General features: G+C 49.8%; 48 protein-coding genes and 1 tRNA gene. 25 read left to right on the top strand and 24 right to left on the bottom strand.

Going from position 1 to position 57,671, the window contains the following annotated elements:
• Positions 1-4: 4 nt before the first annotated feature.
• The 6 genes from P1U47_RS14910 to P1U47_RS14885 all read right to left on the bottom strand — a co-directional run bounded on the left by P1U47_RS14910 (position 5) and on the right by P1U47_RS14885 (position 4,973).
• Complete coding sequence (locus P1U47_RS14910) at positions 5-460, bottom strand: YjfI family protein (RefSeq protein ID WP_301030003.1); 456 nt, start codon at positions 458-460, stop codon at positions 5-7.
• A gap of 484 nt (positions 461-944) precedes the next feature.
• On the bottom strand, positions 945-1,982 hold the full coding sequence (locus P1U47_RS14905; RefSeq protein ID WP_301030002.1) for a type II toxin-antitoxin system HipA family toxin: 1,038 nt from the start codon (positions 1,980-1,982) through the stop codon (positions 945-947).
• Between the two features lie 32 nt (positions 1,983-2,014).
• The gene (locus tag P1U47_RS14900) at positions 2,015-2,332 is read right to left on the bottom strand and encodes a HipA N-terminal domain-containing protein (RefSeq protein ID WP_301030001.1); all 318 of its coding nucleotides are present in this window, start codon (positions 2,330-2,332) and stop codon (positions 2,015-2,017) included.
• Positions 2,333-2,344: 12 nt separating this feature from the next.
• The gene (locus P1U47_RS14895; RefSeq protein WP_301030000.1) at positions 2,345-2,650 is read right to left on the bottom strand and encodes a helix-turn-helix transcriptional regulator; all 306 of its coding nucleotides are present in this window, start codon (positions 2,648-2,650) and stop codon (positions 2,345-2,347) included.
• Positions 2,651-4,357: 1,707 nt separating this feature from the next.
• Positions 4,358-4,651 (bottom strand): type II toxin-antitoxin system MqsA family antitoxin, encoded by a 294-nt coding sequence (locus tag P1U47_RS14890; protein ID WP_301029999.1) that lies wholly within the window; start codon positions 4,649-4,651, stop codon positions 4,358-4,360.
• Between the two features lies 1 nt (position 4,652).
• Positions 4,653-4,973, bottom strand: a complete 321-nt coding sequence (locus tag P1U47_RS14885; protein ID WP_301029998.1) for a type II toxin-antitoxin system RelE/ParE family toxin — start codon at positions 4,971-4,973, stop codon at positions 4,653-4,655.
• A 477-nt stretch (positions 4,974-5,450) separates the two neighbouring features.
• Here P1U47_RS14885 and P1U47_RS14880 point away from each other — a divergent pair, with 477 nt between their 5' ends.
• Positions 5,451-5,675: a hypothetical protein gene (locus P1U47_RS14880; protein WP_301029997.1), complete on the top strand. Its 225-nt coding sequence runs from the start codon at positions 5,451-5,453 to the stop codon at positions 5,673-5,675.
• Positions 5,676-5,797: 122 nt separating this feature from the next.
• On the opposite strand, the gene P1U47_RS14875 is transcribed toward P1U47_RS14880, so the two are convergent.
• From P1U47_RS14875 to P1U47_RS14855, 6 genes are all read right to left on the bottom strand, one after another.
• Positions 5,798-8,737: a DUF927 domain-containing protein gene (locus tag P1U47_RS14875; protein ID WP_301029996.1), complete on the bottom strand. Its 2,940-nt coding sequence runs from the start codon at positions 8,735-8,737 to the stop codon at positions 5,798-5,800.
• Between the two features lie 371 nt (positions 8,738-9,108).
• Complete coding sequence (locus tag P1U47_RS14870) at positions 9,109-9,834, bottom strand: hypothetical protein (protein WP_301029995.1); 726 nt, start codon at positions 9,832-9,834, stop codon at positions 9,109-9,111.
• Positions 9,831-10,136, bottom strand: coding sequence for an AlpA family phage regulatory protein (locus P1U47_RS17610; RefSeq protein WP_366943183.1), 306 nt, complete (start codon positions 10,134-10,136; stop codon positions 9,831-9,833). Before P1U47_RS17610 ends, P1U47_RS14870 begins: the two co-directional genes overlap by 4 nt.
• Positions 10,137-10,258: 122 nt before the next feature.
• A complete protein-coding gene (locus tag P1U47_RS14865) occupies positions 10,259-11,020 on the bottom strand; it encodes a hypothetical protein (protein WP_301029994.1) in 762 nt (253 codons plus the stop codon).
• A gap of 309 nt (positions 11,021-11,329) precedes the next feature.
• The gene (locus P1U47_RS14860) at positions 11,330-12,559 is read right to left on the bottom strand and encodes an integrase arm-type DNA-binding domain-containing protein (RefSeq protein ID WP_301029993.1); all 1,230 of its coding nucleotides are present in this window, start codon (positions 12,557-12,559) and stop codon (positions 11,330-11,332) included.
• 180 nt (positions 12,560-12,739) lie between these two features.
• Positions 12,740-12,826 (bottom strand) — tRNA-Leu (locus P1U47_RS14855).
• A 120-nt stretch (positions 12,827-12,946) separates the two neighbouring features.
• On the opposite strand from P1U47_RS14855, the gene rnr reads away from it, so the two are divergent.
• The 7 genes from rnr (at position 12,947) to dnaB (ending at position 20,270) form a co-directional block, all read left to right on the top strand.
• Positions 12,947-15,688, top strand: a complete 2,742-nt coding sequence (gene rnr / locus P1U47_RS14850; protein WP_301029992.1) for a ribonuclease R — start codon at positions 12,947-12,949, stop codon at positions 15,686-15,688.
• A 12-nt stretch (positions 15,689-15,700) separates the two neighbouring features.
• Positions 15,701-16,447: a 23S rRNA (guanosine(2251)-2'-O)-methyltransferase RlmB gene (rlmB, locus tag P1U47_RS14845; protein WP_301029991.1), complete on the top strand. Its 747-nt coding sequence runs from the start codon at positions 15,701-15,703 to the stop codon at positions 16,445-16,447.
• A gap of 142 nt (positions 16,448-16,589) precedes the next feature.
• Complete coding sequence (gene rpsF, locus P1U47_RS14840; protein ID WP_301029990.1) at positions 16,590-17,033, top strand: 30S ribosomal protein S6; 444 nt, start codon at positions 16,590-16,592, stop codon at positions 17,031-17,033.
• A gap of 22 nt (positions 17,034-17,055) precedes the next feature.
• Positions 17,056-17,283 carry a 30S ribosomal protein S18 gene (rpsR, locus tag P1U47_RS14835; protein WP_008246166.1) on the top strand — a complete coding sequence of 76 codons (228 nt, stop codon included), beginning with the start codon at positions 17,056-17,058 and terminating at the stop codon, positions 17,281-17,283.
• 17 nt (positions 17,284-17,300) lie between these two features.
• Entirely contained in the window at positions 17,301-18,149 is an 849-nt protein-coding gene (locus tag P1U47_RS14830; protein WP_301029989.1) for a hypothetical protein, read from the top strand.
• Between the two features lie 39 nt (positions 18,150-18,188).
• Entirely contained in the window at positions 18,189-18,635 is a 447-nt protein-coding gene (gene rplI / locus P1U47_RS14825) for a 50S ribosomal protein L9 (RefSeq protein WP_301029988.1), read from the top strand.
• A gap of 192 nt (positions 18,636-18,827) precedes the next feature.
• On the top strand, positions 18,828-20,270 hold the full coding sequence (gene dnaB, locus P1U47_RS14820; RefSeq protein ID WP_301029987.1) for a replicative DNA helicase: 1,443 nt from the start codon (positions 18,828-18,830) through the stop codon (positions 20,268-20,270).
• Positions 20,271-20,442: 172 nt separating this feature from the next.
• On the opposite strand, the gene P1U47_RS14815 is transcribed toward dnaB, so the two are convergent.
• Both P1U47_RS14815 and rapA read right to left on the bottom strand, forming a co-directional pair.
• Entirely contained in the window at positions 20,443-20,727 is a 285-nt protein-coding gene (locus P1U47_RS14815) for a hypothetical protein (RefSeq protein ID WP_301029986.1), read from the bottom strand.
• A gap of 44 nt (positions 20,728-20,771) precedes the next feature.
• Entirely contained in the window at positions 20,772-23,669 is a 2,898-nt protein-coding gene (rapA, locus tag P1U47_RS14810; RefSeq protein WP_301029985.1) for an RNA polymerase-associated protein RapA, read from the bottom strand.
• A 286-nt stretch (positions 23,670-23,955) separates the two neighbouring features.
• Here rapA and P1U47_RS14805 point away from each other — a divergent pair, with 286 nt between their 5' ends.
• Positions 23,956-27,450: a NahK/ErcS family hybrid sensor histidine kinase/response regulator gene (locus P1U47_RS14805; protein ID WP_301029984.1), complete on the top strand. Its 3,495-nt coding sequence runs from the start codon at positions 23,956-23,958 to the stop codon at positions 27,448-27,450.
• A 12-nt stretch (positions 27,451-27,462) separates the two neighbouring features.
• Here P1U47_RS14805 and P1U47_RS14800 read toward each other — a convergent pair whose 3' ends face one another.
• Positions 27,463-28,116, bottom strand: coding sequence for a response regulator transcription factor (locus tag P1U47_RS14800; RefSeq protein ID WP_301029983.1), 654 nt, complete (start codon positions 28,114-28,116; stop codon positions 27,463-27,465).
• A gap of 903 nt (positions 28,117-29,019) precedes the next feature.
• On the opposite strand from P1U47_RS14800, the gene P1U47_RS14795 reads away from it, so the two are divergent.
• Both P1U47_RS14795 and P1U47_RS14790 read left to right on the top strand, forming a co-directional pair.
• On the top strand, positions 29,020-29,148 hold the full coding sequence (locus P1U47_RS14795; RefSeq protein ID WP_301029982.1) for a hypothetical protein: 129 nt from the start codon (positions 29,020-29,022) through the stop codon (positions 29,146-29,148).
• Positions 29,138-29,449, top strand: coding sequence for a hypothetical protein (locus P1U47_RS14790; protein WP_301029981.1), 312 nt, complete (start codon positions 29,138-29,140; stop codon positions 29,447-29,449). The genes P1U47_RS14795 and P1U47_RS14790 overlap by 11 nt, the downstream gene beginning before the upstream one ends.
• Positions 29,450-29,596: 147 nt before the next feature.
• Here P1U47_RS14790 and P1U47_RS14785 read toward each other — a convergent pair whose 3' ends face one another.
• Both P1U47_RS14785 and acs read right to left on the bottom strand, forming a co-directional pair.
• Positions 29,597-31,516 carry an Ig-like domain-containing protein gene (locus P1U47_RS14785; RefSeq protein ID WP_301029980.1) on the bottom strand — a complete coding sequence of 640 codons (1,920 nt, stop codon included), beginning with the start codon at positions 31,514-31,516 and terminating at the stop codon, positions 29,597-29,599.
• A 706-nt stretch (positions 31,517-32,222) separates the two neighbouring features.
• On the bottom strand, positions 32,223-34,184 hold the full coding sequence (gene acs, locus P1U47_RS14780; RefSeq protein ID WP_301029979.1) for an acetate--CoA ligase: 1,962 nt from the start codon (positions 34,182-34,184) through the stop codon (positions 32,223-32,225).
• 199 nt (positions 34,185-34,383) lie between these two features.
• Here acs and P1U47_RS14775 point away from each other — a divergent pair, with 199 nt between their 5' ends.
• The 5 genes from P1U47_RS14775 (at position 34,384) to P1U47_RS14755 (ending at position 38,881) form a co-directional block, all read left to right on the top strand.
• The gene (locus P1U47_RS14775; protein WP_301029978.1) at positions 34,384-35,727 is read left to right on the top strand and encodes a DcaP family trimeric outer membrane transporter; all 1,344 of its coding nucleotides are present in this window, start codon (positions 34,384-34,386) and stop codon (positions 35,725-35,727) included.
• 105 nt (positions 35,728-35,832) lie between these two features.
• Positions 35,833-36,099, top strand: a complete 267-nt coding sequence (locus P1U47_RS14770) for a DUF4212 domain-containing protein (protein ID WP_301029977.1) — start codon at positions 35,833-35,835, stop codon at positions 36,097-36,099.
• Between the two features lie 9 nt (positions 36,100-36,108).
• Complete coding sequence (locus tag P1U47_RS14765) at positions 36,109-37,815, top strand: sodium:solute symporter family protein (RefSeq protein ID WP_123183161.1); 1,707 nt, start codon at positions 36,109-36,111, stop codon at positions 37,813-37,815.
• 150 nt (positions 37,816-37,965) lie between these two features.
• Positions 37,966-38,490 carry a PaaI family thioesterase gene (locus P1U47_RS14760; protein ID WP_052763527.1) on the top strand — a complete coding sequence of 175 codons (525 nt, stop codon included), beginning with the start codon at positions 37,966-37,968 and terminating at the stop codon, positions 38,488-38,490.
• On the top strand, positions 38,483-38,881 hold the full coding sequence (locus P1U47_RS14755; RefSeq protein ID WP_047012463.1) for a PaaI family thioesterase: 399 nt from the start codon (positions 38,483-38,485) through the stop codon (positions 38,879-38,881). Before P1U47_RS14760 ends, P1U47_RS14755 begins: the two co-directional genes overlap by 8 nt.
• Before the next feature lie 14 nt (positions 38,882-38,895).
• Here the strand turns inward: P1U47_RS14755 and P1U47_RS14750 are convergent, their stop codons facing one another.
• The 4 genes from P1U47_RS14750 to P1U47_RS14735 all read right to left on the bottom strand — a co-directional run bounded on the left by P1U47_RS14750 (position 38,896) and on the right by P1U47_RS14735 (position 43,445).
• The gene (locus P1U47_RS14750) at positions 38,896-39,909 is read right to left on the bottom strand and encodes an AraC family transcriptional regulator (protein WP_047012462.1); all 1,014 of its coding nucleotides are present in this window, start codon (positions 39,907-39,909) and stop codon (positions 38,896-38,898) included.
• A 254-nt stretch (positions 39,910-40,163) separates the two neighbouring features.
• A complete protein-coding gene (locus P1U47_RS14745; protein ID WP_301029976.1) occupies positions 40,164-40,589 on the bottom strand; it encodes a hypothetical protein in 426 nt (141 codons plus the stop codon).
• Between the two features lie 96 nt (positions 40,590-40,685).
• Positions 40,686-41,876, bottom strand: coding sequence for an iron-containing alcohol dehydrogenase (locus P1U47_RS14740; protein WP_301029975.1), 1,191 nt, complete (start codon positions 41,874-41,876; stop codon positions 40,686-40,688).
• Between the two features lie 48 nt (positions 41,877-41,924).
• Positions 41,925-43,445 carry an aldehyde dehydrogenase family protein gene (locus P1U47_RS14735; protein ID WP_301029974.1) on the bottom strand — a complete coding sequence of 507 codons (1,521 nt, stop codon included), beginning with the start codon at positions 43,443-43,445 and terminating at the stop codon, positions 41,925-41,927.
• A gap of 321 nt (positions 43,446-43,766) precedes the next feature.
• Between P1U47_RS14735 and P1U47_RS14730 the strand changes: the two genes are divergently transcribed.
• The 4 genes from P1U47_RS14730 (at position 43,767) to P1U47_RS14715 (ending at position 49,460) form a co-directional block, all read left to right on the top strand.
• Positions 43,767-46,289 (top strand): TonB-dependent receptor, encoded by a 2,523-nt coding sequence (locus P1U47_RS14730; protein WP_301029973.1) that lies wholly within the window; start codon positions 43,767-43,769, stop codon positions 46,287-46,289.
• 150 nt (positions 46,290-46,439) lie between these two features.
• Complete coding sequence (locus P1U47_RS14725) at positions 46,440-46,760, top strand: 2Fe-2S iron-sulfur cluster-binding protein (RefSeq protein ID WP_008251347.1); 321 nt, start codon at positions 46,440-46,442, stop codon at positions 46,758-46,760.
• 50 nt (positions 46,761-46,810) lie between these two features.
• Positions 46,811-48,190 carry a cytochrome P450 gene (locus P1U47_RS14720; protein ID WP_301029972.1) on the top strand — a complete coding sequence of 460 codons (1,380 nt, stop codon included), beginning with the start codon at positions 46,811-46,813 and terminating at the stop codon, positions 48,188-48,190.
• A gap of 445 nt (positions 48,191-48,635) precedes the next feature.
• Positions 48,636-49,460 carry an alpha/beta hydrolase gene (locus P1U47_RS14715; RefSeq protein WP_103683262.1) on the top strand — a complete coding sequence of 275 codons (825 nt, stop codon included), beginning with the start codon at positions 48,636-48,638 and terminating at the stop codon, positions 49,458-49,460.
• Here P1U47_RS14715 and P1U47_RS14710 read toward each other — a convergent pair.
• Positions 49,457-50,497: an AraC family transcriptional regulator gene (locus tag P1U47_RS14710; protein WP_103683261.1), complete on the bottom strand. Its 1,041-nt coding sequence runs from the start codon at positions 50,495-50,497 to the stop codon at positions 49,457-49,459. The two genes, P1U47_RS14715 and P1U47_RS14710, sit on opposite strands and share 4 nt — an antisense overlap.
• Before the next feature lie 144 nt (positions 50,498-50,641).
• On the opposite strand from P1U47_RS14710, the gene P1U47_RS14705 reads away from it, so the two are divergent.
• A complete protein-coding gene (locus tag P1U47_RS14705) occupies positions 50,642-51,523 on the top strand; it encodes a fatty acid desaturase (RefSeq protein ID WP_301029971.1) in 882 nt (293 codons plus the stop codon).
• Positions 51,524-51,530: 7 nt separating this feature from the next.
• Here the strand turns inward: P1U47_RS14705 and P1U47_RS14700 are convergent, their stop codons facing one another.
• Together P1U47_RS14700 and ilvC are read right to left on the bottom strand one after the other, a co-directional pair.
• Positions 51,531-52,310 carry an RMD1 family protein gene (locus P1U47_RS14700; protein WP_008251338.1) on the bottom strand — a complete coding sequence of 260 codons (780 nt, stop codon included), beginning with the start codon at positions 52,308-52,310 and terminating at the stop codon, positions 51,531-51,533.
• 176 nt (positions 52,311-52,486) lie between these two features.
• Positions 52,487-53,962, bottom strand: coding sequence for a ketol-acid reductoisomerase (ilvC, locus tag P1U47_RS14695; protein WP_301029970.1), 1,476 nt, complete (start codon positions 53,960-53,962; stop codon positions 52,487-52,489).
• Positions 53,963-54,196: 234 nt separating this feature from the next.
• Here ilvC and ilvY point away from each other — a divergent pair, with 234 nt between their 5' ends.
• The 4 genes from ilvY to P1U47_RS14675 all read left to right on the top strand — a co-directional run bounded on the left by ilvY (position 54,197) and on the right by P1U47_RS14675 (position 57,621).
• The gene (gene ilvY / locus P1U47_RS14690; RefSeq protein WP_301029969.1) at positions 54,197-55,099 is read left to right on the top strand and encodes an HTH-type transcriptional activator IlvY; all 903 of its coding nucleotides are present in this window, start codon (positions 54,197-54,199) and stop codon (positions 55,097-55,099) included.
• A 55-nt stretch (positions 55,100-55,154) separates the two neighbouring features.
• Positions 55,155-55,970 (top strand): CDP-diacylglycerol--serine O-phosphatidyltransferase, encoded by an 816-nt coding sequence (pssA, locus tag P1U47_RS14685; protein ID WP_301029968.1) that lies wholly within the window; start codon positions 55,155-55,157, stop codon positions 55,968-55,970.
• 68 nt (positions 55,971-56,038) lie between these two features.
• Positions 56,039-57,025, top strand: coding sequence for a protein-methionine-sulfoxide reductase catalytic subunit MsrP (gene msrP, locus P1U47_RS14680; protein ID WP_301029967.1), 987 nt, complete (start codon positions 56,039-56,041; stop codon positions 57,023-57,025).
• The gene (locus P1U47_RS14675) at positions 57,025-57,621 is read left to right on the top strand and encodes a sulfite oxidase heme-binding subunit YedZ (protein WP_301029966.1); all 597 of its coding nucleotides are present in this window, start codon (positions 57,025-57,027) and stop codon (positions 57,619-57,621) included. The genes msrP and P1U47_RS14675 overlap by 1 nt, the downstream gene beginning before the upstream one ends.
• The last annotated feature ends 50 nt before the right edge of the window (positions 57,622-57,671 follow it).

Raw genomic sequence — 57,671 nt, 5'->3', positions numbered from 1 at the left:
TGAATTAGCTGGCTTCAACTGGAATTGTTAGAAATTCGCCATAGGCCTCGGTCGCCTGTATTACATTGCTGGCGAGCACCTCAATCTCAAACACAATATTCTCAATCAGTGAAGACGAGCTAAGCGCGCCAAACATATGGTAGTAGTCGCCGTTGCTGCCCATGCTATCTAGGCTGATTGTCGATAACGGAAAATATTTGTGGGTGCGTAAAATGGCATCGTTAAAGCCATTTACGTCGAGCACCTCGTCGATTGACCAAAGCACCGACTCCACAATAATTTGATCGCCCGATGCTGTAAGAAATATCGGTAAGTCACCAAACTCCTTCATAACAATCTGGAGAACAGGATCCACACCTTCTAATAGCTCGATTGTTGCGGAGCGCCCAGCAAATAATTCCTGCTCTTTTAGCGCATCAAACAAGCTGTTGGTTGTCCAGCGATTTTGGGTTTCAGTCATGCGTCTATCTCCATTTAAAGCGGGAGGCTCACCGTGCTCGCGTAACATCTTTTCTAATTGCGCGAGCGCCCCTGCGTTCTTCGGAAGTATCCAAACCTCTTTTTTGATCAAGCCTTGTTCCCGAAGTCTTTTTCGGTATTCGCGTTGGTAATGTGCTGATGATTTAATAGTCATGGTTAATATATAATCCTTACATGTAATCAAGTCAACATATTACATGTAATAATTTTTGTGGCGTGGTCTAAGCTGATATGACTTGGCGTGCCGGCGAGTGATTGTCAGGCTGAATGTGCGGTCGAGCTGCGCTCAGGGCGGGCGCTAATTAGGGGAGCTTGAACTTCCTAGAGGGGTAAATGCGTTTGTTTAATTAATCGCGATTACCCTAAGTCTTTGATTTCAAAATATTTTGATTTTGGTCGTAGTTTCACAAAATTGCCCTATCGGGGCAAAAATAATGTCTAAAGTATATCGGTAAATACTGTGTTCACAGTGCCTTCTGAGCTTGGCGTTTCAAGGAAATAATGCCTAGTGCTCGAAGGCGGTTTTCCAGCAGTGCAGTTGCACGCTCTTTCATTGCTTCTGGCATGTAGCTGCGGTGGATCAGGTTGAGCATGTCAGCTTGTTTGTTGTGCAATTGGTCTATAAATTTAATGATCGGTTTTTCGGGTATTCCAAGTCGTTTCCCTAGCTCAATGAAATCAATGCCCGTGTAGGAACCGTAATGTTGCTGTGCTTCCGAGAATTGTTCGTCACCGTCCTCTGGGTCAAGTAATAATCCAAGCGCCAATTGACCTGAGCCTTTTTCAGCGCCATTTGTATTAAATGCATCGCAGAACAGGCAATCATAGTTTGGTGTGAGCTTGTCGTAATAGCGGCTAGTGTTGCCATGTTGGCGTTGCACGCTGAAGTTCTTTAGGTGTAAGTCGTCATTGCCAATGAGGTAAGAGAAGATCACTCGCCGAAGAAAGTCCAAAACGACAGCCTTTTTACCGCCAGTGACTTCTAAGACTAACTTGCCAGCTTCTTCGTAGGTTTTGTCGTATTTGTTGTCGCTAGGTATGTCGAAACACTGTAGTAGGTCTTCTTGGTGTAGTTTTCTGCCGTGGTCAAGCCGGTCGAATCGTCTGGTAATAAAGGCTAGCTCACCGTCGGCGAAATCGACCAGGCCGCAAAATGCGGTTTCAATGCCTAGTAGCGTACTGAGCCGCATAGCGATGTGTTCGTTTTCAGCTGCATTGGGGAAAGATTCTGGGCTGGGCTTTAGGATGTATTCCCCGCCTGTGGCGGTGGGTGTTAGTTTGCGGTGATCATTTTCTTTTAGGGAAAGCTTTTGCTGAACGCCGGAAATGGACATGCCTTGGCTATGTTGGCGGCTACTTTGGAAAAATTCACTGCGGCTAAAAGGTAAGTGAGGGCTTACGCTTGTGCTGCCAAATAGGTTTCTTAGGGCGGTTAGCTTATAGCCTACCTCAACCTCCTTGGCGGTCAGTGAATTTAAACTGATTTTGCAATAAGTAGTCATGCTGTGATCCGTGATCCTTTTGCCATGTTTGTCTAATCGCTAGGTGAAATTGTGACCGCGCCGATCAAGTCGCGCCCGTTTGCCAGTAATAAGCCAAAGCGGTCGGACTCATCAATTTTCTGTTCCAGTGCCTGTAATTTCCTGAGCCAACCTTCAGCTACAAGGTTTTCGAAAAAGCTGGGTAATTCCGCGCTTTCGAAAGCGTTCTCTTGCAGTGGCAACTTAAAGCTGATTGGAGTGCCTCCAGCTAGGTAGTCGCTGTCATACTGGAATCTGAAGCCGGTGTCGGTTTCCCTTAGGGCTCCAGCTAGTCTTTTGCCGTAGAAAACTTGCGCTGCTCGGTTACTCATAAATCATTCCTATCAGTTGACCCATAGCTTCATACCAAGTGCATAGGCGACGCTGATTAGGCTTTCTAATCGAACGTTAGGCGAGCCTTTTTCAATTTTTGCCAGCGTCACAGGGGCAACGCCTGACAGGTCGCAGAGTTCGTTGATGGTTAAACCTTGCTTCTTTCGTTCATTTCGAATCCGTTCGCCGGCTTCTTCAATAGGAGCAAGGTTGGTAGATTGCTCTGCCATTGATGCTGCCCGTTGAAGCTCGGTGACTTTGTGGTTAAGGGCAGTCAACAGTTCATCTATCCTGAAGTCTTTATCTGTGATGCTCACTTTTCCATGCCTTTTTGTGTTTTTTAATTGATTTAATATATTAAAGCATGCTTTTTGTCTCGATTAACACATTTTTCTATGCTTTTCTTGTAATTTTATTTATTTTTAGATGCTTTTACATGGTTTTTGTTTGTTTTATGCGTTTTTGCAGCGGTTTTTGTATTTATTTAAAGCTTTCTACACTTTTGTGCTGGATTTAGATTTATCTGCCCTTGTTGTTGGTGTAATAGCGTAACGCTACACTTTCTGCAAAAGATAGTTCCACTGGAATAGCCGTGAGGCTGAACGTCAGCGACGCTATGGCAGTAGAGTGGGCATTACCATGCGCTATATTGGATTGACTGAGGCTAATACTCAGGCAGCGTATAATGAGTTTGAGATTCGCGTTTAGCAGGGAGGGGGTGTAGTGGCGTGTCGTCTTTGTGAAAAAGACGCACCGTTAATGCAGGCTAATTAAGGTTAATTGTTCGGGCGGTATGCAGTGAATTGCAGGGTCGCATTTAGTAGGGCAGATATGGGAGAATAGTGGGGGGTATTTAGCCGTTTCAGTGCTACACAAACTGCTACATATAGTGCTACACATTGGGTCTAATGATATTTGTAACTTATTGAAAAATAATATATTTTTAAGCAGGAGAGGCGTTGAATAATTGACTTAACGAATTGATTTATATAATAAAAAAATAATTAATTTTAAAAAGTACCCCCAAAAGTACCCCCAAATATACAAAGTACCTTCTGTAATTGGTCTGATTTCCTAAGATTAAACTTTGGTAATTCGGGTGATGCCGGTCAGGTTATCGTGGGTAAAGCTGAATTGCATACAGGGTAAGGGCATTCTGAATACAACCCCCTTTAGAAAATCCGGCTATCTGTAAAAAGAACGGGGCACGAATTACCCGTGTGTACCACCCTTCAGGAGTACCTTTTGTTTTAAGTTGGCAGTGCAAGCCTAGTCTTGTCAGATACCCCCCATGCCGAAATTCCCGCTTGTGCCAGCGAAAGTAGAGGGCCGGTCTAGGATCGTAAGGCCCTGTAGTTTTGGCCACCCCCTAGCCCGTCTAGGTGGTGAATCTCTTTTCAATTTGTAGCGTGTAAAAATCTCACTGGGGGAGCGGTGTCACTTGTAAACTGGGCGAGGTTTGAACCCACCTCCCGCCTAACATTTAGTGTAAGTACTCGATAGGTGTTGATTTACTGGGTGCCATGTCAACCCCCTATAAGCACGGGTTATTGCTATAAGCTCGCGCCTTAACGTCCCGTACTGCAAAGCACTCCCAAAGTACCTTGGGTATATTCTCCCATAGGTTAACCCCCCCCTGTAAAAATTGGCTTGTGCAAAATATTGTCTAGGGAGGCGGTGTCCGTGATCGACTTGCCAAGCTTTGACCGGCCCCCCTATGCCGTTCGGCTGGCGTTGGGGCGGTGGCTGTCGGTGTTGATTCCCTACCATTGGCCGCAATCTTTTTTTAATCCAATAAGGGGGCGGGGTGGTTATAGTCTAGGGGTGAGGCAAAAGTGGTGGGAACACTGGGAAACTGGGAATTCCTTTGTAACTAATTGAATATTAATAATTTAATTGTTCCCAGTGCTTTCTGTAGTTGTTCCCAGTTCCCAGCGACTGGGAACAAGTTTTTAATATCATATTGGGTCTGGCTGCGCTGGGTTAGGCGCGGATAGATAATCGGCAGGATTAACGCTAAGGGGCTACGCTCGCAGTTCTTCAGCGACTATCTCGGGGTGGCGTTCTACGATTTGCATTAAGCGAACGGCGGTGCCTGGTACATTGCGACGGCCTTGCTCCCAGTTCTTTACAGTATCCCCTGAAACGTTCAACACCTTGGCTAGCTTGACTTGAGATAGGCCCAGCTTATTACGCAGTGCTTTGACATCTACGGCGGTTACTTGTGTGACCGTTGCGCCTTCAGGGTTTAGGCCCTTCTTGTGGGCAATCATCCACTCTACGCTTTCTACTAACTCTGTAAATTTATCGTTTGCCATATCAATCACCTTTCAACTGGCTTACCAGCCCTTTGAGAACGTGCTTTTCTCGTTCGCTGAGGTCTGATTTTTCGCCCTTGCTATAGCCTATTACCAAGTAAATTTGGTCGTCATCGTCAAGCCAATAATAGATAACCCGTCCACCCCCGCGCTTGCCGTGATCGCCATAAGCTATACGTGCCTTACGAAAACCGCCTGTGCCCTTAATCATGTCACCCTTGCTGGGGTTTATCGCTAGCTCGGTTTGAAACTCGCGGTACTCATCGTCGCTGACATTGCTTTTCAGCCACTTGGTGAATGTTGGGGTTTCGATGAATTCCATAGTTGAGAATGGTACGCCAATGGCGTATGGGCGTCAATGACGTACTTGTGATGATGGATTACACGCTAAAGACACCTTGTGTCCCGTCAAATCTGACTTTACCACTAGCATCAAAGGCGTTGTATAGCGCAATCATGGTATTTATCTGGCAATTCGGTATACCGTCACTTCCTTCAATGCGTTTAATTGTCATTGAACTGACTCCAGAAAGTTCCTCCAAGTCGCGAACAGACCACTTCAAAAGGCCGCGGGCCATACGGCATTGAGCACCACTAATAATTACCAAGATTAAGCGTCCTTTATTGTCTGAGTGTTCCATATTAGAACTTATTAGATTACTTATAGTATATTTTAAATTCAAAATTACTTGTTTTGTATTCTCTTGTTGTCTAAATTAGAACGTTGTTGGTCTTATTTGTGGGCGAGGATAGTATGAAAGCGAGATCGTATAATGGGTTGCCAGAGGACTACATGAAAATGCCAGAGAAGGAGGACAAAGCGAGTGACGCCATGGCGGCTTTAGATGCAATAAATCGGGCATTGCTTCGAGCGGATGCCGTGTGCCATTTGGTAATGGCATCATTTGAGGCTGACGAGGGGCCTTTTAGTGAAGAGATTATGATTTCCTCGGTGGATTCAATACTTGGTGCGGTCAATCAGGCGCGGATTATAGCTAATGGCTTGCCCAGAATAGCGGGTTAATAGCTATACTTAATCGTAATGGGTTTGTTAAAGGGCTTTGCAGATGCAAGGCCCTTTTTTTACCTTAATCCAAGTGGGGAAAATTAGTTGGGCGGCACAATTCTTGCTAAAAAATACATGTTTTATAGGCTCGGGATGTCCCAATGGTCGCCAGTGTCTGAGCCATCCTCGCCAGTCAGCGAATCATCATCAATAAGCAATGCCGACAGGTTAATGACATAGCAATTCACGGCTTTTTTACCGCTACCGGGAAGGCGTACTTTCTTGGTTAGTCGGCCCTCTTCTTTATCGGTTTCCAGTGCCCCGCGTTCCTTCAGTAGCCGTGCTATATGGACTATATCGAAGCTCTTACACATATCTTTTAGGCCGTCTCGCGTTAAGTAATATGTATTTTCGCTGCTGTCGCCAAGCATTGAGTCTTGTTCGGTAACTGTTTTACGAAAGCCCCAGCGTTCCATAGTGCGTGGCGCGTGTTCATCAATGCGGGCATCGTCACTTTCCCAGCGGGAAAAGCGAGATTCCCCGTATTTGGTCAGCATTTCGCGAACGTGGTTTATTGCCTTGGTGTCTTCAAGGTTGCCATCCCCGCCACGCATTGCCACCCAAGAGCGAAACGCACGGCCAGCGGCATAGGTTGCCCACCCCCGTTTCCAGCCTGTAATCCCGATTTGCGAGGCGTATTCCCCAGCGGCGGCCACTAAGGCGAACTTGTCGGCGGCGCGGTGGGCTTGGCCGCTCGCGGTACCGCCTAAAATTTCAAACTTAAAGTTTTCGCGGGCAGTGTTTAAGTGGGCGGCTAGATTCTCTCGGTCAGTTGCTACCATTGCTTCAACTAGGGCAAGGATTGGCGAGCCGTGGAAGCGACGGGCGGCAGCCTTTAGGTGATCTGAAAGGGCCGCGCCTGTATTAAAGCTGTGGTGATCCTCATAATTTCCTAGCAATAATCTGTTTTCACTATCCTTGTGCGGGTTGGGGCAAATTGCTAGTAATCTGATTTCTTGGCCAGCTTTGGGCTTTTGGTTGGCTTCAGCCATATGGTCAGATAGTGTTTTTTCCCCACTAGATAGGAATATGATTCGCCAGCGATGCTGAGTGCCTCGATTATTTCCTGTTTCGGTAGCGCGTGATTTGCCTACACCACTACACAGCGAATATACAGTTTCTCCGATAAAGCGCGGTTCTATTTGCGCTAGTTCATCCAAGGCAAGTAAACAATCAGAATGCGCGGCGGCCATACCCTCAAGAGCATTGGCAGTTGTTCTCCATGTTTTGGTGTATTCACCTCGCTCAGGGTGGCCGTAAACGCTAGCTGCAACTTCTAAGAGTGTTGTTTTGCCTAGAGAAGAATCACCATAAAGATGAATGCCAAAAGACTCTGAGCCTTGTATATCTAGAAATGGCCCAGTAAATGCGGCGCTAATTGCGAAAGTTAGGAAAATGTTATTGCTGCCGTACTTTGCGATATTCTCCTTCCAGTCGTTTAGCTCCCCCGATACTGAAGTTTTGCAGAGTGACGGCGCATCGTTGTAGTAATGCAGTGGTTCCGTTGGTTCACCAATAACGCGGTCAGGAAGCATAAAAGCATTGTGACCATGCCAGCCCATTCTATTTACTAGGCGCACCCGCTGGGGCGTGTCGTAGCCCATCAGGAATTCACGTAGCTGGTTTTTTGCGTCTCGGTGTGAGGCTAGCCTATACCCTCGGTGAATTAAGCCCTCTACGGCTTTATTGCCGCCTTCAGTAACTAAGAAACAACCGGGAATATTCCATGTTTTTTCTACGCCGTCGAAATCCTGAAAATTCACCAGTAGGCCCCAGCCTTCGCTAAGTTTGTCGCGTGATCTCGCGGTAACTTGCAAGGGGCCGCCCACACACTGGTATTTTTCAAGCTTAGAATTAAACGAATACAGCCCTTCCGGTCTTGATTGGTAGCGGCTGGTAATGTCGCTGTTATTGCTTTGCTCGGTTGGTTTTGGTTTTTGTTTTGGAATTCCGGTAAGGCCATTTTTAAGCAGTAATTCTATATGTTCGGCTTTCCATCCTAGGGCTAGTGCGTCGGCAGCGTCGGCCTTGCTTGGCCATTGATTGCTATCAGTGGCGGCGCTGAGTGTGGCTTTTCCTGAGGCGGCGTCGGTGCTAGGGCTGTGCTGTGCAAATAGCTTTATATTAAGGGGTGTAAAGTCAGCTACGCCCACCACACCAAGTACAGCGCGTAAAGGCGCTATGCTGTCGCTTCCCGCTTTGTCATTGTCTGGCCAGTACCACACAACACGCGATCTAAGCGGCGCAAAATCGGCTTTACTGATTGCCTTAGAGCCACTTGGCCACGTCATGGCTACGGCGTCAGGGAATAGCACTTGTGCGGCGCCAGCGGCTTTTTCGCCCTCGCATAGTAGTATTTTTGCAGTGACGGGGGTGGTGGCGAGTTTATGCAAACCATAAAGCGGGCGGTCTATTGTTGGGGCTTTTGAGTACCACGCCACGCGTCCTGCTTTGTTTTTCCCGTAACAGAACGGGCGGTAATCCTTGGGGCGGCCATTGGCGGCGGTGTTATCAAAGCGCATTACCCGCAATAAAATTTGTTTGCCGTCGCTGTCTAAATAATCCCAATATTGAGAAGGCTTCCCCAGGTTGCGAATACTTGTAGGGCATGATTTAAGGGCGCCTTCAGGTATAGGGCGAATTGGCTCAAAATCTGGCGAGGGTGGTTTCTGTTTTGGCGGCGGCGGGGCGTTGTGCTGGGCGTGGCTTTGGTGCTCTATAGCTGGATCAATACCTAAGAATTGGCCTAGTGCTTTGCAGGCTTCGCCGTTCTTGGTACGGTCTAAGTAAGCCACTAAGGCGATTAAGTCGCCGCCCTTATCGCCAGTTGCAAAATCGCACCATATACCATTAGTTAGGTTTACTGAGAAGGAGCCAACGTGGCTATCTAAACGCGTAGGGTTGGCTATAACGTATTCATTGCCTTGGCGCTTTCCACCCGCTAACCAGCGCGAAAGCACGGAATCAATACTTTGCAAGGCGCGGTCATTGATTAAAGCGAAATTGTATTTACTATTCACTATTTATGTTCCTAGTTCGAGAAAACCCGCCCCCATTAGGGCAAGCATACAGCGTGCGGTGGGGTTGAATTTAGGCCCCTTTATAGCTCTGGATAGCTCTAGCACGGTTGTACTGGTAAATAATTTCATTGTCAGAATTCAATAAGTAGTCATAGCAAGGCGCCCAAATCCCGTCAGGCCAGATCAATACAACGGGATTGCCGTATTCGGGGTGAGGGTCTTTGCTAATATGGTTGAGGTAAAAATTATAAAATTGAGGTGATTTCCGGAAAAATTCTCGTGCCTTTTGGGATCTACGCGACCGTAAAACTGTGTATTTCGGCAGCGCCTTTATTTTCTTTGCGATACTAGTGCGGCTCATGGTGTTATGCCTAGCTAAAACTGACTGGCGTAGAGTCGTCATGGGTTTCTGGGCTGGGTTTGAAACCGAATTTAATTAGCGCTTGATGAAATTTTGCCAAATTGGGTGGGGTTGGTGGTGCATAATATTGACGTATTCGACACCATCGACCATCTTCAAGAAAGGTTGTTTCTTCTAGATCGATGTAGCGGATATCGAAATTGAATTCATTTTTTATACTATTAATTTCACTTGCTAAAATCGTACCGCTGTTTATATCTAGCGTTGTTGTGTCGTCATCGTTATATCCCCATGCGACACGGACACAATATCCGACTGCAAAACAATATACCAAGTAGACACATAGATTTTGCGGGTGGGTATGAGTGAAGGCTCGTAAATAATCAATTGTTATTTCTATGCCTGATGACGTATTTAGTTCAGGAAAGAGGTGAGTTTGCGTAGATAAGCACCCTTGGCTAACAAGATAATTATAAAATTGAAGTAATATATCGGGGTCATTGTGTACCCAATATTCGTGGCGCGGCTCATGCGGCGAAATGCGTTGAGACTTAACTTCTAATCCAAGGCCGCGTATATCATCTATCGTTGTGTGAAGCGCTACTTCTCCAAATAATTGCGATGCTTTATCGCCTGTGAGGGTGTTCCCGCAAGCGATGTAATAAATTGTTTGGAGTTTCTTGCTAGCGTTAAATGGCGGCCTTAGTTCCGCTATGGCCTTGAAGGTTACTATCATTTTTCACCTCTGCTTAGTTCGATTAGCAGTGCACGAATATCTTCTACGTGCCAAGCGGTGCAATTGGCTGAGAGTTTGACGGGTTTTGGATAGCGCCCAGTCTTAACGCCACTCCACCAATGAGACGCGGATACTGGGATAATCGCGGGAATTGGTGGGTTTGCTTTTGAATCCCCAAGGATCGTTTTCAGGCGTACTAGGCCAACATCGGGTAGCAGTCGAGAATGTGTTAATTCTGCTGTCGCGGGGGCGGTAGGGCGGGCGCGCCCTGTAGTGTTTTTTGCAGTGCGTGAAACTGTCATTTACTTTACTCCGGTACGATGAAATGCCACTGGGGCCAACGGGGTAAAGTGTGCTGGTTTTGTCTGGAGTTTCCCCAGTAAAAGTTTTTCCGGAAAAAAGTTACTGGCCTAATGCTTTCTGTTTAGCTAGAGGGTAGGTAAAGCGCTTGAAGTTTGGACAGAATAGTTTTGGTATTTTGGGGTGAGTAGTCGAGAGAGCCTAAACTATTATCGTCATAGAATTGGTCAAGCAGAGTTTGTACTTGCTGTAATCGTTCGCGGCGTTGTCGTTCCAGTCTTATCTGGGTTTTTAGTTTGATAGCAGTTATAAGTCGGTGATTTTCTGTCTGATCTCGGTTTGGTATTCCTTTTGCCAGTGATTCGCCAGCTACTTCATAGGAGGTGTGGCGGGTGGTGTCTACTAAGTCTCTTTTTAGTTCGGGGTGCGCTAGCTCAGTGAAAATTAATGACTCTTCATAAGCGGGCGATAGTTCCCACATTGCCTCCTTTCGGCCTTTAGTCAATGAAGGTGTTTCGCTGCCAATCTGAGTGGGTGGCATGAATAGTATATCGACGCTATGTCCATCTGATGCTCGTAGAGCGATATTGGCGATAAAAGCGGACAGGGCTGTCGGTACTGGTTGCCCTTTGTTTGTCAATATTCCGAAGTAGTAGAGCAAGCAACGCCGCGAGGCTCTTGTGTCTTTAGTCGATTCGGGGCGCTGTGCTTCGTATAGCAACGCTTCTAAGGGTAGCTCGTCAATAATGTGCCCTCGGCAGTCTTTGTTGCCACCAAAACGAAACGCACCTTCAGCAGTGCTTGCGAGGTCAGGCTCTAAGCCTGTAATTTGCACGGATTTATCACTAACTGTGATTTTGATCGGCGCCGTTGGTTTCTTTGTCATTTCCGCCCCCAGCGGTTAGTCCCTTAAATTTAATTACAGGCTAAAGCGGTGCGTAACTAATTGTATCTGGAGATACTATAAGCATATTTGTTCGTCGCTAAGACAGTGTATCGGCTATCCACCGCCGTCCTATGGTGTTTATGGTTGTATTATAATGTGCAATTAGAAGTGTTCCCAGTTCCCACTTACTAGGTACCAACTGGGAACACTGCTGGGAACAATTATTTATAAATAAAACAGATACTTATAATGAATGTTCCCAGTTTCCCAGTGTTCCCACCATATATAGGGTGGGTCTGGTGTTTTTAATTAACTCCCTTGCCGTTTTGCCGCTGTAATCGGCACCACGTTATCTATTTCTAGGCGTAAGGTGTCGAGGTAATCGGCCCAAGATTGCATCATGGTGCGGCGGTTTTCTAAGTGCTTGGTGCGGTTGTATGCTCTGCCGTTGGTATCTCGTACTGCGTGGGCTAATTGGTGCTCTATCCAGTCAACGGGAAAGCCTAAGACTTCATCCAGTAGGGTGCGGGCCATTGCACGGAAGCCGTGGGGTGTCATTTGCTCATTGGTGTAGCCCATTGTGCGTAAGGCTATGCGCATTCCGTTATCTGAAAGGGGGCGAGATAAGGCCCTAGCGTTGGGGAACACGTAGCGGCTATTACTAGAAACTTTGTGCTGTGCTTCTAAGATCGCCAAGGCTTGGTCTGCCAGTGGAATGATGTGTGGCTCTGCTAGCTTCATTTTCTCGGCGGGTATATCTATTCGCCGTTCTTCAAAATTAACCTCACTCCATTCTAGTTGGCGAAGCTCCCCAGGTCGGCAGAAAAACAGCGGCGCTAATTTAATGGCAGACGACACGGCGGGGGTGGCTTGGTAGGCGTGAATAGCGGCCATTAAACGTCCGACGTCTTTAGGTTCGGTAAGGGCGGAATAGTGTTTTACCTTGCCTTGCTGTAATGCGCCCTTGAGATCGGCAGAGGGGTCGCGTTCTGCTAACCCAGCGGCTACCGCAAAGCGGAATATCTGCCCTGCTGTCTGTTTGGCTTTCTTGGCGGTTTCATAAGCGCCACGGGCTTCAATTTTCCGTAGGGCGCTAAGTAGTTCAGGTGGTGTTATTTCGCTAATGGGGCGGCTGCCAATGGTGGGGAATAGGTCTTTTTCTAGTATCCGATTCAATCTTGAGTCGCCAGATTCGGATTTGGGGCCACGCTTGGCCAGCCATTCACGCGATACCACGTCAAAACTATTGGCCCCTGCTAGCAGCTTGGCGGCCTTTTCGGTTTTGCGTTGGGTCATTGGGTCGATGTCTTGGGCGATCAGGGCGCGGGCGTTATCTCGTTCGGCTCTGGCCTGTGCCAATGAGGTGTCAGGGTAGACGCCAATAGCGAGAAGCTTCTCTTTTGTTCGGTACCGGTATTTTAATCGCCAGTACTTGCCACCGGTTTTTTTGACCAAAAGGAACAGGCCTTTTTCGTCGGCTAGCTTATAGTCTTTGTCTTGAGGTTTTGCGGTCTTGATTTTAGCGTCGGTAAGCGGCATGGTATCTGCGGGTTTTGGGGGTACCTGTTTTGGGGGTATCTCGGAAGTACCCCCAAAAGTACCCCCTCTCTATCCTTGATTGGAATGGATAGTATGGCACGGGATTGGACAGTAGTTAAGCTGTAGGTCGCGAATTTGCTGGGTTTTTTGGATTTGGCTGGATGGGGTTGTACGGTGTTTTGGTGCCCAGGAGAGGACTTGAACCTCCACCCCCTTGCGAGGACTAGCACCTGAAGCTAGCGTGTCTACCAATTTCACCACCTGGGCAGGAGATGAGCAGCGAAAGCTGAGGCGCGCAATTTACTGATAGAAAGTATTTTTGTCAACGGTTGCGTTACACTACACCCATATTTTTTAAATTTCATTGTATAAAGGAAGTCCGACTGAATGGCTAAACGCCGAAATCTCCCCGATCCCCATGCTGAGCGTGAGGCTTCGAACTACGAAAATCCGGTTCCCAGCCGTGAATATATCCTAGAACAGCTAAAAGAAAGCGAAAAAGGCATTAGCCAAGCGCAGCTGCGCCGGCAGCTTGAGATTGAGGGCGAGGAGCAAGAAGAAGGCCTTCGCCGACGAATTAAGGCAATGTTGCGCGATGGCCAAATAATTGAAGGTCGTCGTGGTCAGTTGCGCGCCATTAGTGGCGGCGACAGCATGGTCGGTAAGGTAATTGGTCATCGCGACGGTTTTGGTTTTGTCAGTATTGAAGGCGAGGCTGAGGATGTATACCTCGCCAACCGTCAGATGCAGCAAGTTTTTGACGGCGACACGGTTAAAGTTGAAGTTACCGGAATCGATCAGCGCGGTCGCCGTGAAGGCGTTATTGTTGAGGTGCTTGAGCACAATACCCAGCAGTTAGTGGGTAAGTTGATGATGCACCGTGGTCTGCCGCAGGTGGTCCCCGAGAATACCCGTATTCAAAACTGGCTGGCACTGGAAGATAACGACGTTGCGAGCGCCAAAGAAGGCGATTACGTGATGGTCGAGCTGACCCAGCAACCTGGTCAGCGCCAGCAAGCACGGGGCCGAATTACTGAGGTGCTGGGTGACCGGCGCACGGTGGGGGTTGCTACCGAGCTGGCAATTCGCAGCCATGATATTCCCTTTGAGTGGTCTGAGGCTGTTGAGGAAGAGGCGCGGCGCTTTGGCTCTGAACCTAAAGACTCTGATAAAACCCATCGCGTGGATCTGCGCCAGCTGCCGCTGGTTACCATCGATGGCGAAGACGCCCGCGATTTTGACGACGCGGTGTATTGCGAGCCTAAAAAATCTGGCGGCTACCGTCTTTGGGTGGCAATAGCTGATGTGTCGCACTATGTGCAAGTGGGGTCGGCCCTAGATCAAGAGGCGCATAAACGCGCTACTTCGGTGTATTTTCCAGACCGCGTAGTGCCGATGTTGCCTGAGGCGCTGTCTAATGGTCTGTGTTCGTTAAAGCCCGATGTAGACCGCTTGACCATGGTCTGCGAAATGACCATTAGCGCCAGCGGCAAGCTGAGTGGCTATGTATTCTACGAAGGCTTGATTCGCTCTCATGCCCGTTTGACCTATAACGAGGTGGGTGCGTTGTTGGAGCTTGAGGGTGTAGATCCCAAGCACAACACTGGTCGCAATGCGCATTTGCTGCCGCAGCTGCGTTATTTGCAAGATCTCTACAAAGTTCTGCGTAAAGCGCGCTCCGAGCGCGGTGCCATTGACTTTGAAACCGTGGAAACGCGGATCGTGTTCGACGATGAGAAGCGGATAGAAGCGATTGTGCCGATTCGTCGTCATGATGCTCATAAGCTAATTGAAGAGTGTATGTTGTGCGCAAACGTTGCCACTGCTAGGGCGCTTGATCGCTCTGGGCTGGAAGCGCTATATCGCGTACACAGTGGTCCCTCTGAGCAGAAGTTAACTAATTTGCGGGAATTCCTCGGCGAGATTGGTTTGAGCTTGCAGGGCGGTGAAGAGCCTAGTCCTAAAGATTATCAAATGTTGTTGTCTAATCTGGGTGATCGCCCCGATGCCGCGGTAATTCAAACCATGATGCTGCGTTCTTTGAGTCAGGCGGTTTATCACCCCGAGAACGAGGGGCATTTTGGTTTGCACTATGCGGGCTATACCCACTTTACCTCGCCGATTCGGCGTTACCCAGATTTGCTGGTGCATCGCGCACTGCGTTATTTGGTGCGCAGTGGCGGCGGTGAGGCGGCGGCTTGTTTCCATAAAATGGATGACGCGCCAGCGCTGGATCGCAAAGCTATTTATCCCTACGACTTTGATGCGCTTGTTGCGCAAGGTGCGAATTCGTCCATGGCGGAGCGCCGCGCCGATGAGGCCAGTCGCGATGTAATGGCTTTTCTGAAGTGTGAGTTTTTGCAAGATCACGTTGGCAGTGAGCACGACGGTATCATAGCTGCGGTCACTGGCTTTGGGATGTTTGTTGAGCTGCAGGATCTTTATATAGAAGGCTTGGTGCATATTACTGCGCTGCCGCAGGACTTCTATCAGTTTGATCAGGCGCATCAGCGTTTGGTAGGTGAGCGAACTCGGCGGGTTTATCAGTTGGGTGACACGCTGCGCGTGCAGGTTTTGGCGGTTAACTTAGATCAGCGCAAAATTGATCTAGGTGTTGTTTTGGTGGAGGGCGAAGCTGGCCGCAAGGCCGAGTTTGACAGTGCTAAGCCTGCCAGTGATGCGCCGCCGCGCAAGCGTCGCAAGCCAGGCCAAGGTCGTGGTCGGGGTGGCGATACTGCACCGGCATCCGCGCCTCGCCGTCGCAAGCCTGCGGATGCGGCAGCGCCTGCCGCGAAGTCGGCGCCACGCAAAAAGCGTCAGCCAGCTGCGCCAATAGTCGATGTGCCTGTTGCTGTTGCGCCGAAAAAGACCTCGGTTCGCGAGGCGCTGGCTAAGGGCTTGAAGGGTTTAATGCCGAGCAAATCCAAGGCGGCAGCCAAATCGACAGCCAAGCCAAAGGCTGGTGCCAAAGCAGGCGCTGCAAAGTTAGCTGAGTCGGCGTCTGGTGCAGAGGGCAAGCCTCGTCGCAGTCGCTCTGGGGCGAAAGCTGCAGTGCCAAAGTCTGATGCTCCAAAAAAATCGGGTGGCAAAGTGAAATCGGGCGCACCTAGAACGCGTCGTAGTCGATAGAGATTTAATAACGTGGCAGAGAAAATATTTGGTATTCACGCGGTACAAAGCGTGTTGGCCCGCAGCCCTGAGCGCATTCAGGAATTGTATGTGCAGAGTGGGCGCGCAGATAAGCGTTTGCAAGAGGTGCTCGATCTCGCTAAATCGGCGAAAGTGCATGTTGTGCAGCGGGCGCGCCCGGAGCTAGATGGCATGGTTGAGGGGCGGCATCAGGGCGTGATTGCCTTGGTTGAGGCGGCCCCGCAATTCCAAGAAAAAGATCTCTTAGATTTGGTGGCAGCGGCGGGCAGTGCTGCGCTGGTGTTGGTGCTCGATGGCGTTACCGACCCCCATAATCTCGGCGCCTGCCTGCGCAGTGCCGACGCCGCGGGCGTTACGGTGGTCATTGCACCTCGCGATAACTCGGTGGGGCTCAGCGCCACGGTATTAAAAGTCGCCTGTGGCGCAGCCGAGGTAGTGCCCTTTGTGCAGGTTACCAATCTCGCTCGCAGTCTTCAGCAATTGCAACAGGCTGGGGTCTGGGTGGTGGGCATGGCTGGCGAGGCAGAGATGTCGCTCTATGAGCACGACTTGTCTGGGCCTCGGGCGCTGGTGTTGGGCGCTGAGGGCAGCGGCATGCGCCGTTTAACTCGCGAGAACTGCGATTATTTGGCTAAGCTGCCAATGGCGGGTTCGGTAAGTAGTTTAAATGTGTCGGTTGCGACCGGCATTTGTTTGTTTGAGGCCGTGCGCCAGCGTCAAAAAGGCGGTATTGGCTAATAATTGTGCTAATCCCTTGCATATAGTTGCCGACTTACCTAAAATCCGCGCTCTTGATTTATTGGTAGTTCCGACCGTTTTGGGCGGAGCTGTCCTCCTTGTCACACCGTAAAGGGTGGCTTAACCCGTAAGGAGCTGAAAAATGCGTCACTACGAGATAGTGTTCTTGGTCCATCCCGACCAGAGCGAACAAGTACCAGGTATGGTTGAGCGTTATACGCAAGCCATAGAAAAAGACGGCGGTAAAGTTCACCGCCTAGAAGATTGGGGCCGTCGTCAGCTGGCTTATCCAATCAATAAAATCCACAAAGCACACTACGTGCTGATCAATGCTGAAGCGTCTGCTGAAGCTGTGGAAGAATTGACTACTAACTTCCGTTATAACGACGCCGTTCTGCGTAACCTCGTTATTCGCTGCGATGAAGCCGTGACTGAAGAGTCGCCAATCATGAAAGCAGAAAACGAGAGCCGCGAGCGTCGTAGCCGCAGCGAACAGCGTGTTGAGCGCAGCCGTGACGACTCTGAGTCGACGACTGATGACAATAGTGACTCTGAAGCCGATACGGCTGAAGACGACGCTGAATAATTGCTGAGTTAGGAGATTAGTTATGGCACGTTTTTTCCGTCGTCGTAAATTTTGCCGCTTCACCGCGGAAGGCGTCAGCCAGATCGATTACAAAGATCTGGAAACCCTGAAAGCCTATGTTTCAGAAACAGGTAAAATTGTACCTAGCCGTATCACTGGTACAAATGCTAGATACCAGCGCCAATTGTCTACCGCAATTAAGCGCGCGCGTTTCCTTGCTTTGCTGCCTTACACAGACAGCCATAAGTAATCAAACGACGTAAAATCATGCGCGCCTTAGCTGAATTTATTATGAAAGGGCGCTTGCAGGCGGTAGCCGTTGCAGGCTTGGGTGTTGGTACACTCATGTTTGCTTGGGTTGGCGTTGCAGCCGCAACATTAGTGATGTTGCGAAAAGGCTTGAGCGAAGGTGCCTATGTGGTTTTTTGGGCACTGTTACCGGCAATTGCGGTGGCCGCTATTGGAGCAGATGTTGGTCCTTTGACCATGCTGCTTGGCGCCGCAGCCACCGCCGCCGTATTGCGCAGTACCCAGCAATGGGCCTACGCAATGCTGGCCGCCGTTGGCGCCGGTTTGCTAACAGCATTGATCTTGATGCACTTGGCCAGTGATTATCTGGCCTCGATTCTGGCAATGGTGCAACCCATGCTAGAGCGGATGCAGGTTTCTGCTTCTGGGCGTTTGCCAGAGATTGGCAACGGCGATATCGCCGCGGTGATCGGTGTTAGCACTGTGTTATGGAGTACGCTGGCAGTGATGTTGGCGCGGTGGTGGCAGTCCATTCTGTACAACCCCGGCGGATTTCGTCAGGAGATGTGGCAGTTTCGTTTGCCCCCAACCATAACAGTGACCTTGGTCGCGCTAATGTTGCTGCTGAGCAATATTGGTGGAGATTATCGCTTTTGGGGCGTGATGTGTTTACTGCCCATAGTGATATCGGGTATCGCCTTGGTACACGGTGCAGCGGGACGCTTAGGGTTAGGCCGCGCATGGTTAATAGTTTTTTACGTAGCGCTGTTGTTATTGGGACCGCTGTGGGCGGTTTTGATACTGGTGGCGATTGTGGATAGTTGGATTGATATTAGGCGGCGTTTGCCGAATCGCTCTCAACCATAGAGCGGCGCAAACGCAGGCGAATTTAAGAGGGTGAGAACCATGCAAGTGATTCTGCTGGAGAAAATTGGCAAGCTTGGCAACTTGGGTGATCAGGTTAATGTAAAAGGCGGCTATGGCCGTAACTTCCTGATTCCGTTTGGCAAAGCTGTACCAGCCACTAAAACAAACGTAGCTGAATTTGAAGCGCGTCGCGCCGATCTTGAAGCAACTGCCGCTGAAAAGCGCAGTGCTGCCGATGCTCGCGCCGCTAAACTGGCTGAGCTGACAGTAACAATTGAAGCTAATTCTGGCGACGGCGGCAAGCTGTTCGGCTCTATCGGTACTCGCGATATTGCTGATGCAGTAACTGCAGCTGGCGTTGAAGTGAACAAAAGCGAAGTACGTATGCCAGAAGGTCCAATTCGCGACCTGGGCACTTACGACGTGGCAGTTCAACTGCACAGCGATGTAGTTCAGACCGTTAGCATTGCGGTTGTTGCTGAGTAAGTTTGCTGATCTGTTTTTGATCTAGCGCCAAATCTAATTTGGCGAGTGCAGAGGCTGCTTGGCGGCCTTTGCATATATAGTTCGCCAGTTGTGCGGGCAGGATATTAGATTTAAAACGGCGATAAGCGCGCTGTAATCGGTGTAAAAAAGCACGGCCGTTCTTTGTAGCGGCGGTGCTTTTTTTTTGCCACAATGCCCGATCTGTTTATTCCTAGTGATGGTTCCGTGTACCCCGAAGCTTATTCTGAATCTCCGCCGCCCTTTGAAGAAGAGAGCGATTTTGCGCAACTAAAAATGCCCCCCCATTCGGTAGAGGCAGAGCAGTCTGTGCTTGGTGGTCTGATGATCGCCAACGAAAGCTGGGACTCGGTAGCCGACGTGGTTGGCGAGGGCGATTTCTTCCGCCCTGAGCATCGCAAAATATTCGCGCAAATGACGCGCTTGATCACCCTCGAGTTGCCGATAGACGTGGTAACACTCGCCGAGGAGCTCGCTAAGGCTGGGCAGCTAGATCAGGTCGGCGGCGCCGCGTATTTGGCCGAGATCGCCAATAATACCCCCTCTGTCGTTAATATTCGCGCCTACGCCCAAGCCGTGCGCGAGCGCGCCACGTTTCGCTCGCTAATTAGTGCGGCCAATGCCATTGCCGACAGCAGCTTTAATCCCGAAGGTCGCAACAGCGACGAGATTTTGGATGAGGCCGAGCGGGCCATCATGCAGATCTCTGAGGAGCGCCCTAAAACCGGCGGCCTCACTCCCATCAACCCCCTATTGAAGTCAGCGGTTGATAAAATCGACGAGCTGTTCAGTAATGAAGATGCGGTAACGGGTTTAACCACCGGCTTTGAAAAACTCGACGAAATGACCTCGGGCTTGCAAAACTCCGATTTGATCATCGTCGCCGCTCGTCCCTCGATGGGTAAAACCACCTTTGCGATGAACCTCGTTGAAAACGCGCTGATGAAGAGCGAGCAGCCCATTCTGGTGTTCAGTATGGAGATGCCCGCCAATCAGTTGATGATGCGGATGCTGTCGTCGGTAGGGCGCATTGACCAGACTCGAATCCGGACCGGCCGTTTGGAAGAAGAGGATTGGCCCAAGTTGAGCTCGGCGGTGACCAAGCTCAAAGATAAGCTGTTGTTCATCGATGACACTCCCGCGCTGACCCCCACCGAGGTGCGTTCGCGGGCGCGTAAAATTGTGCGTGAGCACGGCAGCGTCGGTATGATCATGCTCGATTACCTGCAGCTGATGAAGGTCGCCGGCAACGGCAGCGAAGGCCGAACCGCGGAGATTTCTGAAATCTCCCGCTCCTTAAAAGGTATTGCCAAAGAATTTGAATGTCCGGTGGTTGCCTTGTCGCAGCTGAACCGCGCCTTGGAGCAAAGGCCAAATAAGCGACCGATCAATTCGGATTTGCGGGAATCGGGCGCCATCGAGCAGGATGCCGATGTGATCATGTTTATTTACCGCGACGAAGTGTATAACGAAGAGTCGGCAGACAAGGGCATGGCCGAAATTATCATCGGCAAGCAGCGTAACGGTCCCATAGGAACCGCGCGCTTAAGCTTTGTGGGCAAGCATACGCGCTTCGAAAATTTGGCCTTTGGCTACGAAGCGCCAGACGAGTATTGATGCTGGCTAAATGCTTGGCGGAAGAGGGGAGACGCAAAGCTGTGCGTCGGCTTTGGATTAAGCGGCTAGAGGCGTATGCTTGAGGCTGAAAGGCATTCGCTGCGCTCGCTAGATTTTACTTTGATTTTAGCGTTTACCGCCATCCATCAAGCGTCCTGCATCTCCCAAAAAATCAATGCGCGCTAAACGCCTGCACACAGTAACCCTTGGCTAAGGCCTCAAGAATTTGCGGGTCTTTAGCCAGCGCTGGATTGTCTGGAATATGGGCGTTGTCGATCAGTTTGCGCTTCTCGATTACCACATCGGTAAAGCCTTCTGCCATAACGAATAGCTTGGCCAGATTTTCGGCGCCAAACATGTCTTTGAAATCAATATACACAATAAATGGTGCCTGCTCGCCGGCGGTGAATTCGCCGTGGCTGGTTTTGGCGGTGGCGTTAATTGAAAACAAATACATAGTTTCTCCAGCGGGCTCAGGCCCGCGATTTATTGGCTAACAACTTATTGGCTAACAATGGCTAGGCGCAATGCCGAGGTGTTTAGTTGCAAAGAGGCCAGTGCATCAGTGCCCTGCGTGGTTTCGTCGTCAAAGCTGCTCAGTTCACTTGCGCTTATATGCGGGTTGCGGCTCATTAGCGCCTGCAGACGTTGGCGCTCGGCGCTGCGGTCACTTTGGTATTGCGCTAGTGCGGTGCTCACCCATTCTTTGGTAGCGGTTTCGGCCAAGCTCTCAACGTGGGGAATCATGCTGGTTAGACTGCTGCGCACTTCGCGCAACAAGGCTGGCATCACGGTCTTTTTAATGCCCTGTGCTAACTGATTTAATTTTTTGTGAGCAACATTGGCGGTGAGGTTGCGCTGCTGGTGGTCGATTACCAAACGGAAACTCTGGGCGGGTAAATAGCGATGCAGTTGCAGCCACGGTGGCGCTTGCAGGCTGGGGCTGAAGAAGGCTTCTAATAGCAACGTGCCGGCTTTTAAGCCCTTAACGGCGATGGTGCACACAGTGGTGCTGCCAAAGTCGCTAGACATAATTAAGTCCATGCCGCCGCTGATCAGTGGGTGTTCCCAGCTGAAGTAGGCCATGTCTTCGCGGCTGAGCGCGCGGTCGCGGTCGAAGGTGCCGGTAATGCCGTCTTCTGGCAGGTGCGGAAAGGCCTCGGTAATCATGTGATCGCCGGGCCGTAAAATAACGGCGTTGTCGCTGTGGTCTTCGTGAACTAAACCAAACTGATCAGAGAGAATGCCAACATACTCGGCGAGGCTGTCGCTGCGCTGCTCACTTTCTAACGAAGTGATTAACTCGGCGGCGCGGGCGGGGTTGCAGGAGTTCAGTTCGAGCAAGCGGTTGCGACCATTGCGCAGGCTAAGCGCTAACTCTTCTGCTTTAACCGAGGCGCGGCTAATGAGATCGTCAAACGCGGCCGCATTTTGTTTGCCGCCTAGCGCAGCGAGAAGCTCGCCACCAAATTCGAGCATGAGCGCGTTGCCAACGGTGCAGGGCTGGCTAAAAATAGCCAGCGCGTCACGGTACCAGCTCAGCAGTTTTTCTTGGCCGCTGTCTTGGTAGTAAGGCACATGAAGATTGACGTCGCCGAGTTGGCCGATACGGTCCAAGCGGCCAATGCGCTGCTCGAGCAGGTCGGGGTTCAGCGGGAGGTCGAACAATACCAAGTGCTGGGCAAACTGGAAGTTGCGGCCTTCGCTGCCAATCTCGGAACAGATGAGCACTTGGGCGCCGTCTTCGGGGTCGGCAAAATACGCCGCGGCGCGGTCGCGCTCAATAAGACTGAGCTCTTCAACGAATACCGCGCTGGCAATGCCGCGCCGCACGCGCAGCTGTAACTCTAAGTCGCGTGCGGTGTTCATGGTGCTGCAAATGAGCAGGACTTTTTCGTCGGGGTGTTGCAGTAAAAACCGTTCTACCCAAGCCACGCGGGGGTCGAGCTTAATCCACGTGTCGCCGAGCAGTAGCTCGGGGTGCAGGGCCGATTCTTCGTCGACGAGGGCGAGTGCCGCTTGGTATTCGGCGGGTGCATCCAGAGGGTGTTCGTGCAATACCCGCTGGGGGAAGCCGCCCACTGAGGCGCGGGTGTTGCGGAACAACATGCGGCCAGTACCAAAGCGGTCGAGTAAGTCGCGAACCACTTTTTCGATAAGCGTGGCGTCGGGTTTAGTCGCCAGTGCGGCGAGTTGCGCCGGTTCAAGTAATTCGCTGAGTTTGGCGGTGAAGTTCGAGTCTGCTAACGACTCGCTGGGGTGGTCGAGCAAGCCTTGGATCAGCTCGCTAATGCCCTCGTACTGGCTTTGTTCGGCGCGAAAAGCGTCAAGGCTGGGGTAGCGCGCTGGGTCGAGCAGTCGCAAACGGGCAAAATGGCCGTCGATTCCGGCGTTCTCTGGTGTCGCGGTGAGCAGCAATACGCTGGGTATTTCGGCGCTCAGGCGCTCAACCAATTGATATTCTGCAGAGCTACTGCCGTCTTCCTGCCAGTGCAGATGGTGGGCTTCGTCAACCACTAGCATGTCCCAGCCCGCTTCCATAAGCTGGCCTTGACGGCGCTCGTGGCCGCTAATCCAGCTCAGTGGGCAAATAACCAGCTGGGCGTCTTCAAAAGGATTTTCTTCTTTTTCTTTGGACTCTTCTTCGTCAAAGAAAATGCTGCTTGGATCATCTTCGTATTGGTCTACCTGCCGACAGCGGGCTTCATTGAAAATACTGAATTTAAGATTAAAGCGGCGCAGCATTTCCACCAGCCACTGGTGTACGAGGCTGTCGGGTAGCAGAATCAGCACCCGCTTGGCGCGCTCCAAGAGCAGCAGCTGGTGAATGATAAGCCCAGCTTCAATGGTTTTGCCCAAGCCAACTTCGTCGGCCAGCAATACCCGCGGCGCGGCGCGGCTGGCAACTTCGGCGGCGATATATAGCTGGTGGGGAAGCAATTGCACGCGAGGGCCAAGCAGGCCAAGGGTGCTGGCGGCCTTGCAGGTATTTTGTTGTTCTAAGGTGGCGGCGCGCAGTTCAAAGCGGCGGTGGTGTTCTACTTGGCCGGCCAGTAAACGTTCTTTGGCATTGCTGAGCTTGATGTTGGCGCTCAGAATTTGTTCGGGTACAGGGTGGATGTCGCCATTTTCGTCTTCGGCAAAATACACGATGCAGCCACTGTTCTCTTGCTGCTCCTTAACCACCAGCCGGCCCTGACCTGGCACGTCAATATCATCGCCTACTTGAAACAGAACCCGCGACAGCGGCGCTGCGGCGGCGGCGTAGGTGCGCTCTTCTTCGGCGGCGGGAAAAGCGATAACAACACGACGGTTTTGGGCTTCTAGAATAATACCCAGACCAAGATCGGGTTCAGGGTTACTAATCCAGCGTTGGCCAGCAATAAAAATAGTAGACATAAATTTTAGGTACGGCTTGAAGTGTTGGGTGAGTTCAGGGCTTGCCAGCGGCAAAAGGCCTTGATTTCCGGAGTGCGAATGTTACGCATCAGTGGCCGCTAGGGAAAGGCTTAATACTGTAAATCTCACCATTGGCGGGGCTTGGTTGCCGTAGGCGGGCTGAGTTTACGCAGCTAATTCACCGAGTTGCTGCGAATGTCGACTATTGTCCAATACTGCTGGCCCAGCACTGGGCTAGACTAGGGAAGATTATAAAAATTGCCGACTTTCGGTGTGGTGAGGGCAGGTGCAAGAAAATCAGTGGCTGGTGTTACTGGCGTTTATTTACGTTGGTTGTTTATTTGTAATTGCGTGGTGGGCAGATCGCCACACCCAACGGCCGCCTGCGCTGCGCGCCTTGATTTTCAGTTTGTCGCTGGCGGTGTATTGCAGCTCGTGGACTTTCTTTGGCGCGGTTGGCCAAGCTGTTAACGACGGCTGGTCTTTTGTGCCGATCTACTTGGGGCCAATTTTACTGTTTGTGTTGGCGTGGCCGTTTATTCGTCGTTTGTCGGTGGTGAGTACCCGCAATAGGGTGACATCGATTGCTGACTTTATCGGCTCGCGTTACGGCAAACATCAATTCCTTGCCGCCTTGGTGACCTTTATTGCTGTGGCGGGCAGTCTTCCTTATATAGCCTTGCAGTTAAAAGCGGTGACTCAAGCGTGGTTAACCGTACAGCAGTTGTGGCAACCCAGTTTGGCGGCCAACCACAGTAATACCAGCTTTATAGCGGCGCTTATTCTAGTGGTGTTTACCGTGGCCTTTGGCACCCGAGTCGTCGACAAACGCCACCGTCATCGGGGCTTGATGGCGGCGATCGCGGTGGAGTCGCTAGTAAAGCTTGCGGCGTTTGTTGCGGTGGGGGTATTTGCGCTAAGCGTGCTATTTTCGGCCAGCGAACGTGGTTTAGCGATAGATTACGGAAACTTGGCGACTTGGCCTGAGCCAGTTAATTTCATTACCCAGTTGGTGTTAGCGGCGGCGGCGATAGTGTGTTTGCCGCGTCAGTTTCACGTCATGATTGTCGAGCATCACAGCCGCCGCGATATGCGCAGTGCGCGTTGGGTCTTTCCTGTTTATCTGGCTTTGTTTTGTGTGTTAATTGCGCCTGTGGCGCTGCTGGGGCAATCGCTGTTAGAGGGGGTGGCGCAAGACGGTGGCGGCGCAGATATGTTTGTGGTGTCGGCGCCACTGGCGGCGGGTAGCACCAGTTTTGCGATTATCGCTTTATTGGGTGGTCTGTCGGCGGCGACAGGGATGGTGATTGTTGCCTGTGTGACCTTGTCGGTGATGATTTGCAATGAGTGGATGGTACCGCTTTGGCAGTATTTTAATCGCGCCCACAGCATTAACGCTCGCTGGCTGCAAACGGTGCGGCGCGGCGCAATAGCGGCGGTGCTGCTGGCGGCGTGGTTTTTAGAACAGCAATTAAGTAATCGCGGGGGTTTGGCGTCTTTAGGCTTGCTGTCGTTTGCGGCGGCGGCGCAATTACTACCGGCTATTATTGCGGCTCTGTATTGGCCGCGAGCGCATTCGCGGGGGGTTATCACCGGCCTATTTGTTGGTGGCACGCTGTGGTTCTATTGCCTGTTACTTCCCGCTTTGTTGGGGCACGGACATCCGCTATTAGCGCAGGGCTTATTTGAGCTGGCGTGGCTGCGCCCGCAGGCCTTGCTGGGTATTGATTTTCTCGATCCGCTTACTCATGGCGTGTTCTTTAGCTTATTACTTAACTGCCTGAGTCTAGTCTTGGTGTCGGCGTTGAGTCGGTTTCGGGTTATCGAATTGCGGCAAGCGCGGGCTTTCACTCAGCTGAGTTTGGGGCGGGGTTATCAAAAAGCTGATTTTGAACTAACAAAAATTGAGAGCTGGCAGTTGCAGCGCATGCTCACCCCGCTACTCGGCCGTACCCGTAGCCAGCAGCTGTGGCAGCGCTTTGAACAGCGAGTAGGGCAGCGCTTATTGCCGAATGATCCGGTGCCGCGCTTTGTAGTAAAAGATGTTGAAGCCGCCTTGGCGGCGATTGTTGGTGCGGTGTCGGCGCACCGCACCTTGGACTTATTGCAGCGTAAAAAGCCTTTGCAGCTCGATGAGTTCGTACTTTTAATTGGCGACAGCTCCAAGCAATTGCAGTTTGGCCAAGACTTGCTGCAAATTACCTTAGAGACGGTGCCGCAGGGTATTAGCGTAGTCGATGCCAATTTAGATTTGGTGGCGTGGAATAGCCGCTATATCGAGTTATTCGGTTTTCCCGAGCGGCTACTCTATATCGGCTGCCCCATTGCCAAGGTTTACCAGTTCAATGCAGAGCGCGGTTATCTGCAAAATGCCGACTCCGACGTGGACGGTGCAATTGCGCGGCGCTTGGGTTTATTAAGCAACGGCAAAGCCTATCGTTTTGAACGGGTGTTACCCGATGGCACGGTGATTGAAATTTGCGGCACGCCTATGGCGCGGGGCGGCTATGTCACCACCTACACAGACGTTAGTGAATATCGGCGCATGTTCAATGCCTTAGACGACGCTAAAAACCAATTGGAGCAGCGGGTTATTGAACGAACCTCGGCATTGGCGCAGGCCAATGATTTACTGGCCAATGAGAATCAGGCTAGGGCAAGAATCGAGCGGGAATTAAACACGGTTTACGCCAGCAAAAGCCGCTTTCTTGCGGCGGCGAGTCACGATTTATTGCAGCCAATAAGTGCTGCGCGCCTGTTTACCGCGGCCTTGGCTCACCGCACTAAAGGCACAGAAATGGCTGCTGATGTTGGGCATATCGATTCGGCTCTTGTGGGGGCAGAGAACTTAATTACCTCGCTGCGCGAGATTGCCCGACTGGACTCTGGCAACCTCAAGCTTGATCGCCGCGACTTTTGCGTGCGCGACATCCTCGAACCCCTCGCCCGCGAGTGTGGCCTCATCGCCGAGCAAAATGGCTTGGCGATGCGTTATCGGCCTTCAGATGTGTGGGTGTATAGCGATCAGCAGCTATTGCGTCGAGTGGTGCAGAACTTTCTAGCCAATGCTCTGCGCTACACCCGCTCCGGAGGGGTGTTGCTGGGGTGTCGGCGCCGTGGCGACAATATTGTTATTCAGGTGTGGGACACGGGGCCAGGCATCTCTGAGCGGGATCAGCAGCGGGTCTTTGATGAGTTTGAACGCGCGCCCAGTGCGGCTCACAACGATTCTGAAAAGGGCTTGGGGCTGGGCTTGTCGATAGTACAACGCATCAGCGGCTTACTCGGTCACGCTGTGACTCTTCACTCCACTGAAGGTCGCGGCAGTGTGTTTGCCATCGAGCTGCCTATTGGCCAGCGTCAGGAAGGGTTGATTGAAAGCCTAGGCCTCGATTTGGAATCAGAACTGGCGGGGCTGCGTGTTTTGTGTATCGACAATGAGGTTGGTATTCGCGCCGGCATGGAGGCCCTACTCGGCCAATGGGGCTGTCGGGTGTTTAGTGCAGCAAACCTTGGCGAGGTGCTGGGCCAGTGGCGCTTGGAAGCGGCGCCAGATATTGTGCTGGCCGATTTTCATTTAGATAAAGATGAAACCGGCTTGGATCTACTGCAGGCCTTAAATTACCACTGGCATACGCGCTTACCAGCGGTGGTGATTAGTGCCGATAACAGTCCAGAAGTGCGCGCTCAGGTCGAAGACGCCGGTTATCGGTTTTTGTCTAAACCCGTTAAACCTGCCGCCTTGCGCGGGGTGATGCGCCAGCTATTACTGCGTCACTAGTGTAATTGTCTGCTAGCTAAGCGGCTGAGAGCTGACGTCTAATTGGCCAAAGGCTAAGGCGGCTTGGGTGCGCGAATGAACGCCGAGTTTGCGAAAAATTTCGGTGACGTGGGCTTTTACCGTCGCTTCGGTAACATTGAGCTCATAGGCTATTTGTTTGTTTAATAGGCCCTGAACCAGCAGGGTCGCCACCCGAAATTGCTGGGGCGTTAGGCTGGCGATGTCGCTGGCCATTTTCTGTTCTTTGCTGTCTTGCCCCGCTTGGTAGTTAACGCCCTCTGGCAACCAGCGCTCGCCACTAATAACGGCATTGATCGCAAGGTTGATAGTGTCGGCTTGACTGCTTTTGGGTAAAAATCCCGCGGCGCCGTGATCAATAGCGCGACACATCACCTCGGGAGTTTCGCTGGCCGAAATCACCATCACCGGAATTTCTGAGTAGTGGGCTTGCAGATGTATCAAGCCACTAAAGCCCTGCGCGTCAGGCATATGCAAATCGAGCAAGATGAGATCGCTATTCGTATTGCTGGTCAGCAGGGTTTGCAATTCGGCTATCGACGCCACCTCGGTAACAAGGCAGCCGCCAAAACTGTGGCCGAGGGTAGATTTAAGCGCGGCTCGAAATAAAGGGTGGTCGTCGGCAATGATAAATCGCTGGGTGTGCATCTGACGCCTTTTTTATTGGATTACTGTGGTAACAGTGTATACAAAAAAGGCCAGTATTACAGGGCGAGGTATTATACAAAAGAGGGGGAATCGTCGATGAGCTGACTGCCTCACGTCCTACGAAGTCATTATGTCTCACAACCTACGAAGGCATTATGGCTCACAGCCTACGTAGTCATTCTGAACTTGATTCAGAATCCAGTACCACGAAAGCAGTTTACGACCGCCCCACCAGATGCTGGATCAAGTCCAGCATGACGCTGGTTTTTATATGGTGCCACGTCACGTACGCCGTCACGCGGCCTCACTGCCTACGTAGTCATTCTGAACTTGATTCAGAATCCAGTGCCACGAAAGCACTTTACGACCGCCCTACCAGATGCTGGATCAAGTCCAGCATGACGCTGGTTTTTATATGGTGTCCTGTCACGTACGCCGTCACGCGGCCTCACTCCTTACGTAGTCATTCTGAACTTGATTCAGAATCCAGTACTACGAAAGTAGTTTATGACCGCCCCACCAGATGCTGGATCAAGTCCAGCATGACGCTGGTTTTTATATGGTGCCACGTCACGTACGCCGTCACGCGGCCTCACTGCCTACGTAGTCATTCTGAACTTGATTCAGAATTTAATATAAAATGAGAATACGCGGTTTATGGTGGTGATATTGCTTTCAATACTTTTGGCAATACCCACCATCATACTTTATTTCATACCGTACACGTTTCTGCTTGCATCCTTTGTTTCAACTTTCGTTGTTGTGTTGCAGGTGGTAGCACTATCGATGATGGCTTAGCAGCTAAATTAGTGACGATGCATATGGCGCTGCTTAACTAAGCAAAGGAAGTGGACGCTGAAAGCAGTTCGCCTATTTACGGTGTTACATTTACAGGAACGTATAATGAAAAAATCCAAATATGGAGCGTTTGGCGTTGTAGCTGGATCAGTGGCCCCTGCTGTTGGCACTGGTACATTTTTGGGCTGGGCCATTCTCGCCGCAGCCTACTATAGAAAATATAGTGGCTCATAAGGCGGCATCAATACGCACTGCTGCGTTGGAGGCATTAAATGGCAATCCACCCAATCAAGAGGTGTTCGTGGTCAATTGGGACGCCGATAGGATTGCCGATGTTGTCACTGCTGTACTTGGCGGTTTCGCACTTATTCTCGCTGTTATTTCACTCATAAATAAAGAGCAAATTCGAGTGTCTGGCGGGGCTGCGGCGTTGGGATTTAGTGCTATAGCGTTTCAGTTTATTGCAATGTACGCGATGGCATTATTGGTTGTGATTTTAATTGCGGCGGCGTTATCTGGGCTCGGGGTTGGGTAGGTGCAATTAAGCGGTGTAGTTGGGGCGGGAATTCTGCAGATGCACCATCCAGCCTTGTGCAGGTTTCGTTTGGGTTACAGAACAAATATTTAATGCGGGGACGCAATCGTATTGAATTGGGGGGCGCTTGCCCCCCATGATCAGCGGTTAAAGAAAGCCGATAAGTGTTTTGAGTAATGAGCCCTTGTCACTGGAAGCTTGTAATGGATCATTGCCCTCGAAGGTAGCGGTGTAGCCTAGGTTGAGTACCGAGGACAAGGTGCTACGAATAAAGCCACCGCATCCGGCCAAGCCATTGGCATCTGTTATAGCACTGCACACGGTAGTTGCGCCCGCGCTAAAGACAATGGTTTGTCCTTCTAGGGGAGCACCGTCGACAGTGGTCAGTGTGGCGCTGAGCTGCAGATAGACCTTGGAAAACAGGCTTAATCCGGGCAGAACGTGGCCTTTGACTTCGGCAATGGATGGATTGGCGACCAATACGGTGGCGTTTTTGTCACCGCACTGCGCCAGATTTTCGCCCACCCAAGTTAACTCAATAGTGACCTCGCCAATGGGGTCTACAGGGTCGTTAAGGGTAATCAAAAATTGTGGCAGGCCATTGGTGTTTAGGTCTAGGCCGGTCAGATCGACACCACCCGTTTCGTCTAGCGCCATATCGCTAATGCCAGGAATGGGGTTACCACTGGCATCACGAAATGCCACGCTGCCTTCTTGGTAGCCATTTGGGCTGGGATTAAGCACTTGCAAACGGCTGTACTCAAGCGGTGTGCACTCGATATCCGGTGGCACAATGCTTGATGCCAATACTCGGATTGGCCCGTCGCCGCAGGCGCCGCCGCTAAAAGCATCAAAGTTCTGAATTTGCGAGGCGCCGTAGTCGGCATTGCTCCACAAGCACTGCGGACGCTGGGGGTCGGGGTTTATGGTGTACACGTACCCGGAACCTGTCAGTGGCAGGGGAAAGCCTGTGCATTCTGCTTGGCTATTAAAATCGTAGCAGTGCGCTGCATCATCTATGCCGCTGACGATATAAACTCTGGGCCCAATAACCTGAGCTGGACCATTGTAAAATGTTGTGTTGTTGATTGCGGCTTGTAAACCCGGTGGCGGCGTGACCGCGTTGCCGTCAAAATCAAAGCAAGGTAGCGTGTTATTGGGAAGGCAAACACCGATAGCGGTACCCGCACTATTTAGCAGGGGAAATGGCGCGCCCACGTTATGACTGGTAGCGACTGGCCACAGGCCGGCACAGGGTGCGGCAAGTGCTGAATCAAAGCAGCTTAAAACAACGCCGCTGCTGGTGCTTATTGGGGTAAAAACCTTGCCCGCAATAGCCGCGCCCGCTAAGGCTGAAGAACTGGCGGTGCCAGGCATACCGGCGTCGAAGGGCTGATTGGCGCAGGCCGTTTCGGTTACGGTGTCGAAACACATTAGGCGGTTGGCGCTGCCGCCCAAACTGTCTAAACCTCCGACTAGATTAAAGGCATAAAACTGCGAGCCAATTTCCACGCCGTTATTGGTGCTGTAGTTATTGGCTGGGCCATCACCAATACCGCTTAATGCAGTAAAGCCACAGAAGGGGTTGGCTTCGTCAACGGCTGCGCCGGTATCGATACAGACGACTCCTCGGGTATTGTCTGCACGCCGCGTAGCATAGACAAACAAGTGCCCGCTGTTTTGGTTAAGCGCTAGTCCGGGATGATTTGGAACGTGAAAATCGCCCCCTGTTTCGTCGGTAATGCGCTTGTAGGGCTGGGTCCAGCAATTGGAGGCATCTGACTGCAGGTGGCAGGCTGCGCGCAGCTGCGAGTTGTGGTGATAAACGTTATAGACCGCTTCTGGGCTTAAGGCTACGGCCCAGCCATCACCGCCACTATTGCCAGCGTAGTTCGATGCTGGCGGAACCGGAATGGTGTACTGCTTGGTATAAGTGGTGCTGGCGGCTGCCGCGGCGTTTGCCCAACACAAGAGGGTAAGTAGCAGTGAGCTTAGCAGGGCGAAAGATCGCCGACTGCGCGGGTTTGTACAATGAAATAGAGTTAATCGGGGCGAGCAGGTTTTCATGGTATCACTCCTTTGAAAAGAAAATCTCCGTTACTACAGCTAAAAGACAAACGAATTACATGAAATTGAGCGGGTTGATAATTTCATTATGCAATGGGACGTTCCTGTTTTTTTGTGGATTTATTGTAAGTTCGTACGAGGTTTTTTTTCTGTTAACCCTCGACTCGGGGCTTGTATGATGGTGCCACAAACAGTTGCTGTTATTGGCTGGGAGGCCAATTCAAATCCTTTCACTGCAGTATAATAATAAAATAGTTGCGCGAGTATTCTAAGGCCAAGTGATCAAATTGCGAGGTGCGCTATTTTGATCGCCAAGTGAATAGAATGGACAGAAGTATAGGTTAAGCCCAAGGCGGTTTCTAGCTCGGCGGTTTCATTAATGATGAATTTTTGGCGCGTATTTGCACAAGTTTATTCTATGCGCGGGAGTGCCCGTTGTTTGGGCGAGTGAGTCAGGTTTTGTATTTGTTGGGCGCCTCTCCCAAGCGTCGATTTATTTCCCTTTGGTTGAAACATCTCTAAGAACGATTTACTCCGCGTTAGTAATTCGCGTCATGGTACTTGCTGTTATTCAATCGTATTTAGCGGCTGCTTAATTATTTTTTTATAGCCACGATTAGGGCGCGAGGGAGGAGCGAAGACAGACTTTTATCTTTAGTAGGCATGCAGTGCATGCCTACTGCTTTTGCGTTCGTTTCTGCGTGGTTTAGGCGATATTTGCATTTGCCTCGCGGTAGGTTTCGATTAACTTGGCAACCACTGCGGGATCGGCGAGGGTGGATAAATCGCCGAGGTTTTCAATGTCGTCGGCGGCAATTTTACGCAGTATGCGCCGCATAATTTTACCCGAGCGGGTTTTGGGTAGGTCGTCGGTCCATTGAATGATGTCGGCCACTGCGATGGGGCCAATTTCTTTGCGCAGCCATTGCTTTAGTTCTTGGCGCAGGGTTTCGCCTTCGGCTTGTTTGTTGGTGAGGGTGATGTAGGCGTAAATGCCTTCGCCCTTAATGCTGTGGGGGTAGCCAACAACGGCGGCCTCGGCGACTAGGGGGTGGGCGGCAAGGGCGCTCTCCAGTTCGGCGGTGCCCATGCGGTGGCCAGACACATTGAGCACGTCATCGACCCGTCCGGTAATCCAGTAGTAGCCGTCTTCGTCGCGGCGGGCGCCGTCGCTGCTAAAATAATAGCCTTCAAAGGCGGAGAAGTAGGTGTCGATAAAGCGCTGGTGGTCACCGAAAATAGTGCGCATTTGCGCCGGCCAGCTGTCGCAGATCAGCAAATTGCCTTCGGCGGCGCCGGTTAACAACTTGCCGTCGTTATCGACCAGTGCCGCTTTAACGCCAAAGAAAGGCAGGGTTGCGGAGCCGGGTTTAAGGTCGACCGCGCCAGGTAGCGGGGTGATCATCATGCCGCCGGTTTCGGTCTGCCACCAAGTGTCGAGTATTGGGCACTGGCTGTGGCCGAACTGCTCGTAAAACCATGTCCATGCTTCGGGGTTGATGGGTTCGCCAGCGGTGCCGAGTAAACGCAGTGAACCGCGACTTGTGTTAGCCAAGGCTTCGTCGCTGCAGGCCATAAGCGCGCGGATCACGGTGGGCGCGGTGTACAGAATATTAACCTGATGCTTATCTATAATACGGGCCAGTCTACCGGCATCGGGAAAATTGGGAACGCCTTCGTACATGACCGTGGTAGCGGCATTGCTCAGTGGGCCATACACCGCGTAGCTGTGGCCGGTGATCCAGCCGATATCGGCCATACACCAATAAATTTCGCCAGGCTGGTAATCAAACACCCAGTGATGGCTGAGTGAGGTGTACACCAAATAGCCGCCGGTGGTGTGTACCGCGCCCTTGGGTTTGCCGGTTGAGCCGGAGGTGTAAAGTAGGAATAGCGGGTCTTCTGCGTTCATTACTTCCGCTGGGCAGTCGTTGGTTTGCGTGCTGATTAGCGTGTGGTAATCAATGTCGCGGCTGGTCTGCCATTGCGTTTGCTCATTGCAGTGATTGACCACCAGCACATTTTCTACACAGCTTGGCTCACACAGGGCAATGGCTTCGTCTACATTGCTTTTCAGCATTACCCGCTTGCCACCGCGCTTACCGGCGTCGGCGGTGATCACGAGTTTAGACTGACCATCTTGAATACGTCCGGCTAGCGCCTCGGGTGAAAATCCGCCAAACACCACCGAGTGCACCGCGCCAATACGTGCGCAGGCGAGCATGGCAATGGTCGCCTCGGGAATCATCGGCATATACAGGGTGACGACATCGCCCTTGGCGATGCCTAAATTTTTGAGGCCGTTGGCGAGTTTGCAAACCTCGTTGTGAAGCTGCCGGTAAGTGTATTTGCGCACGGCATCGGTTTCGCTGTCTGGCTCCCAGATCATGGCGAGCTGTTCGCCGTGTTGCGCAAGGTGACGGTCTAGGCAGTTGACGCTGGCATTCAGTTGGCCGTCTTCAAACCAGCGGATGGATACATTGTCTTTTGCAAAGCTGCAATTTTTAATTTTGCTGGGGCTGCGAATCCAGTCTAAGCGCTTGGCTTGCTCGGCCCAAAACACATTGGGTGCTTCAATAGACTGCTGATAAAGCATGCGATGGGAATCACGATCGATATTGGCAGAGGTTTGTGCTGGATAGCGAATGCTTGGTGTTGGAGTGCTCATGCGGTGGATCTCCATTTTAAATTTATTGTGTTCGACTATCCGTTAATACGAGGGCAAGTAGAATTAGACCTTGGTCTAGTTCCGTGCTCACGTCATTTTTATGCATAGACTTTGGTCTATACATGACTAATGGCTAATACCGCGGGTTGATAAGTGAGCCTATAAATTTCGTGTCATTTCCGATACGAGTGAGTTCACTATGATAAAGAATAAAAAATTGACTCTGGCTACCGTCACTAGCCATCCACCGAGGTCGAGCTTAATTGCCGGTTTGGTTTTTGCAGCGCTACCCTTGTCGGTTGTTGCTGAGCAAATGACAGCCGAAACATTAGAGCAGCGAGTTGCGCGCTTAGAGCAGGCTCTTGCGGAAAAAGAGGCGTCTGCAAAGCCGGTGCCGGCTAAAGGCGCAACAGAGTACGCCTTTGGCGGTTATATAAAACTCGACGCCATCGCCAGTCAATACAGTGACGGCGAGCGCGCACTGGCGGGGGTGGGCGATGATTTTTTGGTTGCATCGGTGATTCCTGTTGGTGGCGAATCCGGTGACACCAATCTTGATATGCAGGCCAAGCATTCGCGTATTTGGTTTAAAACGACTACTGCAACCGAGGTCGGTACGGTCGGTAGCTACATAGAAATGGACTTTGGCGTGAACCAAATTGGCGATGAGCGTATTAGCAACTCGTCTGCGTCACGAGTTCGTCACGCCTTTTTGAGCTGGCAGTACGATGCCAATAGCTCTTTGTTGGCGGGGCAAACGTGGAGCACTTTTTTTAATGTGGGCAGCTTGCCCGACACCCTCGATTTTGTAGGTCCCGTGGGCACTTTGTTTGAGCGGCAGGCGCAAGTGCGCTGGACTCACACCCTGAACAGCGTTAGTTCGCTGATGTTTGCGCTAGAAAATCCCTCTAGTGGCTTGTATGGCGCAAGTGGTTCTGCGGCCGGCGCCAGTGCTTACGATAATACTGCTCTGCCCGATATGGTGTTGCGCTATAACGGCAAATCTGGCGATTTTAGCTATAGCCTTTCGGGCTTGTTGCGAGAAGTCGCTTACAAGCAAAACTTCAGCAATAGTCAGGCGCAGGCGGTTGTCGGCGACGACAGTGTTTACGGCTATGGCCTAAGTTTTGCCGGTGTTTGGCAGTTAGGTGCCGATGACATTCGCGTGCAGCTCAATGCCGGTAATGCCTTGGGGCGCTATCTTGGTTTGCAAACCTATCGCGATGGCGTGATTGAAGACAGCGGTGAAATTGATTTAATCGATTCCGTTGGTGGCTATGTCGCTTACCGGCATTTTTGGGCGCAGAAGTGGCGTAGTAGCTTAGTGTTGTCGGCAAGCTCGGCTGATAACCCCGATTCGGTTGCGGATACCACAGCGGCGTCTTATCAAAGTGCCCATGCCAATTTGGTGTACGCGCCAATCGCGGCGCTGAATTTTGGTGTTGAATATATTCATGCCAGTAAAACGATTGAGCGGCCAGTAAATGGCGACGATAGCGGCGATCTAGATCGTCTGCAATTTAGTGCTAAATACACGTTTTAATATTAAATGCTGCCAATCGACTAAGGTCGAATGGTGGGTTTGCGACTTAGCTGCAATGCTTGAGTTAATTAAAAAGTATAAGACGAAAATAACAGGAGAATAACAATGGCGTTTCATTCGAAAGAACTAGCAAAAGCCTACTGGCGAGAAAACATAAAGCTCTTACTCAGCTTGCTGTTTATCTGGGCCTTGGTGTCTTTTGGTTTTGGGATCCTATTTGCGGATGCACTCAATAACTTCCATTTTTTCGGCTTTAAATTGGGGTTTTGGTTTGCTCAGCAAGGGGCGATTTACACATTTGTGGTGCTGATTTTTGTATACGTATACAAAATGAATCGGCTCGATGAAAAATACGATGTCCAAGAAGACTAGGGGTGAATGATGGATATTAGAACTTGGACATTCTTAATAGTCGGGCTCAGCTTTGTGCTGTATATCGGTATTGCAATTTATTGCCGTGCGGGCTCCACCAAGGAATTTTACGTAGCGGGGGGCGGCGTTCACCCAATTGTTAATGGCATGGCGACGGCAGCGGACTGGATGAGTGCAGCGTCGTTTATATCAATGGCGGGCCTTATTTCCTTTATGGGTTACGACGGCGCTGTCTATTTAATGGGCTGGACTGGCGGCTATGTGTTGTTAGCGCTGTGTTTGGCGCCGTATCTGCGTAAATTTGGCAAATTTACGGTGCCGGACTTTATTGGCGACCGCTACTATTCGCAAACGGCGCGAACCGTTGCCGTTATCTGCGCGATCTTTGTGTCTTTCACTTATGTGGCAGGGCAGATGCGTGGGGTTGGCGTGGTATTCAGTCGCTTCCTTGAAGTAGACATTACCACTGGCGTGTTCCTAGGCATGGCAATTGTGTTCTTTTACGCCGTACTCGGCGGCATGAAGGGCATCACCTATACCCAGGTCGCGCAATACTGCGTGTTGATGATGGCCTATTTGGTGCCGGCAATCTTTATCTCGATCATGATTACGGGTCATGTTATTCCCCAGTTTGGCTTCGGCGCGACCTTGGCCGATGGTTCGGGGGTGCATCTGCTCGACAAGCTCGATGGCTTGTCGGCTGAACTCGGGTTTGCCGCCTACACCAGTGGGACGAAGTCGACGATTGATGTGCTGTTTATCACTGCAGCATTGATGGTGGGTACGGCGGGTTTGCCTCACGTGATTGTGCGCTTCTTTACCGTACCTAAGGTGAAAGACGCGCGTAAGTCTGCGGGCTGGGCGTTGATCTTTATTGCGGTGCTTTACACCACAGCACCCGCGGTTGCCGGTTTTGCACGGCTGAATATGATCAACACCATTAACGGTGCCGATAGTCAGGGTACTGAGTACAGTGAAGCGCCGACGTGGGTGACCAACTGGGAGAAAACCGGCTTAATCGGCTGGGAAGATAAAAACGAAGATGGCCGTATGTTCTACTCCGGCGACGAGCGCAACGAGATGCATATTGATCGGGATATTATGGTCTTGGCCAACCCCGAGATTGCCGATCTTCCTGCATGGGTGATTGCCCTAGTTGCCGCGGGTGGCGTTGCTGCAGCCTTGTCTACCTCGGCAGGTTTGCTACTGGTTATCTCAACATCGATCTCCCACGATTTGCTGAAGCGAAATCTGATGCCGAATATATCGGACAAAATGGAGCTTCGTTATGCACGTAGTGCGGCAGCGGTGGCGGTGTGTATCGCTGGCTATCTGGGGATAAATCCGCCGGGCTTTGTCGCCCAAGTGGTGGCCTTTGCCTTTGGCTTGGCGGCATCGAGCTTTTTCCCTGCCATCATCCTCGGTATCTTTTACAAACGCATGAATAAATACGGTGCGATAACGGGCATGGTTAGTGGTCTCTTGTTTACTGCTACCTATATTGTGTATTTCAAATTTATCAATCCTGCGGCCAGCGTGCCTGAGAATTGGTGGTTTGGGGTGTCGCCAGAAGGGATTGGTACCTTAGGCATGATTGTTAACTTTGCAGTGGCCGCTGTGGTGTGCCATTTAACACCGCCGCCACCGCAAGATGTACAGGATATGGTAGAGAGTATTCGCTACCCACAGGGAGCGGGTGAAGCCCAAGTTCACTAAGCTCACATAGCGCGAGGCGCCAAGCCGCTACCGATTTTCGGTGGCGGCTTTTTTTGTCTTATGGTGTTTTCACCCTTTTAGACGTTAACTTGGTAGAATGCTGGGCTGCGGCCGTTTATACTCGGTCGAATAGCTATTTCGGGATAAATAATGGCATTGGATTTTGAAGAGCTACTTCGTTTCGTTGATACCGTTTTAACGGCCAATGAAGGCGATCATTTTACGACCTTAGGCATTCGCCCAGAATATGTTGAGCGTCATCGGGTTGGTATGTCTATGTCCTACAGCGACACATTGATTGGTGACCCGGATACGGGCGTTATTCATGGCGGCGCAATCACCGCCTTATTGGATACTTGCTGTGGCTTTGCCGCCGCGACGGTATTAGTAGATTTGGCGATGACGCCAACCATCGATTTACGTATCGATTATATGCGCGCGGCGACCCCTGGCCAAACGGTGTATGCCGACGCGGAGGTTTATCGCGTCACTGAGAGTGTGATTTTTGCGCGAGCTCTTGCCCATCATGGTGATCGCGAGAAGCCAATTGCATCCGCTGTTGGTAATTTCTTCCGAATGGAGCTCGCGTTGTTTACCGATATGCGTCGTGAGTTTCGTGCAGCGCAAAAATTGAAACAATCAGGGCAGAAGTCCCGTGGTAGCGACAATGAATGATTTGGAATTGCATCAACTTATTAACCGAGTTCCTTATGCGCAAACGCTTGGTATACAAGTGGGAGGGGAGAACGATTGCTTTTTGTTACCGACCAAAAAGAGCAATATCGGCAACCCGACACTGCCAGCGTTACATGGTGGGGCAATTGCTGGTTTTATGGAGTTGTCGGCAATGATGTATGTCTTGCGGCATAGCAACAGTGAAAAATTTCCCAAGGTGGTCGATTTCGCGGTGGACTATGTGCGTGCAGGCAAGTATGTGGCTACACATTCGCGCTGCAAGTTGGTCTATCTCGGTAGGCGAATGATTAACGTGAGTATAAGTGCGTGGCAGGAAGATGAAGCTGCGCCTATAGCAATGGCTAGGGCGCAGTTTTTGGTTAAAGAGTGAAACTTTAATTTAGCCTAAGGTTTGCTTTGCAAATATTGTTTTGGCGTCATATTAAACCAGCGTTTAAACGCTCTATTAAATGAGCTTTGTTCGTTGTACCCCAATAAACCCGCTATTTGTGACATGGGTATGGCGTCGTGCGCAAGAAGTTTTTTAGCTTCAGTAATCCTAACTTCGTCAACAAGTGCTTCAAAGGTATACCCTTCAGATTGCAATTTTCGGTGCAGGGCACGTTCATGAAGTTTCATGTTTTCTGCAATTACGGGGCGTGACAGTTGGCCGGTCGGTAGCAGTTTTTGAATTAAATGACGAGCTTGCTTGCTGGTCGATAAATTCGGTTTACTTGTGGAGTTGGAATCTATTTCTACCATCGAGAGGTAGCTGGATACCAAACCGTGAAGCTGAGGGTTGTGGGAGCTCAATTCGATATCTAAAAAGTCGGTGTCGAGCTCTATTGAATCATATTTTTGATTAAATACCGTTGGGCAATTGAACGCGCTTTGATAATGCTTTTCGGGACCAATTTTTGAATGGCGGAAATGAACGGCCCGCGCTTTAAATTTTCCTTCGGTAAGCAGGTGAATAATGTGAAGTGTGCAAGCGACAGCGTGCTCTACTGCCTGGCGGCTGTTATTGGCGTTGACGAGCTCTAAGCAGGCATAGCTTGGCTGGTCCTCACTCTCTCTCAATGTGAGTGAAATGGCGGGGGTGAAATGGTACAGAAATTTTCCTACACTTGTTAATGCTGACCTGACATCGTGCGCAGATAGTGCTAAAAAAGCAACTGGACCAAGAATAGAGTGATCCTGTCGCATAGCAAGTTGTAAGCCAATATTGGGTAGATTTAGGCTTGTGGCACTTAACTCAAGTAGGTCGATAAAGCTTTGATATGGGAAAAAATAGTCTTCCTGATCTAGTTGACTGTAATCTATACCTGCTTTGAGGCATAAATCCTCAGCATTACCTTGTAGCTCCTCAATTAGGGATACAAAATTATTTAGGCAGCTGGCCCGTACGCGTGCAGTCATTGAGTCTCACAGGTATATAGGTATTGTTATCGTTGTGGGTACGTTTTTGATCTGCTCGGAGCATAGCAAGAATATGCAGAGTTTCCTACTCAGGGAATGAGTGGCACTTCGGTGTAGGCGGGGGAGCTACCCATTGTCTGCACGGCTGCTTTGGTGCTGTTTGTTTATATTGGTTTCGGGGGGCTACTGTATGACGAACTAAATATAGCGCGGGAACACTCGCCCGCATTTAAGGGCGAGCGGTGAAAGGTGTTTTAAAGTTGTGAATTAATCAGCCCATCGATTAGGGGAAGGGTTGGAATAAATGGCTTTAAATTTTCACTGTAAGTCGCCTGTATTACATCGCCACCAGGTAATCCGGAGAGAACGTTATTTATGATTAGGTTGCCCTGTAGTAGATCGCTGATAACGATAGTATTTTCCGGCCCTTTTAATAGAACATCATAAGTGATTAGTAATGGATTATTTGGCAGTATATTGAATAGCGGTGACGAATTTAACCCCATGGCTGCGGTGGTTGCTTGGAGTGGGTCAACTAGCGTCACCACTAATCCCCCGCTCAGGCTCCCCAATGTGTCGGTAATACCCTGAAGCGGACCTAAGCTTTGGGCGCTTACAAATGATGGTGCGGTAAGTAGCACTGCGGCTAAAGTGGAGTACGGAAGTAGTTTATTTAACATTATTTTCTCCGGTATCGAAAGTTACAAGTTTTTACGAGCATCCATGCTCAGGGAAAGCTAATACATCCCGTATTACGCTTTATTAATTAATCCCCTTCAGCATACCGCGTGAACTATTTTAGCCATTGCGGCAGGGGATATACTGTAAAACATTGCGGCAGGGTCAGATGCAATCGCATGGTAAATAGCATCTTGCTTATCTTGGTTGACCTCCCAGCGCTTAAAGTTGGTTGTACAACCTATGCGTTGTTGGAAGTCTTTTAAGAACTTAATGCAATTGCCCAATAGTTCTTGGTCGTTACCATTTTGAGAAAGATTGAGTGCTTTGGCGAGCCGCTGCCCTTTGCCTGCATAAAATTCAGGACAAGCTTCCATTACGACGGGGAGGAGCGCGGCGTTGGCGTCGCCGTGGGGAATGTGGAACATGCCGCCGAATGCGTGGGCGCAGTTGTGAATGGGAATTGCGTTTAGGCTACCGCCGAAGGCGTCGATTGCTAGGCTGCTCGCTTGTAACATATTTGAGCGCGCAACCACGTCCTTGCCATTATCGATTACCTTGGGCAAATTTTCGACGATCATTTGTGCGGCATGAAATGCGTGAGCGTCCGTCATGGCATTCGCAGTTGGCGAGGCGACAGCCTCCAGTGCGTGTGTTAGAGCATCCATTCCCGTGGCTGCCGTGAGGAAGTCCGGTAGTCCTAAACACAGATTGCCGTCTAGTACCGCCATGTCGGGCTCTAGAAAAGGCGCGACAAGGTTGGTTTTAATGCCTAAGGCTTCATTGTAGAACACCGCTACTGGTGAAACCTCTGCCCCTGTGCCTGCAGTGGTAGGGACGCCGATATGAGGGATCCCCGAGTGCTGGCAGCTTGGCCATGCATCAATTTTAATCCCGCTTTGAAGTAAGTCGGCGATATCTGTTGCCCCGTGTTGAAGGGAGTATTTGACGCCTTTTGAGGCATCTAGAACACTGCCGCCACCCACTGCCAGAATGGCATCGGCCGCCACGGACCTAGCATAAGCAGTTGCAGCGTTTACGGATTGGCAGGCTGCGTCTTGGCTTATGCCGGTATAAACGCCTACTAGCACGGCTTTATTGCTAGAGCAGCTGGCGAATACTGCTTTTATTTGGTCTACAATGCCGGCCTGTTCGAGGCCAATATCGCTAAATAGCACAACTCTTTTGGCACCCATGCCTTCAAATAGTGCTGGAATGCGAATAACGGAGCCTGCGGCGCAATGAATCGTGCTGCGCATATTGTACTGATAGTAATGTGAGCTAGACATGCTGGTATCCTATTAATAATTAGCGTTCAATTAGCTGGGTCGCGAACCTTAAAACGTATGGACCAAGTGGTAAGTTGATTTTTTACTTGGGTCGCGTTCAAACGCTGTCGAAATCGATTTCAATTCTGTATACGAGTTTAGGCTGTTATGACTCATCTCCCGACCATAGCCGCTTTGCTTCATTCCGCCAAAGGGTGCGTCTGTACGCATCATGTGCCAGTCATTTATCCAAACTGAGCCAGCTTCGAGTTGGCGAGCAACGGCTTGGGCGCCAATGATGTCCTCGGTCCAGATGCCGGCCGATAGCCCGTATATTGAATCGTTTGCGATGTTTATGGCTTCGTCGAGCTCGGTAAATTTTATGATCGACACTACTGGCCCGAAGATTTCTTCACAGGCGTGTTTCATGTCGTTCTGGCAATTGCTGAGAATAGTTGGCTCAAGGAAATAGCCATTTTCGAAGCCCGCGACAATCTTGCGCTTTCCTCCGGTAATGATGTGGGCGCCTTGCTCTTGCGCTGACCTAAGATAGGCTTCAATTCGATTAAACTGTTGCTCGGAAACAATAGGGCCCATGCCAGTTGCAGGGTCGAGTGGATTGCCGACAACTATTTTCTCGGCTAGGGTCTTCATTTTGGCGATGAGTTCATCGTGAATATCGACATGGACAATTAGTCGACTAGCTGATTCACACGCCTGCCCAGAGTTCATCATGATGCCGAACAGTGCGCCATGTGCGACCAAGTCGATATTGGCGTCAGGCATTACGATAGCTGCCCCTTTACCACCGAGCTCAAGGGTGACTCGCTTTAGCGTGGCGGCTGCTGCAACTTGAATGTTTCTACCTGTTTGAGTGGAGCCTGTGAAAGATATTTTATTTACTTTGGGGTGTTTGACCAGCGCGTCACCCACGTTTATGCCTGTACCACTTACTAGATTCAACACACCAGCCGGTAAAAATTGATTTATTAACTCAATTAAACGAAATGTCGATGTTGGTGTTAATTCCGATGCTTTTACGACTACGGTGTTACCCGCGGCTAAGGCTGGGGCTATTTTCCAAGAAAGTAAAAGAAGCGGAAAGTTCCACGCGGTAATAATGCCGCAGACGCCAACAGGTTCTTTGACGACCATGGTGTGAACTTGTTCTGGCAAAATCTTTGGTGAAAGGTTTTCGATAAATGGGTAGTTTTTGATGGACTCGGCAAGAGTGAAAAATAAATCGGCGATGGCCAAGATATCTAGTCCCATTACCCGCTTGATCGTTCCGCCGGAGGCTTGAACCTCTAGAATAGCTAGCTCTTGGGCATTCGCTAATACCGTGTTACCGATTTGATACAGCAATTTGGAACGCGCGGTTACGCTAATATTGCGCCAATCTGTACTTTTCAATGCACGGCTGGCTGCGTTTACCGCGAGGTCTACATCGGTCGCATCGCCATCGGCGGTTTTCGCTATTAGATTGCCTGTGGCAGGACAATGCACGTCAATATAGTGACCAGAGTTTGGCTTTACTATATCGCCGTTAATGATGTGATGATAAAGCGGTAATTCATGGGCGTTGTTCATTTAATGTCCTTGATGTTGGTCTGTATGGATATAAATGTTTTATTTATTTATTTATTTATTTGTTTATTTATTTATTTGTTTATTTGTTTATTTGTTTATTTGTTTATTTGTTTATTTGTTTATTTGTTTATTTGTTTGAACTGATTATTGATGTTTAGTGTTGATTGGTATTGGCTTTTTAGGACGTTTTTTTGTCATTTGAGCATTGCCAATGCGGCTGTCCTAATTTGCCAAAAAGTTGTCCGCATCGGAAAAGACGTGAGATTGCTTTTGGTGGATTATGTGCACTTAATCGATAGTGTTAGAGGGGATAATAATTAAATGCGCATATCTCAGAGTTACTTAAAAAAGATCACGTTAGGTGCATCTTTAGCTAGTCTAAGTTATATACCAATGACTTCGTTGGCCGCGCCAATGCTCGAGGAAGTGATTGTTACGGGGCAGAAGCGCTCGGAGAGTACGCAGGATACTCCTGTTGCGATTACCGGTATGACTTCTGATTCGTTAGAAAAATTCGGTTTCGCGAGTGCAAATGATATATCTGCGCAAGTACCTAATATGCAAGTCAGCGGCCCTTTTGGCGAGGTGCAGCCTATCTTTGCAATAAGGGGGGTTAGCATGTCGGATTACAGTTCTAATCAGGCTAGCCCGATTGGTGTCTATTCCGACGAGTCATATATGGGTGCGGTCTATACTCATGGTATGAACTTTTTCGACGTCGACCGTCTCGAAGTTTTGCGCGGACCACAAGGCACCCTCTATGGGAAGAACACCACCGGCGGTGCAATTAATATCATTACTAGAACGCCGATGATTGATGACGGTTTACATGTAAACGCTAAGCTCGGGGCTGGCAATTATGACTCTAGGGTCGGTGATTTGGGTGTTGAAGGTACGCTGATCGATGAGACATTGGCTGCGCGTATTGCATATTCGTTTTCACGGAATAGCGGCTACACTGAAAATCGTTTAGGCGGCCCTAATTTATCATCAATCGATTTTCAGGCTTTGCGTTTAACACTCAATTGGCAGATATCTGAAAATTTAAATAATGTGCTTAAGTTAACCCATGGCCAAAATGATTCAATGGCAAATGCGTCTAGGAATGAGCCCCGTGGCGATCTTATTAATGGCGGAGCTGGTCTTATTGGTGCGGTAGGTGGTGTTGTTGGTCCTTTACTTCAAGGTGATGTAAGCAGCGGGTATATGGATAACACTGGATACTCAGCGTCGTCCCAAAATCTGGGACATCATGAAGTGGAAGATAACTTTACGGGGCCACTTATTGTTAATTCCGATATGTTAGTAAACAAACTTGAGTTTGTTGGTGAAAGTCACACCTTTACAAGCATTTCTTCAATAGGTATTTCCGACTATGCTCAGAAACAGAATACTGACGGGTCGCCAGAAGGATTGCTTGAGATTCGTTGGGCTGTAGATACAACGGCATTCAGCCAAGATTTTCGAATTTCCAGCAATTATGATGGCATATTCAATTTTATCGGCGGTGTATATTATGCCGAAGAAGAAATGGATATGCTTAATGAATACGCAATTTACGAGACCGCGCCCGATCTTCGGGTGGCAGTCACGTATCCGGGCGCAGTTGGATTTTACCCATATCTACTCGATTTTGGCCAAATTGACCAGAAGATGATAACGGACAAGGCAAGTTATGCGGCGTATACACAGCTTCGTTTTGACGTAACCGCAGACTTTGGAATCGACTTTGGTATTCGCTATACCGTCGACGAAATTGACCTTGCCTACCTTAATATATCTAGAGAAGGTTACGATGGTAGCCCGCGCGGTACATATGTTCCTGGTAATACTAGTCGATATGACGAGCCCTTTGTACCGCTGAACCTTGGTGGCGATGCCGGTATTGCTGAAATCGATGTGTTTCTAGAAAATTTATTGAGTGGGCAAGTGACATTAGAAGATCTTCTCGCAACGGGGCAGGTAGGTTATACCCACGGACCGTATACCACAGACTCCTCGACGCCAATGTCGGCAAAGGAACAAGAATTTACCGGTAAGCTTGGTTTAGATTATCGTTTCAATGACGACTTCATGATGTACGCAAGTTATAGCAAGGGCTTCCGTTCCGGTAATTTTAATGGCGGTGTTTATTATCGTGAGCGCGATTTCGAAGATGCCTATGCGAGACCTGAGTACATAGATGCTTATGAAGTAGGTTTCAAATCTGATTTTTATGATCAGCGTGCTCGTGTTAATGCCGCAGCCTTTTTATACGATTATAAAGATCAGCAGTTTATCAACGTTGTTGGTGTATCCAACTTTTTGGAAAATGCCGGTGGCTCTACTATTGCAGGCTTAGAAGCTGAGATTATGTTTGCCGCTACAGAAAAGTTAATGTTGATGATGGGGCTTGGCTATCTTGATACCGAGTATACCGAGCTGACCTTGTCAGACACCCAAACCCTTAACAACCCAGATGACGAAGTTGACTTAGCTGGTAATGAGCTGATTTCGGCTCCTAAAGTCAGCGGTAATATCTCAATTGATTACGAGCTTTACAATGGCGATCGCGGCTATCTCAGTTGGAATGTTAATGCTAATTATCAGGATAAGCAGTGGTATAGCGCTTATAACGATAAAGGCGGATATGAAAATATCAAACAAGATGCCTATGCATTGGTGAATACTCGTATGACCTGGCGCGGAATCAATGAAAATTACTCGGTTTCCATCTGGGCCAAAAACCTTACAGACGAAGAGTATGATGGTTATGCGATCAATCTTCAGGCTGGATTTGGATTCGACTATTTCCAGGCAGGTCCGCCGCGGACCTTTGGTGTGGATGCGACCTATAAATTTTAATGAGCAATTTCGTTATAAATAATTATTTTATGGTCACATTATTTAATAAAATTTAAGTCGTAAATATTGCCTGGGGCATTTTCTGCTTGTGCGAAAAGGTTGGGGTACAAGTAGTTAATGCGGCCAAACAGCTTTGCGAAGGAGAGCGCTATGGGAAGTATTACTTTTATTGAGCACAATGGCACTGAACACATAGTAGATTTTGAGGCCGGTAAGTCCTTGATGCAAATTGCCTTGGATAATGGAATTCCAGGTATTGACGCTGATTGCGGTGGCGTGTGCGCCTGCGGTACCTGTCATGTAATTATTGAAGGTGGTGCTGTCAATATTACCGGCGGCGCGACCGAGGATGAATTACAAATGTTAGATCTGACTCCCGAGCGTAGTGAAACCTCCAGGCTTGCTTGCCAGATTATCACCACTGATGGGATGGATGGCATGGTTGCGCGCTTGCCTGAATTTCAGATGTAAAAAAGTACAAAAATAATACTCAACGAATAATGCGAATAGGTGGAAATACTATGAAAATTGTTGATTTGGTTGCTGAAAAGGGCGCCGCAAGCGTCCCGATGCACTTACAAATTAAAGCCGGTCATATGCTGTACAAGGCTAAAAATAAGCTAGGTATGTACACTAAATTCCCGGAGTTTGTAGAAGCACCTGTTCCTGAAGTGTCAACGCTGGCGATCGACGAGATTGACGTTAGTAATCCATTTCTGTTTAAGCAAAATCGTTGGGAGTCGTATTTCAAGCGATTGCGCGATGAATGCCCAGTTCATTATCAGAAAAAAAGTCCATTCGGACCGTTTTGGTCGATCACGCGTTATGACGACATTGTCTACGTAGATAAACATCACGACCTCTTTTCTGCCGAACCGTTTATCATTATTGGCGCTACGCCGAAAGAGCTCGCACTTGAGATGTTTATCGCCATGGATCCACCTAAGCACGATGTGCAGCGTCAAGCTGTGCAGGGTGTTGTGGCACCGAAGAATCTCAAAGAAATGGAGGGTCTGATTCGCAGTCGTACTCAAGAGGTCCTAGATCAGCTGCCGCTAGATACGCCGTTTGACTGGGTAGAGGATGTCTCTATCGAGCTGACTGCCAGAATGCTAGCAACACTGCTGGACTTCCCTTACGAGGAGCGTCGAAAACTTGTTTATTGGTCAGATTTGGCTGGCGGCGGTGCCGAGATGACTGGCGGCTCGACCAATACCGACGAGCTGTTCGAGGGCATGAGGGATATGGCCAAGCATTTTTCTCAACTTTGGCGCGTTAAAGAGGAAAAGATTGCTGCTGGTGGCGAAGTAGGTTTTGATCTGATCGGTATGTTACAGAATAATCCAGATACTAAGGATCTGATTAATAAGCCGATGGAGTTCCTTGGTAATTTAGTTCTCTTAATTGTTGGTGGTAATGACACCACCCGTAACTCGATGTCCGGTGGTGTTCTTGCCTTGAATCGCTTCCCTGACGAGTTTACTAAGCTGAAGAACGATCCTAGCTTGATTCCGAACATGGTGTCAGAAATTATCCGCTGGCAAACGCCGCTGGCGTATATGCGTCGTATCGCGAAGCAGGATGTAGAGCTAAATGGCAAAACCATCAAAAAGGGTGACAAGGTCGTAATGTGGTATGCCTCTGGCAACAGAGACGAGCGCGCGATTGAGCGGCCTGATGAGTTTATCGTGGATCGTAAAGGCGCACGTAACCACCTTTCCTTTGGCTTTGGCGTGCATCGCTGTATGGGTAATCGTCTTGCTGAGTTGCAGTTACGTATACTGTGGGAAGAATTGTTAGCGAGATTCGATAAAATCGAAGTGGTTGGCGAGCCCGAGTATGTGCAGTCTAACTTTGTAAAAGGCTATTCGAAGATGATGGTTAAACTTACATCGAAGTAGTTTAGAGTAGTGTTAGTCATACGGGGGAGCTTTCTGCTAATGTGTGTTAGCTTTCCCTTGTACTGTATTTAAATTAAATTTATTAGAGTTAATATTCTGGTTTTCTCGGCGTTTATAGCTGAGTAATTGACGATGCCTTTGCCCCTTCGGGGGCCTTTTTATGAAATAATTTTACGTTTATAGTACATATATAGTTAAATAATCGTCTATTTTGTAGTGCTTACCCTCGTTTATTCATGTTCTTAATTATAGCGAGCGCCGACTTTCTAGGTTGCCGTCAATTGCGATAAACTTCTGCGCCAGTATTTCCTTGAAGGCGATACTTTATTCATTAACCGACAATGAGGCATTCTGGATGATCGCGATATTTTTCCTTTATAACGCTGAATGCTACTTTTCCAATGCTTGTCGTTCCATCTTCATGCTAATAGAGGCGGTATAATTTATGCGGCGCGGAAAATCAGAAGAAAAATATGTTGATGTTCCGGGTGGAAGTATTTATGTCCGGATTTGGCATCCAGTAGAACCGCCAACGTCACCTCCAATCGTCCTGTTGCATGATTCGTTAGGCTGTGTAGCTCTGTGGCGAGAGTTTCCGGCTCAGCTTTCCCTTAGCCTTGGTCGCACAGTTGTCGCCTATGACCGGCTGGGGTTTGGTAGGTCCAGCGAACGCGTAGAACGACCATCGCGCAGATTCATTGACGAAGAAGCGGAAATTGTTTTCCCATCACTTTGTGCGTCTCTAGGCCTGGAAGCGGTGGTTCCATTTGGTCATAGTGTCGGCGGTGGTATGGCGATAGCAATTGCTGCTATTCACTCCCGAGTTAAGCTCTGCTCTAGTCTTATTGCCGAGTCTGCGCAGCCATTTATCGAAGAACAAACAATAAACGGGATCGAAGCTGCGAAGCAGTACTTCAGTAATCCGATCAATATGGGAAAACTTACCAAATACCATGGTAATAAAGCTCGCTGGGTCTTGGCTGCGTGGACTGAAACTTGGCTTGATCCTGAGTTCAGAGGTTGGAATCTAGGTTGCCATCTAAAGGAGGTGCAGTGTCCGGTGTTGGCAATTCATGGTGACAATGATGAATACGGATCAGTCGCGTTTCCCAATTTCATTGCGGGCTCTGCTTCAGGTCACTCCCTGGCCGTTATTATGGACAGAGTAGGTCATGTCCCGCACCATGAAGACCCAGTAAAGGTTATGGAAATAGTTAAAAGCTTCCTAGCAAAGGTCGATGGGGGTAGCTTTGTTACAGTCAGCTCCTAGTCTTCGTTTTTTGGTATTTTCCTGGCGTTATGAGACAGTCGGTAATCCCTTGGTGAGCAGTCACTCCAGCGTCGAAAGGCACGAGTAAAACTACTTGTGTCGGTGTAGCCTAAATGTGCAGCCAATTCATCTATTTTCATGTCGCTACTGATTAGAAGTTGGAATGCCATTTGTTTTCGCTCCTCCTCTACTAGGGCTCGAAAGCTGGTGCTTTCATTATCCAATTTGCGCCGGAGTGTGCGGCTAGATAGGTTTATTGCCGACGCAACATCGTCTAGCGACGCCATTAGCCCTAAGTCGCCTAAAATCTGATTCCTAACGCTATCGCGAATTCCGCCAGTTTGTCGCTGGCGCAATTGTCTTGCGCATTGATCGCTTAATAGTCTCGCTAGGTTGGCATCGTAAGTAGGCTGTGGTTTATCAATATATTTAATAGGAACGCGGATGGCGTTGCGCCTGCTTTGATAAAGTGGTTTAACTCCGCAGACCGACTCTATGTAGACTGAGTTTGTTGTATCCAAGGTAGTAAACTCGGTCTGCATAGTCTGAATTTCATTTAGGCTAAGTTCTTTGATGATTATGATGCTGGCGGCCATATCTCGTTCTAACAAGAACTCGCGGAGATGGCTGGGTATGGACTGCGGGTTCATGAGCAAACCAAAATAGCCGCCTTCCTCAAAGGCGTTAATCTCGCAATAAGCGGTGCTTAAAGGTAGAAAACGCAGTGCGGTGTTGAGGGCGTCCCTGAGGGTTCGACAGGTTCGCAATGAGAAACCCCAAATCCCGAAAGTGGCGATGTTGTAGCAAAGGCCAATTTTAAAGCCTAGTGCGGGTATATTGGGTAGTGCGAGCATGATGTTTTCAATGAGCCGCATTTCCTGTTCACGCTCTATGAGTACCGCGCCGTCGTTAAGGCTGTGCTCTGAAATGTCGGTCCCAAATAAGCAGGTTTCCGTATCTACACCGTGATTTTTCGCAAAATTTATCATCACTTTGCTTATAGCGACGGGACGACGGGTGCTCTGGGTATTTCCCATGTGAAAAGCCTGAGTTGGGTGGCGCTAATTTGTGGCCATAAGTACCGCGCGAAAGGACATAAGTGTCATGTTACTTTTAAAGGCGCCGCTGTACATTGAGTACTGTTAAATAATTCAATTTTCAATTATTACATGGTAATGACAATGCAGGAAGAGCTAAAGGACTTAAATAAGAAGGCTTTAGGTGCCGCGATAAGTTATATGGGTAAAGTTGCTTGGCCGACGATAGCGCTTACATTTCTTGTATGTAGTCTATTCGTACTATGTATAGTGCTTTTTGCAAATGATGTGATAACCGTTTGGTTGGCTACACCGCTTGTTAGTGTCCTAACCTATATGGCGTATACGCCCTTGCACGAAGCTGTCCACGGAAATATTCATGGTAGTAGGTCGAGGATGCGGTGGGTGAACGATGTTTGTGGCTATCTGGTTGCGCCCATTATCGGTGTTCCGTTTGCCTCCCATCGTCACGAGCATTTTACTCATCACCGTTATACCAACATTAAAGGAAAGGACCCGGATTATTTGATTAGCGAGATGGGTAAGGGGCCTTTTAGTGTGTTGCTGACGACCCTAAAGTTCTTCTATGCTCAGAATAGTTTCTTCGCGGAAAATAATTGGCACTCTGCCGATTTAAAAGAGCGTGTTGTTTACAGTGCTGAACTGTGTTTCTCGCTGGGGTGGCGTCTACTTGCTATCTTGCTTATTGATCAGCCTGGCATCTCTATTGTTGTTTTGGTGGGGTATTTCTTTGGCGGTCTCTTTACGGCTTATTGGTTTGCGTATCGGCCGCATTATCCGTATGACAATACTGAGCGCTACCAGAATACGAGTAGCCTCATTATGCCCCCGTGGATGCGTCCGATGGAATGGTTTTGGTTAGGCCAAAATATTCACTCAGTTCACCACCTATTTCCTCGGGTTCCCTTCTATCGCTATCACGCGCTGCATCGGGATATTGAGCCGATACTGCGTGCGCATGGTACGCCAATTCTTGGTATCTGGAGTCGGGCGCCGGTGACCTAGTATTAGCTTAGTGAAACGCCGCCATCACAACTTCAAAGCCAATCAGCAGGATGACGATCCATTCGAGAAAAGCACTGTGACTGTGGTTTTGCTCGTCGGCCAGTATTTCTAAAAGCTCGTGTATGGTGCCCAGCTTTTGGGATAAGACGTCAACCCGCGGCTTAATGTCGAGGTAGCGAGCAAGCTGCATATAGGTTGATTCTAGGTTTGGGTGCTCCCAGAAAAACTCTGGGGTATCGAGCAAGCCATAATGCAAAATAATATCGCTTTTGGCCGCAAACAGGCGGCCGCGAATTTTGGCCAGTTCTTTGCGCCGCAGGGGAATTTTGCCCTTTTCTGCTAGGGTAGCCGGTATATGCGCGGTGGCTTTGATATTGTCCAAGACCATGGTTTCAAACACGATCAGCTGGGTAGATTGTGCCAGTGCGTGAGATACCGCCAGTCTAAGCAGATGGTCGTCGCCAGGTAGCGATATTTGGTCGCCGCGAACGCTGAGCTGCTCGGCGTTTAAGGTGAACTGAAATAGCTCGCGGCCGCGTTTGGTTGATTCCAGCAGAATATAAGGTGTCACGCGTTTTATGAGTAGCTGTTGGTCGTCGTCAGACACGGCCCAAAATACCACTATACCGTATTGAAACAGCCAAGCTTCGCCAGACACGGTGGGTACATGATAGGCGTCGCGATAGCGGGTGAACTCATAGGGCGCAAGGGCGGCACTTTCAAGCTCTGGTATTTGGAATGCGTCACCTAGGTTGATAACGCTGATTGTTGAATTGCAAAATGGCATATTGCCACCTCGTGCGGGGCGCGCCGGCCGGTCGGAAAGTGGCAGGATGCCACTGGGCGCGCATCATATTCGCAGTCTATTTGTTAGGCAATATCTATTGGTCGATTTTTGAACAAAATTAGGCATAAAAAAAGGGGCCCTTGTGAGGCCCCTTCGCTGTGCTGAAAATGCGTTTTTTAAACGATTTTCTTCATTGCAGTCATGTAACCGCGCAGTCTGCGGCCAACAACTTCAACTGGGTGGTTGCGAATCGCCGCGTTAACGGTGATCAGCTCTTGGTTGTCTACACCGAGGTCTTTGGTGTTCAGGCCTTTACCGATGATGTCGGTAGACACCTTGCTCATGAAGTCTGCTAGCAGTGGACGACAAGCGTGATCGAACAGGTAGCAGCCGTATTCAGCGGTGTCTGAAATAACCACGTTCATTTCATACAGCTTGCGACGGGCAATGGTGTTAGCGATCAGTGGCGTTTCGTGCAGCGACTCGTAGTAAGCAGACTCTGGCTCCATACCGGCAGCAACCATGCACTCAAACGCGAGTTCTACACCAGCTTTACACATAGCAACCAGCAAAATACCGTGGTCGTAGTACTCTTGCTCGCTGATTTTAACATCGCCGGCAGGGGTCTTTTCAAAGGCTGTTTCTGCGGTGGCGGCGCGCCAAGCATGCAGGTTTTTGTCGTCGTTCGCCCAGTCTTCCATCATGGTCTTGGAGAAGTGACCGCTGATGATGTCGTCTTGGTGCTTTTCGTACAGCGGGCGCATGATGTCTTTCAGCTCTTCGGCCAAATCAAAGGCTTTGATTTTGGCAGGGTTGCTAAGACGATCCATCATATTGGTGATGCCGCCGTGCTTCAGGCCTTCGGTGACTGTTTCCCAGCCGTACTGAATCAGCTTAGAGGCGTAGCCCGCGTCGATGCCTTGCTCAACCATTTTGTCGAAGCAAAGAATTGCGCCAGTTTGCAGCATGCCGCAAAGAATGGTTTGCTCACCCATTAGGTCAGACTTAACTTCGGCAATCGGTGACGATTCCAGAACACCGGCGCGGTCGCCGCCAGTGCCAGAAGCCAGTGCTTTAGCAATGGCCATGCCTTCGCCTTTAGGATCATTCTCGCGGTGAACAGCGATCAGGGTAGGAACACCAAAGCCACGCTTATATTCTTCGCGTACTTCGGTGCCTGGGCATTTCGGGCACATCATAACAACGGTGATGTCTTTACGAATTTGCATGCCTTCTTCAACCAAGTTGAAGCCGTGTGCGTAATCTAAGCAAGCGCCTTCTTTCATTAACGGCATAACCGCGTTAACAACGGGGGTGTGCTGCTTGTCTGGGGTAAGGTTCATTACCACGTCAGCGGTGGGGATGAGTTCTTCGTAGGTGCCAACGGTAAAGCCGTTTTCAGTTGCGTTCTTCCAGCTCTGACGCTTGGATGCAATTGCTTCGGCGCGGAGTGTGTAAGACACATCCAGGCCAGAGTCGCGCAAGTTAAGACCTTGGTTAAGGCCCTGTGAACCACAACCGATAATGACAATTTTTTTGCCTTTCAGGTATTCGCAGCCGTCAGCGAATTCACTGCGATCCATAAAACGGCATTTGCCGAGTTCTTGTAGCTGAAGGCGTAGCGGCAGGCTATTGAAGTAATTCTGGCCCATGATTCTCTCCTAATAGGTGTTTGAAATTGGCTCGTGGGGAGGTGGTATCCCACAATGGCGGCCACTTTAGCACTGCTTGTATGTTGCGTAAAATGATATATAGTTGATGCTATGTTGCGTTTTTTACATTGAGTCGGGTGTCTGACGTCTGACGTCTGACGTCGGAAGTAAAAGTCTCCGGCGGAATGAGGTTTTTGCGTCCGACACCAGACATCCGACGTCAGACTTACCCCCATGAACCTCAAAGAACTCCAAACCTTCATCCATCTCAGCCAATCCCTGCACTTTGGCCGCACCGGCGAGGCCATCCATCTCAGTGCTTCAGCGGTAAGCCGCTCGGTGATGCGTTTAGAGGAGCAAGTTGGTGTTTCCTTGTTCGAGCGAGATAATCGTCGTGTTCAGTTGACCGCCGCAGGTCGGGAATTTCTGCGCTATGCTGAACAGGCGGTGGTGAATTGGCAGTCGATTATTCAGCGCCTGCACGTGCACAGCGAAACCTTGCAGGGGGAGTTGGGTTTATTTTGTTCGGTTACGGCGTCTTATAGTGTGCTTAGTAATATTCTTGAGGTGTTTCGGCAGCGCTATCCTGCTATAGAATTGAAGCTGCATACTGGTGATCAGGCGGATGCCATTGAGCGCATTGCCGAGGGTGGCGAGGATTTGGGTATTACCGCCAAACCAAAGCAATTGTCGCCGCGTTTGCAGTATCAAGAGTTAACGCGCTCGCCGCTGCGCTTGTTGGTGCCGAATATTCCCTGCGCAGTGAATGAACAGATCGCTGCGGCGGGTGAGGTGTTGTCACCGCAAACCTTGGCGAGTCTGCCCTTTATTCTGCCGGAGCGCGGGGTGGCGCGAACCCTGATTGAACAGTGGTTTCGGCAAATGCAAATTAAGCCCAGTGTTTACGCACAGGTCAGTGGTCATGAGGCCATTGTGAGCACGGTGGCCTTGGGCTTGGGGATTGGTGTGGTGCCGGAGCTGGTTCTGGCAACGAGTTTTTTGCGGGAACGAGTGCGAGTCATTCCGGTGGAACCCGCCTTGCCGATGATGGAAATTGGGGTGGTGGTATTACAGCAACGATTGGCTAATCCGTTGGTCAAAGCGTTTTGGGATTGCGCTAGGTCATCGTACAGCTAGCGTATTTAATTTATGATACTGTTTTTATAAGCTTATTTAACGAATCGGGAATGCTATGACAGAACCACAGGGCAGCGACAAGCCGAAATCGCCGTTTGATACCGAGGCCTTGTTGTTGATTGATGATCATGAGGAAGAGGTGTCGGTTAACGGTAAGACCGAGCGCAAGCGCGGAATTTATTTGTTGCCCAATCTTTTTACCACCGCGGCACTGTTTGCCGGGTTTTTCGCCATCATCTCTGGCATGCACGGCAATTTTGAAAATGCCGCTATCGCTATTTTTGCCGCCATGATATTTGATGGTTTAGATGGCCGAGTTGCGCGGCTGATGAACGCCCAAAGTAAATTTGGTGCAGAATACGATAGCCTGTCCGATATGGTGTCTTTTGGTGTGGCTCCAGCATTGGTGGTGTTTAGTTGGGCCTTGGTCGATTTAGGTAAATTTGGTTGGGCTGTGGCCTTTATTTATGTCGCTTGTGCCGCCTTGCGTTTGGCGCGCTTCAATACCCAAATAGACACGGCGGACAAGAATTACTTCACGGGTTTGGCAAGTCCCGCTGCCGCGGCAGTCATGGCTGGCCTAGTGTGGGTGTGCGCCGAAGAGGGCTGGGTTGAGAAGGGAGTGCACTTCGAGCTTGAGGTGTTTGCCGGTATTCTTATGGCCGCTTGCGGCATACTGATGATATTGAACGTGCGCTATAGCAGTTTTAAAGGTATCGACTTCCGTGGTCGAGTGCCGTTTGTGGTGATGATCGTTGTTGTACTCATTTTTGGCCTGGTATCAGTGGATCCTGCGCGGGTCTTATTGGCAGCAGCCCTGATCTACGCGCTGTCTGGTCCCGTACAGGCTGTCTATCGCCGATTTAAGTGAGCCATTTGTAACATCGCGGTATCTGGCGCATCTAAAGAGGAGAAACTAATCCTTGGGGAGTTTGCGCCATGATTATCCGTTCGCCTTCAGATATACCCAGTAGCGAGATTACGCCGGAAGGCATTTATCTTCAGCGTCGCCAGTTTATGCAAAGCATTGGTGTGGGCGCTGCGCTGGCTGGCTTGGGTTTGCCACTGGCCAGTGCCGCCGCAACCAAGCCCGAGCTGGCTGCGCTTAATTACCAGTCGGTAGTTGCTAAATCAGATAATCCTTTTTATACCGATGAGAAGTTGGCCTCGTTTACCGATGCCAGTACTTATAATAACTATTACGAATTTGGTACCGACAAGTCTGACCCCGCGCGCTATGCGGACTCTCTGACCACCGACCCTTGGTCTGTAGTAATAGAAGGTGATGTAGCCAAGCCTGGTAAATACCCCCTAGAAGACATCATGAAGCTCATGACCTTAGAGGAGCGTATCTATCGATTACGCTGCGTTGAGGCGTGGTCGATGGTTATTCCCTGGGTGGGGTTCCCGCTGGCGGATCTTCTAAAAATGTTTGAACCGACCTCAAATGCTAAATACGTGGAATTCACCACATTGTCTCGGCGCAGTGAAATGCGGGGGCAGCGCTCGTCCTTTAGTGTCATCGATTGGCCCTACACCGAAGGACTACGCATCGACGAGGCCATGCATCCTCTCGCATTTATGAGTGTGGGCATGTATGGCAAGGTTCTACCTAATCAGAATGGCGCGCCTATCCGGCTGGTGGTGCCATGGAAATACGGTTTTAAGAGTATTAAATCCATTGTGAAAATTCGTTTTACGGCGGTTAAGCCTAAGACCAGCTGGCAGGCCATAGCGCCAAGTGAATACGGTTTTTACGCAAACGTGAATCCCGATGTCGATCATCCGCGCTGGACTCAGCGCTATGAGCGCCGCTTGCCGGGCAGCTTGCTGAGCCCTAATCGTATTAAAACCCAAATGTTCAATGGCTATGGTGACCAGGTTGCGGGTCTGTATAAAGATATGAACTTGCGGCGCAACTACTAATGGCGAACGATGCCTCGCTTGGGTCACGTTTGGCCAAACCGGTATTGCACCTGCTTTGTTTGCTGCCCCTTACCTATATAGTTTGGGCGGCGCTAAGTGAGAGTCTCGGCACTGATCCAGTTAAAGCGCTATTACTGATGACCGGTGAGTGGTCGATTCGACTATTGTTAGTCACCTTGGCGGTTACGCCTCTGCGGCAATGGTTGAATATGCCGAAGCTGATTCGCTTTCGGCGCTTGCTGGGTTTGTATGCGTGGTTTTATGCCAGTCTGCACTTTTTAGTTGTGCTTACTTATCTGTTTGGCTGGGATTGGGATATTGCGCTAGAGGAGTTGTCTGAGCGGCCCTACATAATAGTAGGATTTTTGGCGTGGTTATTTATGTTGCCCCTAGGTGTGACTTCTAATACTAAAGCGATCCGTGCGCTTGGCCGAAATTGGAAGAAAGTCCATAAACTGATTTACCTTGTTGCCGTACTCGCTTGGGTGCATGTTTTCTGGCAGGTCCGCTCAAGTTACTTCGACGCAGTGCTGTACGGCGCCCTTATATTGCTGCTGTTTTACCCCCGCTTAAAGAAAGTTTACGAAACTCGTTGACTCCCAAGCTGGCATCTCTATAATGCGCCTCCTCAACTGCTGACGCGGAC

The sequence above is a fragment of the Zhongshania sp. genome, assembly GCF_029212375.1.
In the GTDB taxonomy this organism is placed as follows: Bacteria; Pseudomonadota; Gammaproteobacteria; order Pseudomonadales; family Spongiibacteraceae; genus Spongiibacter.
This window is presented reverse-complemented; position numbering and strand designations above follow the sequence as displayed.

Bases quoted from the DNA above. Each gene is read 5' to 3' on its own strand.
- P1U47_RS14910 (WP_301030003.1), bottom strand. From the start codon at position 460: ATGACTGAAACCCAAAATCGCTGGACAACCAACAGCTTGTTTGATGCG.
- P1U47_RS14905 (WP_301030002.1), bottom strand. From the start codon at position 1,982: ATGACTACTTATTGCAAAATCAGTTTAAATTCACTGACCGCCAAGGAG.
- P1U47_RS14900 (WP_301030001.1), bottom strand. From the start codon at position 2,332: ATGAGTAACCGAGCAGCGCAAGTTTTCTACGGCAAAAGACTAGCTGGA.
- P1U47_RS14890 (WP_301029999.1), bottom strand. From the start codon at position 4,651: ATGGCAAACGATAAATTTACAGAGTTAGTAGAAAGCGTAGAGTGGATG.
- P1U47_RS14885 (WP_301029998.1), bottom strand. From the start codon at position 4,973: ATGGAATTCATCGAAACCCCAACATTCACCAAGTGGCTGAAAAGCAAT.
- P1U47_RS14880 (WP_301029997.1), top strand. From the start codon at position 5,451: ATGCCAGAGAAGGAGGACAAAGCGAGTGACGCCATGGCGGCTTTAGAT.
- P1U47_RS14870 (WP_301029995.1), bottom strand. From the start codon at position 9,834: ATGATAGTAACCTTCAAGGCCATAGCGGAACTAAGGCCGCCATTTAAC.
- P1U47_RS17610 (WP_366943183.1), bottom strand. From the start codon at position 10,136: ATGACAGTTTCACGCACTGCAAAAAACACTACAGGGCGCGCCCGCCCT.
- P1U47_RS14865 (WP_301029994.1), bottom strand. From the start codon at position 11,020: ATGACAAAGAAACCAACGGCGCCGATCAAAATCACAGTTAGTGATAAA.
- P1U47_RS14860 (WP_301029993.1), bottom strand. From the start codon at position 12,559: ATGCCGCTTACCGACGCTAAAATCAAGACCGCAAAACCTCAAGACAAA.
- rnr (WP_301029992.1), top strand. From the start codon at position 12,947: ATGGCTAAACGCCGAAATCTCCCCGATCCCCATGCTGAGCGTGAGGCT.
- rpsF (WP_301029990.1), top strand. From the start codon at position 16,590: ATGCGTCACTACGAGATAGTGTTCTTGGTCCATCCCGACCAGAGCGAA.
- rpsR (WP_008246166.1), top strand. From the start codon at position 17,056: ATGGCACGTTTTTTCCGTCGTCGTAAATTTTGCCGCTTCACCGCGGAA.
- P1U47_RS14830 (WP_301029989.1), top strand. From the start codon at position 17,301: ATGCGCGCCTTAGCTGAATTTATTATGAAAGGGCGCTTGCAGGCGGTA.
- rplI (WP_301029988.1), top strand. From the start codon at position 18,189: ATGCAAGTGATTCTGCTGGAGAAAATTGGCAAGCTTGGCAACTTGGGT.
- dnaB (WP_301029987.1), top strand. From the start codon at position 18,828: ATGCCCGATCTGTTTATTCCTAGTGATGGTTCCGTGTACCCCGAAGCT.
- P1U47_RS14815 (WP_301029986.1), bottom strand. From the start codon at position 20,727: ATGTATTTGTTTTCAATTAACGCCACCGCCAAAACCAGCCACGGCGAA.
- rapA (WP_301029985.1), bottom strand. From the start codon at position 23,669: ATGTCTACTATTTTTATTGCTGGCCAACGCTGGATTAGTAACCCTGAA.
- P1U47_RS14800 (WP_301029983.1), bottom strand. From the start codon at position 28,116: ATGCACACCCAGCGATTTATCATTGCCGACGACCACCCTTTATTTCGA.
- P1U47_RS14795 (WP_301029982.1), top strand. From the start codon at position 29,020: ATGAAAAAATCCAAATATGGAGCGTTTGGCGTTGTAGCTGGATCAGTG.
- P1U47_RS14785 (WP_301029980.1), bottom strand. From the start codon at position 31,516: ATGAAAACCTGCTCGCCCCGATTAACTCTATTTCATTGTACAAACCCG.
- acs (WP_301029979.1), bottom strand. From the start codon at position 34,184: ATGAGCACTCCAACACCAAGCATTCGCTATCCAGCACAAACCTCTGCC.
- P1U47_RS14775 (WP_301029978.1), top strand. From the start codon at position 34,384: ATGATAAAGAATAAAAAATTGACTCTGGCTACCGTCACTAGCCATCCA.
- P1U47_RS14770 (WP_301029977.1), top strand. From the start codon at position 35,833: ATGGCGTTTCATTCGAAAGAACTAGCAAAAGCCTACTGGCGAGAAAAC.
- P1U47_RS14765 (WP_123183161.1), top strand. From the start codon at position 36,109: ATGGATATTAGAACTTGGACATTCTTAATAGTCGGGCTCAGCTTTGTG.
- P1U47_RS14760 (WP_052763527.1), top strand. From the start codon at position 37,966: ATGGCATTGGATTTTGAAGAGCTACTTCGTTTCGTTGATACCGTTTTA.
- P1U47_RS14755 (WP_047012463.1), top strand. From the start codon at position 38,483: ATGAATGATTTGGAATTGCATCAACTTATTAACCGAGTTCCTTATGCG.
- P1U47_RS14750 (WP_047012462.1), bottom strand. From the start codon at position 39,909: ATGACTGCACGCGTACGGGCCAGCTGCCTAAATAATTTTGTATCCCTA.
- P1U47_RS14745 (WP_301029976.1), bottom strand. From the start codon at position 40,589: ATGTTAAATAAACTACTTCCGTACTCCACTTTAGCCGCAGTGCTACTT.
- P1U47_RS14740 (WP_301029975.1), bottom strand. From the start codon at position 41,876: ATGTCTAGCTCACATTACTATCAGTACAATATGCGCAGCACGATTCAT.
- P1U47_RS14735 (WP_301029974.1), bottom strand. From the start codon at position 43,445: ATGAACAACGCCCATGAATTACCGCTTTATCATCACATCATTAACGGC.
- P1U47_RS14730 (WP_301029973.1), top strand. From the start codon at position 43,767: ATGCGCATATCTCAGAGTTACTTAAAAAAGATCACGTTAGGTGCATCT.
- P1U47_RS14725 (WP_008251347.1), top strand. From the start codon at position 46,440: ATGGGAAGTATTACTTTTATTGAGCACAATGGCACTGAACACATAGTA.
- P1U47_RS14720 (WP_301029972.1), top strand. From the start codon at position 46,811: ATGAAAATTGTTGATTTGGTTGCTGAAAAGGGCGCCGCAAGCGTCCCG.
- P1U47_RS14715 (WP_103683262.1), top strand. From the start codon at position 48,636: ATGCGGCGCGGAAAATCAGAAGAAAAATATGTTGATGTTCCGGGTGGA.
- P1U47_RS14710 (WP_103683261.1), bottom strand. From the start codon at position 50,497: ATGGGAAATACCCAGAGCACCCGTCGTCCCGTCGCTATAAGCAAAGTG.
- P1U47_RS14705 (WP_301029971.1), top strand. From the start codon at position 50,642: ATGCAGGAAGAGCTAAAGGACTTAAATAAGAAGGCTTTAGGTGCCGCG.
- P1U47_RS14700 (WP_008251338.1), bottom strand. From the start codon at position 52,310: ATGCCATTTTGCAATTCAACAATCAGCGTTATCAACCTAGGTGACGCA.
- ilvC (WP_301029970.1), bottom strand. From the start codon at position 53,962: ATGGGCCAGAATTACTTCAATAGCCTGCCGCTACGCCTTCAGCTACAA.
- ilvY (WP_301029969.1), top strand. From the start codon at position 54,197: ATGAACCTCAAAGAACTCCAAACCTTCATCCATCTCAGCCAATCCCTG.
- pssA (WP_301029968.1), top strand. From the start codon at position 55,155: ATGACAGAACCACAGGGCAGCGACAAGCCGAAATCGCCGTTTGATACC.
- msrP (WP_301029967.1), top strand. From the start codon at position 56,039: ATGATTATCCGTTCGCCTTCAGATATACCCAGTAGCGAGATTACGCCG.
- P1U47_RS14675 (WP_301029966.1), top strand. From the start codon at position 57,025: ATGGCGAACGATGCCTCGCTTGGGTCACGTTTGGCCAAACCGGTATTG.